This is a genomic window from Algibacter pectinivorans (assembly GCF_900112595.1).
Taxonomy (GTDB): domain Bacteria; phylum Bacteroidota; class Bacteroidia; order Flavobacteriales; family Flavobacteriaceae; genus Algibacter_B; species Algibacter_B pectinivorans.
This window is the reverse complement of record NZ_FOMI01000009.1, coordinates 57,672-115,342: the sequence shown is the minus strand read 5'-3', so window position 1 is coordinate 115,342 and position 57,671 is coordinate 57,672. Positions and strand designations below refer to the sequence as shown.

At 33.8% G+C, this 57,671-nt stretch carries 60 protein-coding genes and 1 tRNA gene (1 of these 61 only partly in view); 24 read left to right on the top strand and 37 right to left on the bottom strand.

Translation table 11 applies throughout. The features are described 5' to 3' along the window. Window positions 1-232: 232 nt before the first annotated feature. From BMY96_RS13280 to BMY96_RS13235, 10 genes are all read right to left on the bottom strand, one after another. Window positions 233-787 carry a hypothetical protein gene (locus tag BMY96_RS13280; protein WP_092852980.1) on the bottom strand — a complete coding sequence of 185 codons (555 nt, stop codon included), beginning with the start codon at window positions 785-787 and terminating at the stop codon, window positions 233-235. A gap of 25 nt (window positions 788-812) precedes the next feature. Continuing rightward, window positions 813-2,216: a M20/M25/M40 family metallo-hydrolase gene (locus BMY96_RS13275; protein ID WP_092852978.1), complete on the bottom strand. Its 1,404-nt coding sequence runs from the start codon at window positions 2,214-2,216 to the stop codon at window positions 813-815. Window positions 2,217-2,457: 241 nt separating this feature from the next. Beyond that, window positions 2,458-3,315, bottom strand: a complete 858-nt coding sequence (locus BMY96_RS13270) for a PPK2 family polyphosphate kinase (RefSeq protein ID WP_092852976.1) — start codon at window positions 3,313-3,315, stop codon at window positions 2,458-2,460. Between the two features lie 19 nt (window positions 3,316-3,334). Then, a complete protein-coding gene (locus BMY96_RS13265; protein WP_092852974.1) occupies window positions 3,335-4,498 on the bottom strand; it encodes a sigma-54-dependent transcriptional regulator in 1,164 nt (387 codons plus the stop codon). Between the two features lie 2 nt (window positions 4,499-4,500). Beyond that, complete coding sequence (locus BMY96_RS13260; protein ID WP_245750649.1) at window positions 4,501-5,295, bottom strand: DUF6268 family outer membrane beta-barrel protein; 795 nt, start codon at window positions 5,293-5,295, stop codon at window positions 4,501-4,503. A 120-nt stretch (window positions 5,296-5,415) separates the two neighbouring features. After that, complete coding sequence (locus tag BMY96_RS13255) at window positions 5,416-6,297, bottom strand: mechanosensitive ion channel family protein (RefSeq protein WP_092852970.1); 882 nt, start codon at window positions 6,295-6,297, stop codon at window positions 5,416-5,418. A 1-nt stretch (window position 6,298) separates the two neighbouring features. Next, window positions 6,299-7,612 (bottom strand): ABC transporter permease, encoded by a 1,314-nt coding sequence (locus tag BMY96_RS13250; protein WP_092852968.1) that lies wholly within the window; start codon window positions 7,610-7,612, stop codon window positions 6,299-6,301. A gap of 4 nt (window positions 7,613-7,616) precedes the next feature. Beyond that, window positions 7,617-8,543, bottom strand: a complete 927-nt coding sequence (locus tag BMY96_RS13245) for an ABC transporter ATP-binding protein (RefSeq protein WP_092852966.1) — start codon at window positions 8,541-8,543, stop codon at window positions 7,617-7,619. Window positions 8,544-8,981: 438 nt separating this feature from the next. After that, on the bottom strand, window positions 8,982-10,100 hold the full coding sequence (dnaJ, locus tag BMY96_RS13240; protein WP_092852964.1) for a molecular chaperone DnaJ: 1,119 nt from the start codon (window positions 10,098-10,100) through the stop codon (window positions 8,982-8,984). A 53-nt stretch (window positions 10,101-10,153) separates the two neighbouring features. Beyond that, window positions 10,154-10,726, bottom strand: coding sequence for a nucleotide exchange factor GrpE (locus BMY96_RS13235; RefSeq protein ID WP_092852962.1), 573 nt, complete (start codon window positions 10,724-10,726; stop codon window positions 10,154-10,156). A gap of 148 nt (window positions 10,727-10,874) precedes the next feature. On the opposite strand from BMY96_RS13235, the gene BMY96_RS13230 reads away from it, so the two are divergent. From BMY96_RS13230 to BMY96_RS13210, 5 genes are all read left to right on the top strand, one after another. Then, window positions 10,875-11,528 (top strand): YceI family protein, encoded by a 654-nt coding sequence (locus BMY96_RS13230; RefSeq protein ID WP_092852960.1) that lies wholly within the window; start codon window positions 10,875-10,877, stop codon window positions 11,526-11,528. Between the two features lie 176 nt (window positions 11,529-11,704). Continuing rightward, the gene (locus BMY96_RS13225; RefSeq protein ID WP_092852958.1) at window positions 11,705-12,268 is read left to right on the top strand and encodes a TetR/AcrR family transcriptional regulator; all 564 of its coding nucleotides are present in this window, start codon (window positions 11,705-11,707) and stop codon (window positions 12,266-12,268) included. A 65-nt stretch (window positions 12,269-12,333) separates the two neighbouring features. Then, window positions 12,334-12,897: a carboxymuconolactone decarboxylase family protein gene (locus BMY96_RS13220; protein WP_092852956.1), complete on the top strand. Its 564-nt coding sequence runs from the start codon at window positions 12,334-12,336 to the stop codon at window positions 12,895-12,897. A gap of 66 nt (window positions 12,898-12,963) precedes the next feature. Beyond that, window positions 12,964-13,620, top strand: a complete 657-nt coding sequence (locus tag BMY96_RS13215; RefSeq protein ID WP_092852954.1) for a DsbA family oxidoreductase — start codon at window positions 12,964-12,966, stop codon at window positions 13,618-13,620. A gap of 58 nt (window positions 13,621-13,678) precedes the next feature. Further along, the gene (locus BMY96_RS13210; RefSeq protein ID WP_092852952.1) at window positions 13,679-14,362 is read left to right on the top strand and encodes a haloacid dehalogenase type II; all 684 of its coding nucleotides are present in this window, start codon (window positions 13,679-13,681) and stop codon (window positions 14,360-14,362) included. 33 nt (window positions 14,363-14,395) lie between these two features. On the opposite strand, the gene BMY96_RS13205 is transcribed toward BMY96_RS13210, so the two are convergent. Beyond that, on the bottom strand, window positions 14,396-15,067 hold the full coding sequence (locus tag BMY96_RS13205; protein WP_092852950.1) for a peptidoglycan DD-metalloendopeptidase family protein: 672 nt from the start codon (window positions 15,065-15,067) through the stop codon (window positions 14,396-14,398). A 94-nt stretch (window positions 15,068-15,161) separates the two neighbouring features. On the opposite strand from BMY96_RS13205, the gene ttcA reads away from it, so the two are divergent. Next, complete coding sequence (gene ttcA / locus BMY96_RS13200; protein WP_092852948.1) at window positions 15,162-15,959, top strand: tRNA 2-thiocytidine(32) synthetase TtcA; 798 nt, start codon at window positions 15,162-15,164, stop codon at window positions 15,957-15,959. Between the two features lie 7 nt (window positions 15,960-15,966). On the opposite strand, the gene rimO is transcribed toward ttcA, so the two are convergent. Further along, window positions 15,967-17,274 carry a 30S ribosomal protein S12 methylthiotransferase RimO gene (gene rimO / locus BMY96_RS13195; RefSeq protein ID WP_092852946.1) on the bottom strand — a complete coding sequence of 436 codons (1,308 nt, stop codon included), beginning with the start codon at window positions 17,272-17,274 and terminating at the stop codon, window positions 15,967-15,969. Between the two features lie 888 nt (window positions 17,275-18,162). Between rimO and BMY96_RS13185 the strand changes: the two genes are divergently transcribed. Then, window positions 18,163-19,236, top strand: coding sequence for a serine hydrolase domain-containing protein (locus tag BMY96_RS13185; RefSeq protein ID WP_092852942.1), 1,074 nt, complete (start codon window positions 18,163-18,165; stop codon window positions 19,234-19,236). A gap of 87 nt (window positions 19,237-19,323) precedes the next feature. Here BMY96_RS13185 and ftsY read toward each other — a convergent pair whose 3' ends face one another. The 8 genes from ftsY to BMY96_RS13145 all read right to left on the bottom strand — a co-directional run bounded on the left by ftsY (window position 19,324) and on the right by BMY96_RS13145 (window position 24,370). Further along, window positions 19,324-20,298, bottom strand: a complete 975-nt coding sequence (ftsY, locus tag BMY96_RS13180; protein ID WP_092853093.1) for a signal recognition particle-docking protein FtsY — start codon at window positions 20,296-20,298, stop codon at window positions 19,324-19,326. Window positions 20,299-20,567: 269 nt separating this feature from the next. Then, the gene (locus BMY96_RS13175; RefSeq protein ID WP_092852940.1) at window positions 20,568-20,720 is read right to left on the bottom strand and encodes a DUF4295 domain-containing protein; all 153 of its coding nucleotides are present in this window, start codon (window positions 20,718-20,720) and stop codon (window positions 20,568-20,570) included. A 12-nt stretch (window positions 20,721-20,732) separates the two neighbouring features. Beyond that, the gene (rpmG, locus tag BMY96_RS13170; RefSeq protein WP_007648529.1) at window positions 20,733-20,915 is read right to left on the bottom strand and encodes a 50S ribosomal protein L33; all 183 of its coding nucleotides are present in this window, start codon (window positions 20,913-20,915) and stop codon (window positions 20,733-20,735) included. A gap of 25 nt (window positions 20,916-20,940) precedes the next feature. Next, complete coding sequence (gene rpmB / locus BMY96_RS13165) at window positions 20,941-21,177, bottom strand: 50S ribosomal protein L28 (protein ID WP_092852938.1); 237 nt, start codon at window positions 21,175-21,177, stop codon at window positions 20,941-20,943. Window positions 21,178-21,259: 82 nt separating this feature from the next. After that, the gene (locus BMY96_RS13160; RefSeq protein ID WP_092852936.1) at window positions 21,260-22,510 is read right to left on the bottom strand and encodes a competence/damage-inducible protein A; all 1,251 of its coding nucleotides are present in this window, start codon (window positions 22,508-22,510) and stop codon (window positions 21,260-21,262) included. Then, on the bottom strand, window positions 22,510-22,851 hold the full coding sequence (locus tag BMY96_RS13155) for an Hpt domain-containing protein (protein WP_092852934.1): 342 nt from the start codon (window positions 22,849-22,851) through the stop codon (window positions 22,510-22,512). The genes BMY96_RS13160 and BMY96_RS13155 overlap by 1 nt, the downstream gene beginning before the upstream one ends. Beyond that, window positions 22,852-23,463, bottom strand: a complete 612-nt coding sequence (locus BMY96_RS13150) for a fumarylacetoacetate hydrolase family protein (RefSeq protein ID WP_092852932.1) — start codon at window positions 23,461-23,463, stop codon at window positions 22,852-22,854. A 130-nt stretch (window positions 23,464-23,593) separates the two neighbouring features. Beyond that, window positions 23,594-24,370: a 3'-5' exonuclease gene (locus BMY96_RS13145; RefSeq protein ID WP_092852930.1), complete on the bottom strand. Its 777-nt coding sequence runs from the start codon at window positions 24,368-24,370 to the stop codon at window positions 23,594-23,596. 63 nt (window positions 24,371-24,433) lie between these two features. Between BMY96_RS13145 and BMY96_RS13140 the strand changes: the two genes are divergently transcribed. After that, window positions 24,434-25,084: a thioredoxin domain-containing protein gene (locus BMY96_RS13140; protein WP_092852928.1), complete on the top strand. Its 651-nt coding sequence runs from the start codon at window positions 24,434-24,436 to the stop codon at window positions 25,082-25,084. 91 nt (window positions 25,085-25,175) lie between these two features. Here BMY96_RS13140 and BMY96_RS13135 read toward each other — a convergent pair whose 3' ends face one another. From BMY96_RS13135 to recR, 4 genes are all read right to left on the bottom strand, one after another. Next, window positions 25,176-25,928: a hypothetical protein gene (locus BMY96_RS13135; protein ID WP_139205259.1), complete on the bottom strand. Its 753-nt coding sequence runs from the start codon at window positions 25,926-25,928 to the stop codon at window positions 25,176-25,178. Between the two features lie 52 nt (window positions 25,929-25,980). Next, complete coding sequence (locus BMY96_RS13130) at window positions 25,981-27,336, bottom strand: dihydrolipoamide acetyltransferase family protein (protein WP_092852924.1); 1,356 nt, start codon at window positions 27,334-27,336, stop codon at window positions 25,981-25,983. A gap of 85 nt (window positions 27,337-27,421) precedes the next feature. Then, a complete protein-coding gene (locus BMY96_RS13125; protein WP_092852922.1) occupies window positions 27,422-28,522 on the bottom strand; it encodes a glycosyltransferase family 2 protein in 1,101 nt (366 codons plus the stop codon). A gap of 14 nt (window positions 28,523-28,536) precedes the next feature. After that, window positions 28,537-29,154 carry a recombination mediator RecR gene (gene recR, locus BMY96_RS13120; protein WP_092852920.1) on the bottom strand — a complete coding sequence of 206 codons (618 nt, stop codon included), beginning with the start codon at window positions 29,152-29,154 and terminating at the stop codon, window positions 28,537-28,539. Between the two features lie 182 nt (window positions 29,155-29,336). Between recR and BMY96_RS13115 the strand changes: the two genes are divergently transcribed. Beyond that, the gene (locus BMY96_RS13115) at window positions 29,337-30,791 is read left to right on the top strand and encodes a sodium:solute symporter (protein ID WP_092852918.1); all 1,455 of its coding nucleotides are present in this window, start codon (window positions 29,337-29,339) and stop codon (window positions 30,789-30,791) included. On the opposite strand, the gene BMY96_RS13110 is transcribed toward BMY96_RS13115, so the two are convergent. After that, a complete protein-coding gene (locus BMY96_RS13110; RefSeq protein ID WP_092852916.1) occupies window positions 30,768-31,130 on the bottom strand; it encodes a CoA-binding protein in 363 nt (120 codons plus the stop codon). The genes BMY96_RS13115 and BMY96_RS13110 overlap by 24 nt on opposite strands. A 105-nt stretch (window positions 31,131-31,235) precedes the next feature. Between BMY96_RS13110 and BMY96_RS13105 the strand changes: the two genes are divergently transcribed. After that, window positions 31,236-33,710 carry a TonB-dependent receptor gene (locus tag BMY96_RS13105; protein WP_092852914.1) on the top strand — a complete coding sequence of 825 codons (2,475 nt, stop codon included), beginning with the start codon at window positions 31,236-31,238 and terminating at the stop codon, window positions 33,708-33,710. 603 nt (window positions 33,711-34,313) lie between these two features. Here BMY96_RS13105 and BMY96_RS13100 read toward each other — a convergent pair. After that, entirely contained in the window at window positions 34,314-35,327 is a 1,014-nt protein-coding gene (locus tag BMY96_RS13100) for a 3-oxoacyl-ACP synthase III family protein (RefSeq protein ID WP_092852912.1), read from the bottom strand. 288 nt (window positions 35,328-35,615) lie between these two features. Between BMY96_RS13100 and htpG the strand changes: the two genes are divergently transcribed. From htpG to BMY96_RS13080, 4 genes are all read left to right on the top strand, one after another. After that, window positions 35,616-37,526 (top strand): molecular chaperone HtpG, encoded by a 1,911-nt coding sequence (gene htpG, locus BMY96_RS13095; protein ID WP_092852910.1) that lies wholly within the window; start codon window positions 35,616-35,618, stop codon window positions 37,524-37,526. Between the two features lie 197 nt (window positions 37,527-37,723). Then, on the top strand, window positions 37,724-38,407 hold the full coding sequence (locus tag BMY96_RS13090) for a DUF4377 domain-containing protein (RefSeq protein WP_092852908.1): 684 nt from the start codon (window positions 37,724-37,726) through the stop codon (window positions 38,405-38,407). Between the two features lie 133 nt (window positions 38,408-38,540). Further along, on the top strand, window positions 38,541-39,356 hold the full coding sequence (locus BMY96_RS13085) for a helix-turn-helix domain-containing protein (RefSeq protein ID WP_092852906.1): 816 nt from the start codon (window positions 38,541-38,543) through the stop codon (window positions 39,354-39,356). Between the two features lie 85 nt (window positions 39,357-39,441). Continuing rightward, window positions 39,442-39,816 carry a VOC family protein gene (locus tag BMY96_RS13080; RefSeq protein ID WP_092852904.1) on the top strand — a complete coding sequence of 125 codons (375 nt, stop codon included), beginning with the start codon at window positions 39,442-39,444 and terminating at the stop codon, window positions 39,814-39,816. A gap of 126 nt (window positions 39,817-39,942) precedes the next feature. On the opposite strand, the gene BMY96_RS13075 is transcribed toward BMY96_RS13080, so the two are convergent. The 6 genes from BMY96_RS13075 to BMY96_RS13050 all read right to left on the bottom strand — a co-directional run bounded on the left by BMY96_RS13075 (window position 39,943) and on the right by BMY96_RS13050 (window position 44,596). Continuing rightward, window positions 39,943-40,698 carry a LytR/AlgR family response regulator transcription factor gene (locus BMY96_RS13075; protein ID WP_092852902.1) on the bottom strand — a complete coding sequence of 252 codons (756 nt, stop codon included), beginning with the start codon at window positions 40,696-40,698 and terminating at the stop codon, window positions 39,943-39,945. A 317-nt stretch (window positions 40,699-41,015) separates the two neighbouring features. Further along, window positions 41,016-41,384, bottom strand: coding sequence for a 2TM domain-containing protein (locus BMY96_RS13070; protein ID WP_245750648.1), 369 nt, complete (start codon window positions 41,382-41,384; stop codon window positions 41,016-41,018). Next, complete coding sequence (locus BMY96_RS13065; protein WP_092852900.1) at window positions 41,375-41,677, bottom strand: 2TM domain-containing protein; 303 nt, start codon at window positions 41,675-41,677, stop codon at window positions 41,375-41,377. The genes BMY96_RS13070 and BMY96_RS13065 overlap by 10 nt, the downstream gene beginning before the upstream one ends. Window positions 41,678-41,689: 12 nt before the next feature. After that, window positions 41,690-43,030, bottom strand: a complete 1,341-nt coding sequence (locus BMY96_RS13060; RefSeq protein ID WP_092852898.1) for a 2TM domain-containing protein — start codon at window positions 43,028-43,030, stop codon at window positions 41,690-41,692. A gap of 22 nt (window positions 43,031-43,052) precedes the next feature. Further along, window positions 43,053-43,676: a tetratricopeptide repeat protein gene (locus BMY96_RS13055; protein WP_092852896.1), complete on the bottom strand. Its 624-nt coding sequence runs from the start codon at window positions 43,674-43,676 to the stop codon at window positions 43,053-43,055. A 182-nt stretch (window positions 43,677-43,858) separates the two neighbouring features. Continuing rightward, entirely contained in the window at window positions 43,859-44,596 is a 738-nt protein-coding gene (locus tag BMY96_RS13050) for an energy transducer TonB (RefSeq protein ID WP_092852894.1), read from the bottom strand. Window positions 44,597-44,871: 275 nt separating this feature from the next. On the opposite strand from BMY96_RS13050, the gene BMY96_RS13045 reads away from it, so the two are divergent. Next, the gene (locus tag BMY96_RS13045) at window positions 44,872-45,381 is read left to right on the top strand and encodes a DUF3124 domain-containing protein (protein ID WP_092852892.1); all 510 of its coding nucleotides are present in this window, start codon (window positions 44,872-44,874) and stop codon (window positions 45,379-45,381) included. Between the two features lie 23 nt (window positions 45,382-45,404). Here the strand turns inward: BMY96_RS13045 and BMY96_RS13040 are convergent, their stop codons facing one another. Further along, complete coding sequence (locus BMY96_RS13040; protein WP_092852890.1) at window positions 45,405-47,558, bottom strand: TonB-dependent receptor; 2,154 nt, start codon at window positions 47,556-47,558, stop codon at window positions 45,405-45,407. A gap of 278 nt (window positions 47,559-47,836) precedes the next feature. Then, window positions 47,837-47,910: transfer RNA gene (locus tag BMY96_RS13035), tRNA-Arg, on the bottom strand. Between the two features lie 284 nt (window positions 47,911-48,194). Here BMY96_RS13035 and BMY96_RS16040 point away from each other — a divergent pair. The 4 genes from BMY96_RS16040 (at window position 48,195) to BMY96_RS13020 (ending at window position 51,377) form a co-directional block, all read left to right on the top strand. Then, complete coding sequence (locus BMY96_RS16040; RefSeq protein ID WP_175473576.1) at window positions 48,195-48,341, top strand: hypothetical protein; 147 nt, start codon at window positions 48,195-48,197, stop codon at window positions 48,339-48,341. A gap of 316 nt (window positions 48,342-48,657) precedes the next feature. Further along, window positions 48,658-49,989: a cytochrome ubiquinol oxidase subunit I gene (locus tag BMY96_RS13030; protein WP_092852888.1), complete on the top strand. Its 1,332-nt coding sequence runs from the start codon at window positions 48,658-48,660 to the stop codon at window positions 49,987-49,989. Between the two features lie 2 nt (window positions 49,990-49,991). Next, the gene (gene cydB, locus BMY96_RS13025; RefSeq protein WP_092852886.1) at window positions 49,992-51,065 is read left to right on the top strand and encodes a cytochrome d ubiquinol oxidase subunit II; all 1,074 of its coding nucleotides are present in this window, start codon (window positions 49,992-49,994) and stop codon (window positions 51,063-51,065) included. Between the two features lie 15 nt (window positions 51,066-51,080). Further along, complete coding sequence (locus BMY96_RS13020) at window positions 51,081-51,377, top strand: hypothetical protein (RefSeq protein ID WP_092852884.1); 297 nt, start codon at window positions 51,081-51,083, stop codon at window positions 51,375-51,377. Between the two features lie 34 nt (window positions 51,378-51,411). Here BMY96_RS13020 and pncA read toward each other — a convergent pair whose 3' ends face one another. The 3 genes from pncA to BMY96_RS13005 form a co-directional block, all read right to left on the bottom strand. Then, window positions 51,412-52,029, bottom strand: coding sequence for a bifunctional nicotinamidase/pyrazinamidase (gene pncA, locus BMY96_RS13015; RefSeq protein ID WP_092852882.1), 618 nt, complete (start codon window positions 52,027-52,029; stop codon window positions 51,412-51,414). A 2-nt stretch (window positions 52,030-52,031) separates the two neighbouring features. Beyond that, a complete protein-coding gene (locus BMY96_RS13010) occupies window positions 52,032-53,429 on the bottom strand; it encodes a nicotinate phosphoribosyltransferase (protein ID WP_092852880.1) in 1,398 nt (465 codons plus the stop codon). 81 nt (window positions 53,430-53,510) lie between these two features. After that, window positions 53,511-54,509, bottom strand: a complete 999-nt coding sequence (locus BMY96_RS13005) for a metal-dependent hydrolase (RefSeq protein WP_092852878.1) — start codon at window positions 54,507-54,509, stop codon at window positions 53,511-53,513. A gap of 138 nt (window positions 54,510-54,647) precedes the next feature. On the opposite strand from BMY96_RS13005, the gene BMY96_RS13000 reads away from it, so the two are divergent. From BMY96_RS13000 to BMY96_RS12980, 5 genes are all read left to right on the top strand, one after another. Next, window positions 54,648-55,277: a Crp/Fnr family transcriptional regulator gene (locus BMY96_RS13000; RefSeq protein WP_092852875.1), complete on the top strand. Its 630-nt coding sequence runs from the start codon at window positions 54,648-54,650 to the stop codon at window positions 55,275-55,277. A gap of 241 nt (window positions 55,278-55,518) precedes the next feature. Then, the gene (locus tag BMY96_RS12995; protein WP_092852873.1) at window positions 55,519-56,076 is read left to right on the top strand and encodes a YeeE/YedE family protein; all 558 of its coding nucleotides are present in this window, start codon (window positions 55,519-55,521) and stop codon (window positions 56,074-56,076) included. A gap of 4 nt (window positions 56,077-56,080) precedes the next feature. Next, entirely contained in the window at window positions 56,081-56,494 is a 414-nt protein-coding gene (locus BMY96_RS12990) for a DUF6691 family protein (RefSeq protein WP_092852871.1), read from the top strand. A 3-nt stretch (window positions 56,495-56,497) separates the two neighbouring features. After that, window positions 56,498-57,289 (top strand): sulfite exporter TauE/SafE family protein, encoded by a 792-nt coding sequence (locus BMY96_RS12985; protein ID WP_092852869.1) that lies wholly within the window; start codon window positions 56,498-56,500, stop codon window positions 57,287-57,289. Between the two features lie 114 nt (window positions 57,290-57,403). Further along, window positions 57,404-57,671, top strand: the 5' portion of a protein-coding gene (locus tag BMY96_RS12980; RefSeq protein WP_092852867.1) for an MBL fold metallo-hydrolase. Its footprint extends 1,145 nt past the window's final position; only the first 268 of its 1,413 coding nucleotides appear in the window; the start codon lies at window positions 57,404-57,406; the stop codon falls past the right edge of the window.

The following is a 57,671-nucleotide window of genomic DNA, read 5'->3' as shown; positions in this document are numbered from 1 at the left end:
CAAAATCACTAAGACTTTGGAGAATTTTTTTACATAACTGCCTTATTTACATAAACTATAAAACATTTGATTATAGTTAATAGTTTATCTAATCTTCAAAAAAACACATGATTTATAAAGCTAATAATAAAGATAAATGGTGCTTAAGCTACCTATAAAATGAACAATAATAAATCTTATTAAATTAACTTTAATGTATTTTTTTCTAAAAGTAAAATAACAAGCTTACATATTACTTTTGTACTGCTCCACTAAATAGATTTACCTTAGAATTAAAAGGATTTCCTGATGCACGTCGTAGCATAACAATTTGTCCGCAATGCCATAAAGCGTCTTCAATGGGTCCATTAATAATGTTCCAGAAAGGAATCTCGGAGTTTTCAAGATTGTATGGTGTTTTTGTATCGCGTAACACATCGGACACTAGTTTTAAGTTTAGTAAGGTTTGTTTACGCTGGTCTTTAAAACTTAACGCCGTTCTATTTTCGTCCTTATTATTTACTAAGATACTATTTCTAATAAATTTTGAAAGCCCATAAATATGCGTAATAGTTTCGGCTGAAGTTCTTCCAGATGCACTAGCTTTATGGCTTAAATCTTCGTTACTTAAACCTTGTGTAGCCCAATAAAAACGAAATCCTAAACCATCAATTGTTCTAGCTGCCACCGTTTCTGCTGTATACGTATTGGGATTATCTGGAATTTCATAAAAAGGAAGTTCTTCTGTAGTTTGTGCCATAAAAATAATTGTAAAAAATAAGTTGAGTACTAGTAATAATAACTTCATAGACCGTAACTTTATGCTAAAGATATTAGTTTTTTATTAGGCTGCTATTAGAAATAGGGTTTACACCATACTTATCGAATAAATACACTAAAGATGTCATTGTTGCAGCGCCTAGTTCTAGTTCGCGTTTATTTATAGCATCGAAAGTATCGTTACTAGCATGGTGATGGTCGAAATAGCGCTGAGAATCTGGACGTAAACCAGCCAAAACAATAGATTCTGTTTTTAAAGGCCCTACATCTGCACCGCTACCTCCTTTTTCAAAATAATGAATAAGATAGGGTTTAAACAATTGTTGCCAGCTTAATACTTGACTAAAAGCAGCATCGCTACAATCGAAACTAAAACCACGCGGTGTAAAGCCTCCCGCATCACTTTCTAGAGCAAAAATATGATTCTCGTTTTTCTGTTTGGCAACCTCGGCATATTTATTACCACCGCGTAATCCGTTTTCCTCGTTCATAAATAATACCACACGAATACTGCGTTTTGGTTTAATTCCAGATGCTTTTAACAAGCGTAAAACATCCATAGATTGCACTACGCCTGCACCATCATCGTGAGAGCCATCGCCTAAATCCCAAGAATCTAAATGGCCGCCAACAATAATATATTCGTCTGGGAATTCGCTTCCTGTAATTTCGCCTATTACGTTATGCGATTGTACATCTTTAAGTTGCTTACAATTTTGCTTAAAATAAAATTGAATAGATTTATCGAGTTTTAACATGGTACTTAATAACTCTGCATCGTTTGTACTAATGGCTGCCGAAGGAATACGTTTATCGACTGGTACATTATTATAGGTCATACTTCCTGTATGCGGTAAATCGTCCATGCGTAAATTCATAGATCGCACAATAACACCAACAGCGCCATATTTTATAGCTTCTACTGCGCCTTGGTAACGCTGATTAACACAGCCACCATAAGCATCGAAAGTTTGAATTAAATCGGCTTGCATAGGGCGATTATAAAATACTATTTTACCTTGTACGCCTGCAGTACCTAAGGCTTCTAATTCTTGAAAGTTATGCACCTCTACCACTTGGGCCTTTAATCCTAAAGCTGGGGTTGCTACAGAGCCACCAAGGGCACAGATATTAACGTTAGTAGTTTTACCTGGTTCGGTTTCTATAAAGGCAAATTCTTTTGCTCCACGCACCCATTTTGGAACCATTACGGGTTGTAACCACACCTTATCTAATCCTAAGGCTTCTAGCTCCTCTTTTGTATAAGCTACAGCGCGTTCTGCACCCAGAGAACCCGATAACCTGCTACCAATTTGATTGGATAAATGGTTTAACCAATCGTAGCTTTTTCCGTTTGTTAAAGATTGTGTGTAAATGGTTCTTAAAACCTCGGCATCGGTTTGAGAATAGCCAATTGAAGTACTAATTACTATTAAAATTAGAAGTATTCGTTTCATGGTGTTATTTTTTTTAAAGATACTATTTCTTAAAAATTAGGTATTAACCAGAACCCTAAATTTGTGTTAATAGCATGGGGCAAATGCGTTAACGATTGAACGGCATGTTTGAAATCCTTTTTTGTGTTAACCAAAACCTTATAAAGGGGTTATATTTTTAAATACCCCCCTTTTAATGCTACGAAAACACTAAATACACAAAAAAGATTGAGTAGTGAAAGCGTGTTAAAACGCCCAAAACCTACTCGTTACTTAGCTCTTGCTTATACATTTCGATGTTGGCTTTAACCTTATCGTCTAATTCTGGTTCTTTAATATCGGTGTATGTGCTTAAGGTGTTGTACATGATTTTTGCCATAATGAATCGTGCCGATGGTTTATCGTCTGCCGGCACAGTAAACCAAGGTGCATGTGGCTTGGATGTTCTATTTATAGCCTCTTCGTAATAGGTTTGATACGCGTCCCATAATTTGCGCTCTTCCAAATCGCCTGCCGAGAATTTCCAGTTTTTTTCTTTCTTGTTAAGGCGACGTAGAAGTCTATTTTTCTGTTCGTCCTTGGATAGGTTTAAGAAGAATTTAAAAATTATGGTTCCGTTTTGGGCAATGTGCTTCTCGAAGTTATTTATTTGCTCGAAACGCTTGTCCCAAAAGGCATCGTTAACATCGTTTACGGTGTTTATACCCGGAATATTTTCGCCCATTACATACTCTGGATGTACGCGTGTTACCAGCACATTTTCGTAATGCGTGCGGTTAAAAACGCCAAATTTACCTCGTGCCGGAAGCGCGATGTAATGGCGCCATAAAAAATCGTGTTTTAACTCCAACGGCGTTGGCACTTTAAAACTATGAACCACCACTCCTCGTGCATTAAAATCTTTAAAGACTTCGCGAATTAAACTGTCTTTTCCGGCGGTGTCCATACCTTGAATACACACTAAAACCGCATATTTGCCGTGTGCATAAAGGGTATCTTGTAGTTTACCTAGTTTTTTACGAACTTTTTTAAGTTCCTTTTCGGCATCGTCTACAACAACTTTTGTTACCGATTTTTTAAGACTAATGGCCGATGTTACTTTATAATTATCTACTTGCATGTGTCTTTATATTTTAAATTTATTTTGATGCAAATAGCTTTACATCTTGTTCGCTTACCTCGTTACCACCAAGGATAATTAAACGCTCTATAACGTTACGAAGCTCTCTAATATTTCCGGTCCAATCGTACTCTTGAAGCAGTTTTATAGCTTTATCTGAAAAGCCTTTTTTGGCCGTTCCTTGCTCGCTAGCTATTTTGTTTGAAAAATGCTCTACTAATAAGGGAATATCCTCTCGCCTATCGTTTAAGGCTGGAACTTTAACCAAAATTACGGCTAGTCTGTGGTATAAATCTTCTCGAAATCTACCTTCTTCTATCTCCTTTTTTAAATTTTTGTTGGTTGCTGCTATAACCCTAACATCGACCTTAATGTCTTTATCGCTACCTACACGTTGCACCCTACTTTCTTGCAATGCACGTAATACTTTGGCTTGGGCAGAAAGACTCATATCGCCTATTTCGTCTAGAAAAATAGTACCGCCATTAGCGGCTTCAAATTTTCCCGCACGGTCTTTATTTGCACTTGTAAACGCGCCTTTTACATGACCAAACAATTCGCTTTCAATTAACTCGCTTGGTATGGCTGCACAGTTAACTTCTATTAAACTTCCTTTAGAGCGTGTACTCTTTTCGTGCAACCAATGGGCTACTAATTCTTTTCCTGTTCCGTTAGGTCCAGTAATTAACACACGCGCATCGGTTGGTGCTACTTTATCGATAATGGATTTAATTTGAGATATGACTTCGCTTTCGCCAATCATCTCATATTTTTTGCTAACCTTCTTTTTAAGAATTTTGTTCTCGACAACCAATTCTTTTCTATCTAAAGCATTGCGTACGGTATTTAATAAACGGTTTAAATCTGGTGGTTTCGATATATAATCGAAAGCTCCTAAACGCATTGTATTTACTGCTGTATCTAAATCGCCATGACCAGAAATCATAACTATTGGAACTTCAGGTTTTATTTTTTTAACAGCCTCTAGCACCTCGACACCATCCATTTTTGGCATTTTAATATCGCAAAGTATTAAGTCGAAATCTTCGTCTTTTATTTTTTCAATACCTGCCAAACCATCTTCTGCTTCATCTACTTTATAGGCTTCGTTTTCTTCTGAAAGAATTTTTACAAGCACGCGTCTAATAGCTGCTTCATCTTCAATTACTAAAATTTTTGACATACTTAAATTTTAAATTTTAATCCTGTTCTTAAATAAAAAGCATTTAACGTGTTAAATTTAAAAACTTCATCTCTATCTTTATTACGTAAAACGTTATTTAACCTAAATGTATAACCACTATACATGTAAGCTACTAAATGTTTTGTAAAGCAATGCTCGAACCCTAATCCTCCAATAGCAACAGATAATGATATATGCTCTGTTTTTTTACCGTCTATAATGGTAGCATCTTGAAGGTGCGCCATATATCCATCTAAGCCCACAAAAACCTGCATGTTGTTGCGCTCGTTAAACGTGTATTTTAAATTGGACTTTGGTACCCCTGCATTAAAACTCCAATTTTCGTTTATTTCTCTAAAATAACTAACAAAAGGCAACGGAAACGGAAGTCCTGTAGTCGCATTATAAGTTAAACCTAAAATTAAGCGATACGGCCGTTTTAAACTCTCGTCTTTCCTTTTATCATTTATAAAAAACGCGCCACCATTAATAAATAAATCCTGAGATCCTATGGGTTGAGATAGCGTAGAAGCTATTCGAGGATTAACCTTTACACCAAACCGCCAACTTTGGTTCCATTTAAATGTGTAGCCTAAATTTAAATCGATAACATGAATTTTTTTTAGACTAGAAACATCAAAAGGATAATCGTCTTCTAAATTAAGTAAAATACGATTATACTCTGCACCTACTATTAAATAATTATCGTCTTTAATTTTAATAGGGTAATTTACAAGCGCTCTTAGTCTTGTATATTGATCTTCGGAATTACTTTGCGGAATAAAGGAATACTCCAAACGCGCTAAATCTGTAAGTTGGGCATTACCTAATTGAAAACATGTAAGACCTCCTAAAATAAGCAGGTATTTTAGGGCATCTTTAATTCTATGTTTTAATGTAATGGTCTTGATTTTGTATTACTCTTTTGGGTTAAAAATATGAACATCTCTTTGCGGAAATGGTATGGTTATATTGTGTTTTCTGAATAATCTATCAATCTCAAATCGAATTTCACTTTGTGGAATACGCGCATTAAAACTATCGTTAATAGTAAAGGCCACTTTAAAGTCTAATGAACTATCGCCAAAATTTGTAAATAGTACCGTTGGTTCTGGAAATTTAAGAACATCTTTTTGCTTTTTTGCGGCTTCTAAAAGTAGCTTTTTAACTAATTGCACATCGCTACCATAAGCCACTCCTACAGAAACACTTTCTCTTGTTGATGTTCCGTTTTGAGTCCAGTTATACAAGCTAGTTGTTAAATATAAGTGATTTGGAATAATAAGCACTTTATTGTCTATAGTTGTAGCTCTTGTGGTTCTTAATTTAATTTCTTCTACTCGTCCTACTTTGCCTTCTAGCTCAATAATATCGCCTACATGAACCGTTTGGTCTATAAGAATAAAAACACCCGAAATAATATCTTGAAACAGGGTTTGTAACGCTAAACCAATACCAATCATTAATGCTGCCGATGCCGCAAAAACAGCCGTAACATTAACACCTAAACTATTTAACGTAATTAATAAAATAACCAAGTATATTAACCACCTAAAATAGCCATAAACCACATTAAATTTACCCTTATTCTCGGCTGGTAAATTTCTGGTAATAATTTTTAAAACTAATTTTAGTAATAAGGTAGTAATAAAAATTACGGTTATAATAACAATAACATCCCTAATAGAAATACTTATATCTTTACTAAAATCGTAGTGCAGATTTAAAAAGTCTGTAATCTTTTCCCAAAGTGAGCTTTCTTTTATAGTCTCTTCTATTTGTTCTATACTTTGATTCATTTTAATACTTAATCCATTTAATCAATTCCTTATAACTCGGTTTTTTACCGTACATTAAAATACCAACACGATAAATTTTTGCAGCAAACCAAACGGTAAACATAAATGTACCTATTAATATTATCAAAGATACCACTTGTTGCCAAATAGGCACACCAAAAGGAATACGCATAAGCATAACTACGGGCGATGTAAATGGTATAAATGAAAACACGGTAGACACCGTACCATGAGGATCTTCAATAACCGTAAATATACCTATATAAACAGCCAGTACTAGTGGCATTAAAATGGGTAGCATAAATTGTTGGGTATCGGTTTCATTATCCACAGCTGCTCCAATAGCTGCATACAGCGAACTGTAAAGTAAATAACCGCAAATAAAAAATAAAATAAATGCCGTTATTAAATTAAGCAAAGGCAAATTAAAAAAAGCCGTAACAATGTTTTGAATTTCGCTATTAATCTCTGGAGTTGCCATGGCTTGTTCCACCATTTGCTGCTGTGGTGTTTGCATTTGTGCCAAGTCTACACCTAATACAAACGATGCCACCGTCATTAAAACACCGCCTAAAATAATCCAAATTACAAATTGCGATATCCCAGCTAGCGAGGTTCCAATAATTTTACCCAACATTAGTTGTACAGGTTTTACTGAAGAAATAATAACTTCAATAATCCTACTCGTTTTCTCCTCAATAACACTACGCATTATCATATTACCATAAATAATAATAAACATAAAGAGCAAATAACCCGCTGCACCTCCAAAAATTAATTTTACAACACTATCTACTTTCGATGTTTTTTCACCTTTAAAACTTTCTTGATTAATTTCAATTTGAACTTTTGAAGCTTCTAACTTTTCTACATCTATGCCTTCATGTATTCTATTTTGAAGGGTTAATTCCGTTTGAATTTTATTTTCTATTGCTGAAATTAAAGTAATTGATGGCGACTCTTCTGAATAAAACGTTACATTTTTAGACTTTATTGGTCCTTCTGAAACTTTAGATATATATAGCAATCCGTAACCTTCTGATTCTTGCACCAAAGCTTTAGCATCATTTAACGACATGCCTTCTAAATTATTATAAGCCGTATGCTCGGTACTTTTAAACACATGACGCACCAATCCTGAATCATCTAAAACCGAAATAACTTTTACTTTATCGTTATTTAATTGTGTTAAATAGGCAATAACAGCTATAAACGTAATAAAGATTAACGGACTCAAAAACGTCATAATAATAAACGATTTGTTTTTAACCTTAGTTAAATATTCTCGTTTTATAATAAGTGGTAAATGGTTCATACTATTAACTATTATTTACAGCTTGAATAAATATATCGTTCACACTAGGAATAAGCTCTACAAAATGAGACACCTCACCTTTTTGGGTTAAATAGTTTAATAAATCATTTGGATTTTCGCCTGGATTTATTTTTATATTTAACTTAAGCTCATCCTCTAAGGTTTTAAAATTAGCCTTTGAAACACTAAACTTTTCGGAGATTTCTTTTTCTAGCTCTAGTTGATTGTTTGAGCGAATACCAACTTCAAACGTATTAATCTTAAATTGTCGTTTTACATCAACCAATTTACCATCCAATATTTTATTCGATTTATGAATTAATGCAATATCATCGCACAACTCTTCTACCGATTCCATTCTGTGAGTAGAAAATATTACGGTTGCTCCGTTTTCGCGTAAGCGTAAAATTTCATCTTTAATTAAATTAGCATTTATAGGATCGAATCCCGAAAATGGCTCATCGAATATTAAAAGTTTAGGTTCGTGCAATACCGTAACAACAAATTGTATTTTTTGCGCCATCCCTTTAGATAGCTCTTGAATTTTTTTGTTCCACCAATCGCCAATTTCCAAACGTTCAAACCAATATTTTAAACGTTTTTTAGCCTCGGCCTTACTTAAACCTTTTAACTGGGCAAGATAAATAGCCTGCTCACCTACTTTCATAGACTTATATAAACCTCGTTCCTCTGGCAAATAACCTATATCCATGATATGCTTTTGAGACAGTGCTTCGCCATCTAAAACTACCGAACCAGCATCTGGCATTGTAATTTGATTTACAATACGTATTAGCGTTGTTTTTCCTGCTCCGTTAGGTCCTAAAAGACCAAATATACTTCCTTTAGGAATAGATACCGACACATTGTTTAAAGCTTTAAAGTCTCCAAAATACTTAGAAACATTATTGACTTCAAGTAAGTTATTCATGTTGCGTTTTTTATTAACTGTAAGACCGTAAATATATTAAATGTTGCTTTAGAAGCTTGACGCTTTTAGTAATAATTATGACTATTATGATACAGATTTTGCAAATTAACAAAAAGCGTATTAGTAACTTAAAACCTATGTCTACTTAAAAGTGTTTCTCTATTAAAAGTATTTAAAAAATTAAGTTTTACTAAAAAACAAAACCCACCCTTAATAAATTAAGGATGGGAAAAAAATTGCTATGAAAAAGAAAAATTATCACTAAAATAAATTAGTGATATTCAAATATAGTTTTTTTTCAATACAAATACTAGATAATCACCAAAATAACTTCTAAAATTCAACGGATACAGTAAGTTTTATTGTTAAACCTAAGGCATTATTAAGCAAAAAAAAATCCGCTTAAAAGCGGATTTTTTTATTACTATATAACTATTTTTAAGAAAACATATCTTTAACTTTCTCAAAAAATGATTTATCTGAGCTTTCTGGCTTTGGTGAGAAATGCTCATCATCTTGCATAGACTCAAAAAAGTCTTTTTGCTGTTTATTCAATGTTTTTGGCGTCCATACATTAACATGCACTAATAAATCGCCTTTGCCGTAACCGTTTATACTAGGTATACCTTTTCCGCGTAAGCGTAAAATTTTGCCCGATTGTACACCAGCTTCAACCTTAATACGTACTTTACCAGTTACAGTTTCAATTTCTTTTGATGTTCCTAAAACAGCATCAGGGAAACTTACATACAAATCGTAATGTAAATTATCACCTTCACGCTGTAATTTTGCGTGTGCTTCTTCTTCAATAACAACAATTAAATCTCCAGAAATGCCGTTACCAGGAGCTTCGTTACCCTTACCAGATACTTTAAGTTGCATACCATCAACAACACCTGCCGGTATTTTAATAGATACAGTCTCTTCGGCTACTTTTAAACCTTGTGCATCTGCATCGCTAGGTTTTTTATCGATAGTTTGTCCGGCGCCACCACATACATTACAAGGTGCCGAGGTTTGCATTCTACCTAAAATAGTATTAGCAATACGTGTTACTTGTCCAGAACCGCCACATGTAGAACATGTTTTATAGGTAGTTCCTGGTGCTTGCACCTTACGTTTTACTTTAATTTTTTTATCGACTCCAGTAGCTATTTCCTCTAAAGTTAATTTTACACGAATACGTAAGTTACTCCCTTTAACTCGACGTTGGCCACCGCCACCGCCAAAACCAGAGAAACCGCCTCCGCCGCCGCCAAAGATATCACCAAACTGACTAAATATGTCGTCCATATTCATGCCGCCGCCAAAGCCGCCGCCACCGCCACCATTCTCGAAGGCTTGGTGTCCGTATTGGTCGTAACGTGCTTTTTTGTTTTCGTCGCTTAATATCTCATAGGCTTCGGCCGCTTCTTTAAACTTAGCCTCTGCGTCCTTATCATCTGGGTTTTTGTCAGGGTGAAATTCAATCGCTTTTTTTCTGTAAGCTTTTTTTATTTCGGCTGCACTAGCCCCTTTACTTATCCCTAATATTTCGTAAAAATCTCTTTTAGCCATTCCTATTCCTATCCTTTAAAACCTAAAGGATGTTTTTTAATTATTAATACTTTTTATTGCCCTATAACTACTTTAGGAAAACGAATTACTTTTTCTCCTAAAAGGTATCCTTTTTCAACGATGTCGATAATTTTCCCCTTCATATCATCGGAAGGTGCAGGTATTTGTGTTATAGCTTCATGGTTGTCGGCATTAAAAACATCGCCTTTTTTAACCTCCATAGGCTTTAACCCTTTTTGTTCAAGTGTTTTTATTAATTTCTGGTAAATTAATAATACACCTTTACGCAATTCTTCAGCTTCCTTATCGTCTTCAATATGCGTTAATGCACGTTCAAAATCATCTAAAACAGGTAATAGAGTTTTCATAACACCTTCGCTTGCGGTAGAAAATAATTCTATACGCTCTTTAGCGGTACGTCTTTTATAATTTTCAAACTCTGCAAATAGCCTTAAAAACTTATCTTTCTCTTGCTTTACTTCAGCTTCAAGTTTTTCTTCTTTGGTAAGTTCCTCTTCTGCTGGCTCTTCAACTTGTTCCTCAACCTGTGCTCCAACCTCAACTGCTTGGTCTTGGTTAGCTTCCGCTTGTTCGTTCTCTATATCTTTATTTTCTTTATTACTCATGGTAAATTCAATTTTTTCAATCTTAAATTTAAGTTGGCAAAAGTACTGCCATTATTATAAAAATGTCATAATGTCATTAAAATAATTATAATTTTTTTTTTGCTAGGTATTGCCTAATTTTACACAATAACATTTAAAACATTTTAAAATGAAAAAAAATATTGCAAAGATTTTATTTGTAACAGCTTTAGCTGTAACAGCAACAAATTGTAAAGACAAAGCTAAGGAAGCTGCAACCACAGCAGCCGAAGCTGTTGAAGAAGTTGTAAACGCAGAAAAATATACCGTAAATACAGATGCTTCAACTATAGAGTGGGCAGGTTATAAGCCTACTGGGTCGCATAACGGAACTATTGCTATTGAAAATGGTATTTTAGATGTTACAAACGGTAAAATTGTTGGTGGTTCTTTTATTATTAACATGAACTCTATTACTGTTTTAGACATTCCTGCAGATGATGAAGGTAATGCAAAACTTGTTGGCCACTTAAAAAATGCCGATTTCTTTGATGTTGAAAAATATCCTAACGCAGCATTTACAATTACGGGCTTAGAAGAAGTTGAGGGTAAAACAATGCTTTCTGGTAACTTATTACTTAAAGAAACTAAAAACAATGTAACATTTCCTGTAACGGTTACCAATGAGAATGGTTCTATTACACTTACTAGTGAAACGTTTACCATAGACCGTACAAAATGGAATGTACAATACGGATCTAAATCTATTTTTGATAATTTAGGTGATAAATTTATTAATGACGATATGGAATTAAAAGTGACCGTTAAGGCTACAAAGTCTTAATTTTTAAACACATAATTTTAAAAGCCACTTTTTTAAAACAAAGTGGCTTTTTTTTGTTTTATAACCAACCTGCTAAACCCAATACTTTCTACTTTTAATTCTTAAAACACTAAATTAATGTTAAAAGCTTTTTTATTACTAACCGATTGGTTAGTTTTGTATTGTAAAACAAAATAATGGCCAGAACCAAACAATATAACGAAGACGAAGTCCTTGAAAAAGCAATGTACCTTTTTTGGAAAAACGGTTATGAGGCAACCTCTATGCAGATGTTAGAAAAAGAAATGGGCATTAATAAGTTTTCCATTTATTCTAGTTTTGGTAATAAACATGGATTGTTTCTAGAAAGTTTAAAACGTTACAAATGCCAAGTAAACGACGTTTTGCAAAAATTTAAAAACGGAACTAGTGGCGTAAAAGATATTAAACAATTCTTTTACGATTCTGTAAGCTCTAATTTTAAAAATGAGCATTTAAAAGGTTGTTTTGTAACAAACACTTATAATGAATTTTCTGAAACGGAAGACGAATTAATAAAAGCACAGATGGATACTTTTATGCATCACTTAAAATCTATAATTATTGAAAAATTAAAGATGGATCCAACCAAAACTGAAGCAACGGTTTTAAAACAAGCTAACTTTTTATTATTAGCAAAGCATGGTTTAGCAGCAGCAGCAAGAGTAAACACAACACAAGAAATTGAAGATTATATTGAAATGACTTTCAAAAATATATAACCTTTTTTTACACAATACCTAAACGAACGTTTAGAAATAATTAACATAAATATAAAATAAAAATTATGACAAGTTTAAAAATTCACGACATTGAAACGGCTCCAACAGAAGCAAAACCTTTATTAGAAAACTCTAAAAAAGCTTACGGGATGATACCCGGTTTACACGGCGTTTTAGCCAGTTCTCCACAAATTTTAAAAGCATACCAAATTATACATGAGCTATTTACTCAATCTTCATTTAACGAAGAGGAATTAACTGTGGTTTGGCAAACCATTAATGTAGAGCATGCATGTCATTATTGTGTTCCTGCACACACAGGTATTGCAAAAATGATGAAAATTGATGATGCTATTACCGAAGCTTTACGTAACGAAACACCTCTAGAAAGCTCGAAACTAGAAGCCTTACGTACTATGACTTTAACTATTGTTAGAAATCGTGGTAACGTATCGCAAGCAGATTTAGACACCTTTTACGCAGCTGGTTATGAAGAAAAACATGTTTTAGACATTATTTTAGGATTATCTCAAAAAACCATAAGTAACTATACAAACCATATTGCCAATACACCGGTAGATGCCTCATTTGAAAAATTTGCTTGGTCTAAAGAAAACGTAAACTCTTAATATTTTAAATTTGATTAATAGCAATAGACCTTCCGTATTTACGGGAGGTTTATTAATTTTAAGTTTATGAAAGAAAAATTAAAAATAGATATCGTATCAGACGTTGTATGTCCCTGGTGTACCATTGGCTATAAGCGTTTGGAAAAAGCCATAAAAGAATTAGGTATTGAAGACCAAATTGAAATTGAATGGCAGCCATTTGAATTGAATCCTAATATGCCCGCTGAAGGCCAAAATGTAACCGAACATATTACAGAAAAATATGGGGCTACTTTAGAACAGCAGAAGGAATCTCAACAACACATGACTGAAGTTGGCGCAGAACTCGGTTTTAAATTTGATTATTTTGACGACATGCGTATGGTAAATACCTTTAATGCTCATGTTTTATTAGAATATGCTAAAGCGTTTGGCAAGCAAACCGAATTAAAAATGACTCTAACTAAGGCGTTTTTTAGCGACCGTAAAGATGTGTCCGATAGAAATATTTTAAAAGAAGCCTTAATTAACGTAGGTTTAAATGCAGACGACGCATTAGCCCAATTAGATAATGAGGAAACACGTTACCAAATACGGCAAACACAAAACTATTGGAAAAACCTAGGTGTAAATTCGGTGCCAACGGTTGTTTTTAATCGAAAAAGTGCTGTTACCGGCGCGCAACCTATAGATACATTTAAGCAAGTGCTAAACGAGCTAATAGCGGAACAAGCTAATGCATAATATAATGAGCATTCGTATCTAATAGTAGCAGCTTGCAAAAACCTAAATAACGCATACTATGACACCTTTAAAACCTAAAGTGCTTTTTTTTGATGTAAACGAAACGCTTTTAGATCTATCTACTATGAAAAAACAGATTGGAGAAGCTTTAGGCGGTAAAGAGGAATTGCTCCCTTTGTGGTTTACAACCATGTTACAGTATTCGTTAGTGGTTTCGGCAAGTGGTACGTATCACTCTTTTGGACATATAGGTGCTGCTACACTGCAAATGGTAGCGGCAAACCATAACATTTCAATTTCTGAAAATGAGGCTCGGAACATTGTTACAGATTCTATGCAAAACCTACGGCCACACCACGAGGTTAAGGATGCTTTAGTTGATTTAAAAAAAGCAGGATACCAATTGGTTGCTTTTACAAACTCATCGCAAGATGGATTAAAAAACCAATTTAAAAATGTTGGATTAACGGATTATTTTGATGACATGCTTAGTGTTGAGCCTACCGGAAAATTTAAACCATTTACAGACACCTATCTTTGGGGAGCAAAACAAATGGACGTAAAACCAGAGGACTGTATGCTAATTGCAGCCCATGGTTGGGATGTTGCCGGTGCACTTTGGGCTGGTTGGCGCGCTGCTTTTGTAAACAGACCAGGACAACAAAGGTTTCCTTTAGCTCCAGAAACCGAAATAGTTGAAACAGATTTAAATAAAATTGCTAGTATTTTGGCCGCTTATTAGTAAAAACTCTTGCACTTTAATTTGAAGTCTAAATTAGCCTTTGATGCTTAGTAAAAGCTCCGGATTTGGACAGTTTTCTTTATAAAATTCCAAATCTTTTTTATTACAAACTCCGGGATAATCCCCTTTAAAGTCTCCTAAATCCTTAATAATTTGAAAATGCAAATGTGGCGGATAATCGCCATTTACAGAAGCATCACCAAGAGTTGCTATGGCTTCATTTTGTTTAAAAACGGTTCCAACTTTTAAGCTATTTATAGAAGCTAAACTTAAATGGCCATACAGCGTATAGAACACCGTGCCATTAAAATGGTGCTCCAAAATTATAGTTGGACCATAATCGCCATAATTGGTATTGTTATTAAAACTATGCACACGGCCATCTAAAGGTGCATAAATTGGTGTTTCTGCTGCACACCATAAATCAACACCTAAATGAATATTGCGTTCGCTCTCGGCTTGATTATTAAAATGAATACTGCGTTTATAAATGTTTCTAATTTCTAAATAACCACCGTAAGCCACTTCGGCCTGACCTTTCGATATTACACTATTAACATAATCTCCAAGCTTTTCGGCCGATGATACATCGATGGCATTTAGCTCATAATTGGATTCAGATAAATCTAACGGAATATATCTTGACGCCTCTATAACCTGTATTGGCTGCTCTCCTATTTTTTTAAGTACTTCTAAAAAACGCAATGGCTTATTATTTAGGTATTATTCAAAAGTAATAAAGAATTTCTTTAAGATTAAAATATTCCATATTATCCAATTAAATAATATTTTTGCACTCATGGAAAACAAGGAACAGGTTACAAAAAAATTACATCGTGCCGTTGGCGAAGCTATTAAAGAGTTTTCAATGATTGAAGATGGCGACTCTATTATGGTGTGTCTTTCTGGAGGAAAAGACAGTTATACGCTTTTACAAATGATGTTACATTTTCAAAAAGTAGCGCCAATATCCTTTAAAATTATAGCGGTTAACTTAGACCAAAAACAACCTGGTTTTCCTGAAGCTATTTTACCAACTTACTTAAGCCAGTTAGGAGTTGATTATAAAATAATAGAAAAAAACACCTATAAGGTGGTTATGGAAAAAACACCCGAAGGCAAAACAACTTGTAGCTTGTGTTCTAGATTACGTCGCGGTACATTATACGAAGCTGCCAAAGATTTAGGATGTAACAAATTAGCCTTAGGCCATCATAGAAACGATATTATAGAAACGTTTTTATTAAATTTCTTTTTTGCAGGAAAGCTGGAAACCATGCCACCAAAGTTTAAAAACGATGCAGGCGACTTAGTAGTTTTAAGACCTTTAGCCTTTTGCAAGGAAAGTGATATAGAAGTTTATTCGAACTACATGAATTTCCCAATAATTCCTTGTAATTTATGTGGCTCGCAAGAGAATTTACAACGTAAAAAGGTAAAACAAATGATTGCCGATTGGGAAACCGATTTTCCTGATAGAAGTTCTGTTATGATGCATGCACTACAAAACGTGTATCCATCTCATTTACTCGACAGAAACCTTTATAATTTTGATACCCTTGAAGAGACAACGGTAAAAGATGACACCTTTGTTTAAGGCGGTTTTACGCTGTTACTACTTCGGCATACAAATCAAAATCTTCGGCTTCAATAATTTTAACAGTTGTATATTCTCCAGTTTTAAGGTAGGTTTTAGTCGCATCAATTAAAACTTCGTTATCCACGTCTGGTGAGTCAAATTCGGTTCTACCAACAAAATAGTTACCTTCTTTTCTGTCGATAACTACCTTTAGCACTTGTCCAATTTTATGTTGATTCAACTCCCATGAGATTTGAGATTGAATTTCCATAATTTGATTTGCTCTTTCAATTTTAACGTCTTCCGGAACATCATCCTCTAAATTATAAGCATGTGTGTTTTCTTCATGCGAATAGGTAAAGCAGCCTAAACGTTCAAAACGCATATCTTTAACCCATTGCTTTAATTCTTGAAAATGTTCCTCAGTTTCACCAGGATATCCAACAATAAGCGTGGTTCTAATAGTCATTTCTGGCACTGCTTCTCTAAACTGAGAAATTAATTTTGTAGTTTTCTCTTTAGTTGTTCCGCGACGCATACTTTTAAGAATATCATCAGAAATATGCTGCAAAGGAATATCTAAATAGTTACAAACCTTATCCTCGCGTTTCATAACATCTAAAACATCTAAAGGAAAACCTGTAGGAAATGCGTAATGTAATCGAATCCACTCAATACCGTCTACCTTTACTAAAGCTTCTAATAATTCGGCTAAGTTTCGTTTTTTATATAAATCTAATCCGTAATAGGTTAAATCTTGAGCGATAAGAATTAATTCCTTTACGCCATTAGCTGCTAATTTCTCCGCTTCAATAACAATCTCTTCAATAGGTGTACTTCTGTGTTTCCCGCGCATGATAGGAATAGCACAAAACGAACATGGTCTGTCGCAACCTTCGGCAATTTTTAAATAGGCATAGTTTTTTGGAGTTGTTGTTAAACGCTCTCCAATAAGTTCGTGTTTATAATCGGCACCTAAAGCTTTTAAAAGTCCTGGCAACTCAGTGGTTCCAAAATACTCATCTACATTAGGGATTTCTTTTACTAAATCCGGCTTATAACGCTCACTTAAACAACCTGTTACAAAAACCTTATCTACTTCGCCTTCATCTTTTTTCTTAACATACTCAAGAATAGTATTTACACTTTCTTCCTTAGCATTATTTATAAATCCGCAGGTGTTTATTACAACAATATTCCCCTCTTCTTCGTGAGCAACATCCTTTCCATTGGCCTTTAATTGCCCCATTAACACTTCGCTGTCGTAAACATTTTTACTACAACCAAGGGTTACTACATTAATTTTGTTCTTCTTAAGAGTTTTTGTGCGCATAGCTTAAAATTAGTGCGCAAAGATAACAAATGATTTGAAGAGTAAACTACCTTATTGATTATCTATTAGTATAGATTTTTTTTGAATAAAAACAGAGTTGCGTAAGTAATTTATTATATTTACCAGTAAATTGTCCCAAACAATGTTTATACATAACAAAAAAGTACTAGTCGTAGCCACGCTACTCCTTTTAGTAAATGTAGTACTTACTCTTTTTAGCAAGACCATTAAACTACCTTTTTTAAACATAATTAATACGGCTGCTATGTTCCTCTTTTTTTTGCCCTACGCTAAAAAAAAATATGCCTTTTTATTAGGGTTTAGTTTTTTACTCCTTAGTTCGTTTTGCTTTTGGGATTACGAGAATTCTATTTTAAGATTGGGACTTCATACTTTTAGAAGTATAGCAAATATTTTCTTTATTATACATATTTACCCAAAACAAAAAATATTATTACATAATAAGTTTGAACTATATCCCATAATAACTATTGTAGTACTCTTAAACCTATATGTTATTTACAATATAAATGATTTAGTTAATTACTATACGGGTGTAATAAAATATAGTAGTGTAGGTATATTTAGTCTAGGTATATCGCATATACTATTAGCCACTCTTACCTTTTTATTTCATTATACAACAGACAAGATTCCTAAATACTTCATGCTATTCGTTGCTTTGTACATAGTATCAGATATTTTTAATATTTTAGGGTATAGCTTTAAATTTTGTTGGTTTTACGTTTTAAATCGGATTCTTTACATTTTAAGTTTATACTTTTTAATTTGTCACGCGCACAATTTAACGAAAACAACTAAAAATAACTGCGATGTATTAAGTCCTTAATTAATGCTAATAACGTTATTTAACTAACTTAAAAAAAAATGAAATTAACTTACTATCTTATTATCATTATAACTGTTTTAAATAGCTGCTCTAGAAATTCTAAAGAGATTACTGAGACCGAAACACATCAAAAAGAGCTGTACTTCCCTGAAATTAATAGTGTATATTGGGAAAGCACAACCACTTCTATATTGAATTGGAACACAAATAATCTAATACCGCTACTCGATTTTTTAGAAGAAAAAAACACTAAAAGTTTTATGATTCTGCATAAGGGAAAAATTGTTTTAGAAGAATACATGAACGACCATAGTAACACGAAATCATGGTATTGGGGAAGTGCAGGAAAAACCTTAACTACTGCCGTTACCGGAATTGCTCAAGATGAAGGATTAATACATATAGAGCAAAAAGTTTCTAATTATTTAGGAACAGGATGGACTAGTGCCACCACAGCACAAGAAAATTTAATTACATGTAAACACTTGCTATCTATGAATTCTGGTTTGGATGATAGGTTGGGTGATGGTGTATCGCCAGATAACTTACAATACCTCACCGATGCGGGTTCACGTTGGGCCTACCACAATGTATATGTAAAATTGCAAGATGTTATTGCTAGTGCTAGTAACCAAGAATGGTCTAAATATTTTAACACCAAACTAAGAGACAAAATTGGTATGACTGGGCAATGGACTAATTTAGGCGACCTAAGTGTATATTGGAGTAATACAAGAAGTATGGCCCGCTTTGGTCTATTAATTGCTGCCCAAGGCAAATGGGGAGATACTCAAATTATACCTCAAGATTTTTTAAGTGAGGCTACAAATACTTCTCAAAATATAAATAAAGCTTATGGTTACATGTGGTGGTTAAATGGTAAAGACAGCTATCATTTACCTGCTTCGCAAATTGAATTTAATGGCACACTCATACCAAATGCACCAGATGATATGTATGCTGCTTTAGGTAAAAATGACCAGAAAATTTATATTGTACCTAGTAAAGACCTTGTAATAATACGCATGGGAGAAGCGGCAGACGAGGATAATTTTGCATTATCTAATTTTGATAATGACTTATGGGCGAAAATTAATGCCTTAATTGACTAAGCTTTAAAGTACTTAACTTTTATAGTGCCAATGTAAATATAATAGTATCAAAAAAAAAAATCCCGCCTTGGCGGGATTGACTTTATATTATTTGAAAAACGAATCGACAAACTCGAATTTATTAAAAACCTGAAGATCTTCAATACCCTCTCCAACACCAATATATTTTACAGGAATTTTAAATTGGTCTGATATACCAATTACAACACCACCTTTGGCAGTACCATCTAATTTTGTAACTGCTAAAGCTGTTACCTCAGTTGCTGCTGTAAACTGTTTTGCTTGCTCGAATGCGTTTTGACCGGTAGAACCATCTAAAACCAATAAAACATCGTGTGGTGCATCGCCAACCACTTTTTGCATAACGCGCTTAACTTTACTAAGCTCGTTCATTAGGTTTATTTTATTATGTAAACGTCCAGCGGTATCTATTATAATAACATCGGCATCTTGGTTTACTCCAGACTCTAAAGCATCGAAAGCAACAGAAGCAGGGTCACTACCCATTTCTTGTCTTACCATAGGTACATCTACGCGATCTGCCCATACTTGAAGCTGATCTATAGCTGCGGCTCTAAACGTATCGGCTGCACCTAAAACTACTTTTAAGCCTTGCTTTTTAAATTGATAAGCCAATTTACCAATAGTTGTGGTTTTACCAACTCCATTTACACCTACCACCATTAATACATAAGGTGTTTTACTTCCGTTGGCTTGTTTTGGTAAATTAGGTATTGTGTATTCGGTTTCTTCGCCAGAATTTGTTTCGCTTAATAATCCTGCAATTTCTTCGCGTAGAATTTTATTTAGTTCGTCGGTACCTAAGTATTTATCTTTTGATACGCGAGCTTCAATACGTTCTATAACTTTTAGAGTTGTATTTACACCTACATCGCTAGATACTAATACCTCTTCAAGATTATCTAAAACATCATCATCTACCTTAGATTTTCCTGCTACAGCTTTACTTAGTTTACCTAAAAAGCTGGTTTTAGTTTTCTCTAACCCTTTATCTAGGGTTTCTTTTTTTTCTGAAGAAAATATTTTTTTAAAAAAACTCATTTTTCTTGTTGGTTGGTTAATATTAACTACAAAGTGCGTTAGGGATTGCAGCGACATCCTTTTGCTTTTTTCGCAAAAGATATAGCGGAAAGCCCGACCCTTGTGGTAACGCCCTAAAAATTAAAGTCAATTACCTTACCATAAATTAATACCTGTTATTATGGCAGTAGATTCCCGATTACTCGGAAATGAAAACTTTAAACCAAATATAAAATAAAAAAGCCGCTTTCGTATAGAAAGCAGCTTATAATATCTTGAAACAATGTATATTACTTTTTAGCTAAAAAGTCGTTTACTTGTTCTGGATTCATTATAGATTCAACAAACATGTAAGCTCCTGTTTTTGGAGACTTAACCATTTTTATTGCTTTTGTTAATCTTTTAGATCCTGTTTGTAATGATGCTACTGATTTCTTTGCCATGATCTATTTTTTTTACTTGATTTCTTTATGAACTGTCATACGTTTAAGAATAGGATTAAATTTTTTAATCTCCATTCTGTCTGGCGTATTCTTTTTATTTTTAGTTGTAATATATCTTGAAGTTCCTGGTTGTCCAGACTCTTTGTGCTCTGTGCACTCTAAGATTACTTGTATTCTATTGCCTTTCTTTGCCATGTCTTTTTCTTATTAAATACAGCTATTATTTTAAAAATCCTTTAGATTTTGCATCTTTAATTGCTGCAGAAATTCCTATTTTGTTGATAGTTTTTAACGCAGATGTAGAAACCTTTAAAGTTATCCAGCTGTCTTCTTCTGGAATGTAAAAACGTTTCTTAACTAAATTCGCATGAAACTTGCGTTTAGTTTTGTTCATTGCATGAGACACATTGTTACCAACCATGGCCTTCTTTCCTGTAAGTTCACAAACTCTTGACATTGTATATAACTTTAAATTCTTTGTTGCTTAAAATCGAGGTGCAAATATATAAAATCTTTATAATCTGACAACCATATTTTTATCAATTTTTAAAAATTTCTTTTAGCATCATTTCTAAAGCCTTATTTACGGCTTTATTTATAACCTTTATTCTAGAATTTCCGAAGTTAAATCCCTCTGAGTATACTCCTGTTTTACTAGCAATAGCAACGAATACCGTTCCAACCTCTGCATCGGACTCTCCTTTTGTAGGGCCTGCATTTCCTGTTGTTGCAATGGCGTAATCTGATTGAAATAATTGCTGTGCATTTTTTGCCATGGCCTCGGCGACCTGAAAACTGACTACCGAATGGGCATCGATTTCTGCTTTTGAAACCTTTAATATGTTAATTTTAGATTCGGTAGCGTATGTTACTATACCGCCTTTAAAAAAAGCCGATGCTCCAGAATGTGTTGTAAATCTTTCGGCAACCGCTCCACCAGTACAGCTTTCTGCAATGGCTAAGGTTTTACCAAGCTTAGTTAATTGTTTAGCTATAACCACTTCTACAGAGCCATCCTCATCTTCTAACCCAGCATATTCCTTTTGTATTAAAGGTATAACCTTATCTATTTGCTCTTGTACTTCTTGTTTTAACTGAGCTTCGTTATATCCAGTTGTAGATAAACGTAAACGCATTTTCCCTAAATTAGGTAGGTATGCTAGTTTAATGTGTTTTGGTAAAGCATCTTCCCAAGCTTCTATTCTTGCTGCTAATGCACTTTCACCTAAGCCGTAAACCAATAATGTTTTGTGTAATATAAAAGGACAGTTGTATTTAACTTTTAATTTAGGAACAACTTGATGCTCTATTAAGGCCTCCATTTCGTATGGTACGCCAGGTAAAGATATAAACACTTTGTTTCCTTTTTCCAGCCACATACCTGGAGCTGTACCTAACTTATTCATTAAAACCTTGGCCTTACTTGGCACAAAGGCTTGATCTTTATTTACTTGAAGTAACTGCGTTCTTACGTGTTGTTTCCAAATGTTTTCGATATTATCTAAAACCGATTGATCTCTAACCAAGGTATCATTAAAGTACTCGGCTATGGTTTTTTTGGTTATATCGTCTTTTGTTGGGCCTAATCCGCCTGTACATATTATTATATCTACTCTACTTTCGGCATCGGCTAAGGCTTGTAATATATGTGCCTTATCATCTTGAATGGAAGTAATTTGAAATACAGAAACACCTATTTTATTAAGCTGTTTGGCCATAAAAGCCGAATTGGTATCTATAACTTGCCCAATTAAAAGCTCATCACCTATCGTGATTATTTCTGCCTTCATTATAATTTAAAATCAGATTTCATTTCGGCACTAGCTTTATTTACTGCCGTAAGTACAATGTTTAACTGCTCGGTAATATCCTCGTCGGTTTTAGTAAACTTTCCCCAATCTTGCACTTCAATTAATTTATCTAGCACACCAAGTTCAAACAAATCGACCGTAGGTTTCATTTTATGTGCTGCTTGGTAGGCTTCTTGATAATCTTTTACAGCCACAGCATTCTTTAAACGTTCGGCATCAATAGGAACTTCTTCTAAAAAAGCTTCGGCTAAAGCAGCAACAAAACTTTCGTCGTTATCCGCTAATTCACGTACCCTAAATAATTTATAATGTAGTTCCATTTATTTTACAGTTATTGAAAACATTTCTTGATCTTCTATAAAACCAGTTAACTTATCGTTGGCAAAAACTTGGCCAACTCCTGCTGGTGTGCCTGTAAATATAACATCTCCTATCTTTAAAGTGAAATATTTTGACACATATTCTATTAATTCATCAATTTTCCAAAGCATATGGCTTGTATTTCCATTTTGTACAAAATCTTCATTCTTTTTTAAAGAAAATTGAAAATTGTTAATATTGGTTACCTCCTTTTTATCAATCCATTTACCAATTACCGCAGCGCCATCAAAAGCTTTTGCTTTCTCCCAAGGTAAACCCTTAGCCTTTAATGTGCTTTGTAAATCGCGAGCGGTAAAGTCAATACCCAAACTAATTTCGTTATAATATTTACCTGCAAATTTTTTATCAATATGCTTCCCTACTCTATTAATTTTAACCAAAACCTCAACTTCATAATGTACATCATCGGAAAAATCTGGAATAAAAAACGGCTGCTTTTTTAACAGAATAGCTGTGTCTGGTTTTAAAAACACCACAGGATCTGTTGGTTTATCGTTTTGTAGCTCCTTTATATGATCGGTATAATTTCTACCTATGCAAATTAGTTTCATGTATTTTTAAATTTATTTTAGGCGCCTGCCCGCAGGCAGGTTACCCTAAAAGTATCGGGCTGTGGGCTTTCAACTGCAATACGTAACGCGGATAAGATTACCACAGTTCCTTACTCTTACAAAGTCTTTATTAACCCAATTTATTATTAAAACTTCTAAGCTTTATAGCTGTTAGCACCTTTTTAGTATACAACGGAAAATCGGCATTTAGTAACCAACCAAAATATCCTGGTTCTTTCTCTAAAACTTCGGTAACTAATTTTCCTTTATGTTTTCCGAAAGAAAAACACTCTACACCTTCCTTATTATAGGCAATAAAACCTGCAAAATCTGCAAACTTTTTTCGAGAACTAAACTCTGCTAAAAACTTGGTGTCGTTTTCTAGGTCATCGTATCTATCTAATTGTGCTTTTAAAACCTCGTAAGTCGCTTTGGTATCTGCTTCTGCACTATGGGCATTTTCTAAACTTTCATTGCAATAAAACTTGTAAGCAGCACTTAGCGTACGTTGTTCCATTTTATGAAAAATAGTTTGAACATCAACTGCCAAAGTACTTTTCATATCGAAATCTATTCCGGCACGTAACATTTCTTCTGCCAATAACGGAATATCAAAACGATTAGAATTAAAGCCTCCTAAATCGGAATCTTTAATCATATTATAAATATCCTTAGCTAGGACCTTAAAAGTAGGCTCGTTTGCCACTCTTTCATTGGAAACGCCATGAATAGCCACAACCTCATCGGGTATTACCATTTCTGGGTTTACCAACCATGTTTTACTTTCTTCGGTGCCATTAGGAAATACTTTTAATATAGAAATTTCTACTATACGGTCTTTGGTTATGTTGATTCCTGTGGTTTCTAAGTCGAAAAAACAGATGGGTCTTTTTAGGTTTAATTGCATTACTTTTATGGTATGTTTATTGCAAATATAATTTTTTAAAATTTGTTTAATTTTGCATTACCTATGAAATTGAAATTTAATCACTTCTTTTTAGTTATACTCATTTTTTTAACATCTTTTTTAGGCTTTGCTCAAGGTGCAAATCCTGAAAATGTTACGCTTGTGGAAAAGCAAAATGGAAAACGCTTAGAACTATATGCAAAAAACACAGATACTATTCCTTATGTGGTATTCTTGCGGGTCACTACTAATGACTTTAGACGAAGTAGTAACCGACCTGTATTAAAACCTGTAAGCGCTAACAGCGAAGTCCATTTGCTAACTCTTATTAAACTAGCTGGCTCTGAGGGGAATTACGAAAAACAATTTATTGTAAATGAAGTAAGTACAAATTTAAAGTTTAGAAAGGACGACGACGATATGCAAATAAATTTTGATACCGCCTTAAAAACCGCAAACATAACCTTATTTGAATCTGACGCTTGCGAAATTTGCGAAGACACTAAATTATTATTTAACAATAACAAAGTAGCCTATAACTTAAAGGCTATTAATAATGACCAAGATTTACTTTTAAAAGCGCTTAAAAACAATGGACAATCAATAGAAAACATACAACGAGATGTATTTGTTTTAAAAATTGAAGATGCCATTTACAGAGGAATAAGTACTAAAAAAGAACTTTTAGAAGCTTTAAAAAACCACATAGAATAAATTATTAAACTTCAACAAGGCTAATAACCCCTCACTTATAGCGTTGTCTATTTTACTAGAAAAAGAGATTATCTTTACCCATTAATTACTCTCAATCTTCATTTAAGAATTCGATTTCACGCAAAAACTCTGTTTTATGAGTGCCCCATTTATGTTTTGCTATTAATGAAGCATAGTCATACTTAGAACTACAGTATTGAACGTAGAACTCCCCATTTGGCTGTATAATTACAATGTTAGACACCGTATTAAATTTCTTAAAAAAACCTTTAATAAATTGATTTTTATCCAAGTACCATTCTAAACCCTTTTCTTCCAAAGGAAAGCCTTCGTTTTTAGCATAAAGATGCAGTACACTTAGTTCTTCATTCTTTTTTCTATGATACTTAATGCATTGCTTATAACCATACATGATAGCGCTGTAATTTTGTGCATGCATATGACCAGAAACGCCAAGGGTTAAATCTAAATTACCGGCATTATGGTATTTAAGCAATTTATAAGTATTATTTAAGCTATCAAATTTATATACGGGTGTTCTATTAGGGTAATCTTTGGGATTCTTTAAAGTATTTGTGTAATGAATGACTATGGTTTTTGTGGTATCTAATTTATAATTAGATGACAAAAAATTAAAAAGACGCTCTTTGGAGATAAGAGGCATTTTATCATACATATAATTTAACCTCAGTGTTTGCAAAACCAACGTATCCGAGGAATACCTTGTTCCACTATAAATTGAGGATTGCTCTTTGGTATAGAATTTTATTTTTGAAACAGGGTTGTCAAGTTCGTCTAAGTAAATGGTATCAGATTGAGAAAATGCCTTTACGTAGCAAAACATGGTTGCTAGCAAAAAAAACAAAAATCCAAAATTAATTTTAGTTAGCATTAACTCAAATCTCTCTATTAACATCCCAAGCCTCAAGATAATCTGCTACAGCCTTTACAAACATGCCGCCTAATGCGCCATTTACCACACGATGATCGTAAGAATGTGACAAGTACATTTTGTAACGAATACCAATAAAATCGCCTTCTGGAGTTTCAATAACTGCAGGGACTTTTCTAATAGCTCCTAATGCTAAAATACCAACTTGAGGTTGGTTAATTATTGGAGTACCCATAATACTACCAAAAGTACCCACATTTGTAACTGTGTATGTACCACCCTGAGTATCATCTGGTTTTAATTTACCTATTCTAGCTCTATTTGCTAAATCGTTAACCTGCTTTGTCATACCAACCAAATTTAGCTGATCGGCATTTTTAATAACAGGAACTATTAAATTTCCATCTGGTAAAGCCGCAGCCATACCAAGATTAATGTTCTTCTTTTTAATGATTTTATCGTCTTGAAAAGAAATATTCATCATTGGAAAATCTCGCAAAGCCTTGGCAATAGCTTCCATAAAAATAGGCGTAAATGTTAAATTCTCGCCTTCACGTTTCATAAAGTCGTCTTTAACTTTCTTTCTCCAATTCCAAATATTGGTAACATCGGCTTCAATAAAACTTTGCACATGAGCCGAAGTCTTTATAGACTCAACCATATGGTGTGCAATAAGCTTACCCATTCTAGACATTTGTATAATTTCGTCTTCTCCGCTAGGTATTACTGCAGGTTGTTTTACAGCTTTAGACTCTACTTGCTTAGGTTGTTCTATCTTCGCTGTAGATGTTATAGGTGTTTCAATTTTAGCAGTATTATTTTGTTGTCCTGCTCCTTTAATTGTTATGTAATCTAAAATATCATTTTTAGTAACTCGAGCATCTTTTCCTGTTCCAGTAATACCATCTAATTCCGCTTGCGAAATACCTTCGGCCTTGGCAATATTTTTAACCAACGGCGAGTAAAAACGATCGCCACTTGATACTACAGCCGGAGCCACAGTTTCTTTGGCTACGGTTAAAACCTCTTCTAATTCTGCTACAACTACTTTTTCATTATCATCTAAGGCTTCAACGCTCTCTTCACCGTTAAGGTTTTCGTTAGCATGAGTATCTTCACCTTCAGTTTCAATAATCGCTAAAACTTGGCCTACTTGAACAATATCGTCTACATTAAAAAAACGCTCAACCAAAACACCATCAACTTCACTTGGTACTTCACTATCTACTTTATCGGTTGCTATTTCCAATACAGGATCGTCCATATCGATAGTATCACCAACTTCTTTTAACCAAGATGTTACGGTTGCTTCTGCAACACTCTCTCCCATTTTTGGTAATCTAAGCTCAAACTTTGCCATATCAATAACGTAATGCTTATTTTTAATTTTTATTTTACAAAATTATCAAAAAAAATAACAAATTGCCTTATAATATACAATAAAACTAGTTAAAACTAATAACTTCACCTCTACTCATTCCATCATCGCTCCCTATAATAAAATTAGAATTATTAGGTAATATTTTAAAAGTGACCGATTTGTCTAATCTATTGCTCTCGATAAAATTAATAATTGTTTTAAAACTTAAAACATTAGCATCGAAAATTACTTCAGATTCTTTAATAATATTTTTTAAGTCGGATCTTAAAAGGACATCTTTTTCTAAAACAGATTCCAAACCTTCATTAATTTTATCTGATATAAAAACATATTTATAAACCCGTTTAATTTTTTTTATATGTTGCTTTCTAAAGAAATAAACAATATAAATACCTCCCCAAACAAAAAGGTCGAATAGCATATTTTTTTTAAAGTGCTTCTTATAAAAAATCTGCATTGCTCCATAAAATCGTCGCGCATAGTTTTTATCTTTTAAAGTACTTTCGCCTTTAAAATGCAGAATGGTAGTATCTCCGTAATAATAATTAACATAGCCTTTTTTTAAGGCTTTGTAAGAGATATCTATGTCTTCGCCATACATAAAATAGTCTTCATCGAAGCCTTTAATATCTCTATATACAGCGCGCTTTAAAAACATAAACGCCCCAACTAGTATTTCTACTTCACTAACCTCATTTTGTTTTATATTAGTAGCATAATAGTCCTCTGAATTACCAAGCATTTTTTTAAAGGACGCCATAACATAAGGTATTTTACGCTTACTTTCTGGCAAAAACAAACCGCTTCCATTAATTAATTTACAACCTACAATACCCATTTTTCTTTTAGTTTCAGAAAAAGCTAATAACTTTGTAAACGTATCTTCGGCTACTACAGTATCTGGATTTAATATACACAAATATTCGCCTTTTGCTACAGAAACTCCTATATTATTACCTTTAGAAAATCCCACGTTTTCTTTATTTTCAAGAAGAGTTACATTGGAAAATTTGGATTTAACCATTTGGCAACTATGGTCTGTAGAGTTATTATCTACTACAATAATTTCGGCATCGATATTTGAAATTGCAGCCTCAACACTTCTAAGACATAATTCCAAAAAACATTTTACATTATAATTTAATATAACTATTGAGAGTTTCAAATTTTAGTTTCAGTTTATAGTTTAATTGAAGATTCAAACGGAATACGATTTACTATACTTCGTCCTAAGGTAATTTCATCGGCATACTCCAACTCATCTCCAACCGAAATCCCTCTGGCTATGGTTGAAGTTGTTATACCAAAATCCTTAATTTGCTTAAATATATAAAAATTAGTGGTATCTCCTTCCATTGTAGAACTTAATGCAAAAATAAGCTCGCTAATTTCTTCTTCTTTTACTTTTTTCACTAATGATGCTATATTTAATTGATGCGGGCCAATACCATCCATAGGAGATATTTTGCCTCCTAAAACATGATAAACCCCTCTAAAAGAACTTGTGTTTTCAATAGCCATTACATCTCTTATATCTTCTACTACGCATATAACATCTTTATTACGCTTAGGGTTTGCACATATTTCACAAAGTTCAACATCGCTTATATTATGGCAACATTTACAGAATTTAACATCGCTTCGCATAGTTTGTAATGCTTCAGACAAGGCTAAAGTTTGCTCTTTAGGCTGCCTTAACATATGTAAAACCAAACGCAAAGCTGTACGCTTACCTATACCTGGTAGCTGCGACATTTCGTTTACAGCACGTTCTAAAAGCTTCGAAGAAAATTCCATACCTGCGAAATTAATATTTAGCCATGAATTTCGCTAATTTTAACCTTCACTTTTAAAATATTACTTGTTATTTATACATTTTATATTAAACACAATTAAAGTAATATAGGCCCCATAAAACGTAAAAACCCTTTTTTCAATTTATATTTGTAAATTAAAAACTTAAAAAATCCTTTTTTACAATGACGGCTACCCAAATTATGCTTCTAATTGCAGCTTATTTTGTTGTTCTAATCTTAATCTCATATTTTACTGGTAAAGAAGATAGCAACGAAGCCTTTTTTAAGGCTAACAAATCGGCGCCATGGTATTTAGTTGCTTTTGGAATGATAGGGGCTTCATTATCTGGAGTTACCTTTATTTCGGTGCCTGGAATGATTGAAGGACAACAATTTGCTTATATGCAGGGCGTTCTTGGTTTTTTTGTAGGGTATTTATTTATATTATTTGTTCTGCTACCAATTTATTACAAACTTAATGTTACGTCTATTTACCAGTATTTAGAGCAACGTTTTGGGGTAATAAGTTATAAAACCGGTGCTTTTTTCTTTTTATTATCGCGTGTTACAGGCGCTTCGTTTAGACTATTTCTAGTAGCCCTAGCCATGCAATACATTGTTTTTGAAAACATTGGTGTTCCGTTTTGGGCTACTGTAGTAATATCCATTCTTTTAATTTGGGTTTATACCAATAGAGGTGGTATAAAAACGATTGTTTGGACAGATACCTTACAAACTCTAGCTATGCTAACCTCGGTAAGTGTTGCTGTTTTTTTAATAACCGATAAATTAGATTGGACCTATATTGATTTTTTAAGCTCGCCGGAGTTTTCTGCCAAAGGAAAAATTTTCTTTTTTGACGACGCTAATGCGACAACGTACTTCTGGAAATATTTTATTGGTGGTATTTTTATAGCCATTGCCATGACTGGTTTAGACCAAGATATGATGCAAAAAAATCTAACCTGTAAAACACCTACCGAAGCCAAGAAAAACATGTTTACCATGGCTACGCTACTTATATTTGTAAACTTTTTATTTTTATCTCTTGGTGCCTTATTATTTATTTATGCCGATAAATTTGGGTTGCAAGTACCTGTAGTTGATGGCAGAGTAAGAACCGATCTATTATTTCCTGAAATAGCCATGAATCAAAATTTGGGCGCAGCTTTAAGCGTTACTTTTATTATAGGATTAATAGCTGCCGCATACTCTAGTGCAGATAGCGCATTAACCTCTTTAACCACATCGTTTTCTGTTGATTTTTTAAACATTGAAAAACTACCAACAGAAGCCCAAAAACCACTACGTAAAAAGGTACACATTGGCGTTTCCATTTTACTAATAATTGTGGTTATTATTTTTAATAGCCTAGAAGGGAATGTAGTAAGCAACCTATTTAAGTTTGCCACATTTACTTATGGGCCGTTACTTGGCTTATTTGCATTTGGCATTCTTACCAATTACCAAATTAAAGATAAATATGTTTGGCTTGTTGGGTTAGCGTCCATACTCATAACATTTGGATTAACCTCTTTACCGGCAAGTGTTATAGGACATTATAAATTTCATTGGGAAATTTTACCAATAAATGGCTTAATAACTTTTTTAGGTTTAATATTGATTCGTAGAAAGTAACACCAAGGTACAGGCTACTTCAAAAGCTATATTATTTGCCTTTAAAATGTTATATAACTCTGGGTTTTCCGTACCAGGATTAAATATTACACGACTGGGTTTTAAAGACACGATATAATCGTAGTATTCTTGTTGTCGTGCTGGGTTTAAATACAAGGTAACCGAATGCACATTCTTGTATGGTATTAAATCGGTATCTATTTCTACGCCAGCCACTTCCCCTTTACGTAAACCAAAGGCAACTACCTCTATATTATTTGAAACCAATCGCTTAATAGCCATATTGGAATACCTTTGTGGTTTTAATGATGCCCCAAGCACCAGTGTTTTTTTATTCATAAATCTTTAAACTGTTAAAAGACTGTTAATTTCACCTCATTACGGTAACAGAACTTGATTTTTGCCGTCTTCTAAGAAACATCAATCAAAAATCAAACCACCATTATGAGACCACTAATTTATTTGTGTGCTATTTTATTTTCCATTTCCATAGCACAAGCCAAAACAACAGATCCCAAAATTGATAAAACAGGAACCGTATTTGGTACTGTATTAGACGCCACTTTACAGCAACCCTTACCGTATGTAAATATTATAATTAAAGATACAAAAAACGCTAACATTACTGGAGGTATAAGTTTAGACGATGGTACATTTACTATAAGCCAAGTACCCGAAGGAGACATTATTGTAAGCATACAATACATTGGCTATAAAACAGTAAATAAAACTATTACCATTGGCAAAAACAAGTACAATGTTAACTTAGGTACTATTTTACTTGAAGAAGCTGCCGAAGGTTTAGACGCTGTTACTGTAGTAGCCGAGGTATCGACCATTCAACAAAAGGTAGACCGAAAAGTAATTACCGTTGGAAAAGATTTAACTACCGCCGGAACAAACGCAAGCGATATTATGAATAATATTCCTTCGGTTAGTATCGATCAACAATCCGGAAACATTAGCTTACGTGGTAACGAAAATGTACGCGTTATGGTTGATGGCAAATTAAGCAACGTGCCTATTGCACAGCTTTTAAAACAAATTCCGTCTACATCCATTAAAGAAATTGAATTAATTACAAATCCCTCGGCTAAATATAATCCTGAAGGCATGAGTGGTATAATTAATATTAAATTACATAAAAACACAAAAATTGGTTTTAATGGTAACCTTAATGTAGGATTAACGCATGAGGTATTTGCAAAATTTAATAGCTCTATAGATATGAATTACAGAAATGGTAAATTCAATTTTTATGGAAACTACGGAAATAACGTAGGTAAATACGATAATTTTGGGTCGATACTGCGTTTGGATGATAATTCCATGCAAAACTTTAAATTTTTAAACAGTGGAACATCGCATTTATATAAAGTTGGGGTCGATTTTTATGTGAATGATAAAAACACACTTTCATTTTTTACCAACCAAAATATTTATAACGGTAATAATTCTGGAAGCGCCATAATAAACTACCCATCGCTTACACAAAGTCAATTATTTAATAATACTTCGGGTAATAATTCTGGACAATATAACTTAGCCTACAAGCACGAATTTACAGATGAAAACGAAACCTTAGATATTGAAATTGATTACAACGATTTTGAAAGCGACGAACTTGCCAATTTTAATTTCTTTAATTTTGATTTCCCTAATAACTATGTTGATAATGTGGACACACAACGCCAACAAACCACAGTAAATATTGACTACGTAAAACCTGTAAACGACAAAACCAAAATTGAAGCAGGCCTTGAAGCTCGCTTATTTAACACCAATATCGACTACACCTCTACAGGGCAAACGTTTTCTAGCGAAGGCGACATTATACCCACACCAAGTACCGGTTTTGATTATAATAGAGACATATACTCGGCATACTTTACCTACGGAAAAACATTGGAAAAATGGAACTATCAAGTTGGTATTAGAGGAGAACAGGTTAACGTAAACGCCGATGCTTTAAAAACATTTAGCGATGCTAGCACAGAATTTATTCCTTTTGAAAATGATTATTTTCAAATATACCCTTCGGCATTTATAACTTACAACCCAACCGAAAAGAACTCCTATCAATTAAGTTTTAGTCGTCGTGTAGACCGCCCAGGATTACAGCAGGTAAACCCAATTAGAGAGTGGAGCACACCACGTTTATCGTCGTTTGGAAATACCAAATTGCAACCTCAATTTACAAACTCTCTTGAAACAAATTATACAAGACAATTAAAAAAAGGTAGTATAACTGCAGGTGTTTTTTACAGAATTATTGAAGACAATATTAATAGATATGTTTTTATAGATAGAACCAATATAACCTCTGGAAATTCAAATTTATCTTATGATAATTTTGATAACACCACAGCATATGGTTTTGAGTTATCTACAAATTACCGACCAACCAAATGGTGGAGCTTAAATGGTAGTTTTGATTTGTACTCGCAAAAGCAACAAGGTATTATAGAGGTTTTAAATACCGACGATATACAAAATGCAACCGTAGATGATATTTTGGAGCAAAACAACGAGGTTGAAACTATTATTTGGAATGTAAGAGCCTTTAACAATTTTAAAGTATCGAAAAAATTAAGTTTTTCATTATTTGCCATGTATAGAGGCGAAGAGGAAAGTCTTCAATTTACTAGAGAACCTATGTATATGGTTAATACAGGTATGCGCTATAACTTTTTAGAAGATAACAGAGCTACACTTAGTTTTAATTATAACGACATTTTTAACACCATGAAATTCGAATTTGAAGGCAGCACACCATTTCCTAATATTGGCGGATTTAATTGGGAAAGCAACACCTGGAATGTAGCGTTATCGTACAGATTTGGTGGTAATAACTACAGTGCCTTAAAAAGAAAACAAAGAGAAAACGACACCAAATCTGGAGGTGGCGGCTATATGTAATAATTACATTTAATAATCTGTATAATAATTGATGGTTAGTATTTTTGTACGATTATTAAATAAAAGCCCTTAAACATTTAGTTTAGGGGTTTTGTTTTTTTAAGTGTATATTTTTAAAATGTTAAAAAAAATTGTTAAAATTTGAAAATCAGAACAATAACACACAATATTTTTACGTTAAACGTATAATATGTAATCTAACCAATTAGCGAAAACGTAATTATTTTTAGAGTTAGTCGTCTACAAAAAACATATTCGTAGTTTAAGATGCATATAATTAAAGCTCGAAACCTGTTTCGAGTTTTTTTATCACAGGAAGTAAAAAACCGAATAAAAATAAAACTTTGTAATATTTTTACAAATAAAACGTCCAACTACCATATAATTCTTCATTTAAGTGTTAATTGGAGTTGATTAATAGCTAGAAAAACCCGAAACTAAATGTTTCGGGTTTTTTGATTTTATATTTATAGATAAGTTTTACCTTGGCATAGATGCTTGTTTTTGGCGGATAATGCGTTAGGGATTGAGCATTTGTTGGAGCTCCTCGCAGAGAGCGACTTGCGAAAGCCCGACCCTTGTGGTAACGCCCAATGTTTTATTTTAGGCCCATTTTATAATGGCACTTCCCCATGTAAAGCCACTACCAAAGGCGGCTAAAACCACGTTATCGCCTTCTTTTATTTTGCCTTCTTCCCAAGCTTCGGTTAGTGCAATAATAATAGATGCGGCTGTTGTATTACCGTATTTCATAATATTATTAAACACTTGGTCGTCGCGCAAACCAAATTTCTTTTGTATAAACTGCGCTATACGCAGGTTGGCTTGATGCGGAATTAACATATCGATATCCTCCTTTTGCAAGTTATTTTTTGTTAAACCCTCTACAATAACCTCGCTAAAACGTACCACGGCATTTTTAAACACAAATTGGCCATTCATGTGAGGAAAATAACTCTCATCGTTAGGATCGTTATCTGCTATAATATCGTTTACCCAGCGTTTCCCCATGCCTGGAGCTACTAATACCAACTCTTCGGCATGTTCGCCTTGCGAGTGTAAATGCGTAGATAAAATACCTTTTGTATTATCCTCTTCTCTACTTAAAATGGCAGCTCCTGCCCCATCGCCAAAAATTACAGTAACACCACGGCCTCGTGTGGTTTTATCCAATCCGTGAGAGTGCAATTCGCTACCAATAACTAATATGTTTTTATACATACCGGTTTTTATAAAATTATCTGCCACCGAAATAGCGTATACAAAGCCAGAACATTGGTTTCTAACATCTAAAGCGCCAATGGTTTTAATATCTAAAGCATGTTGTACTTGCACTCCTGGTCCAGGGAAATACATATCTGGACTTAAGGTTGCAAAGATTATAAAATCGATATCGTCTTTATCTATTCCTGCGCGCTCTATGGCTTGTTTTGCTGCCTTAACACCCATTGTTGCTGTTGTATCTCCAGAGCCTTCTTTTACCCAACGACGTTCTTTTATACCAGTGCGCTCGGTAATCCACTCATCATTAGTATCCATCATTTTAGATAAATCATGGTTTGTTACCACATTATCTGGAACGTACTTACCTAGCCCTATTATTTTTGAATTGTACATATGTTATTTTCTTATTTCTATTTCTGCGAATACGGAAACCTTTTAAATGAATTAACAAAGTACAAAATTAAACGGTAAAATTCCAAATGAAATGAAATTCCCAAAACCGTATAGATTAAGGTTTGGCATTTAGGCGTTTTTTATAATTCACTTTTATCAAATAAAAAAGGGGTGTCAGTTTGTCATATTTAGTCAATTGGCATTTTTGTTGACTATTACAATCACAGTAATTTAAAACTAAAATTAATCAGATTTCCTGCTTAAAGGAAATGACAAATAAATTATATTATGACAAAAGGAAACATTAATGTATCGGTAGAAAACATCTTCCCACTCATTAAAAAATTCTTGTATAGCGACCACGAAATATTTTTACGTGAGCTGGTTAGTAACGCAACAGATGCTACTTTAAAACTTAAACATTTAACCAATATTGGCGATGCTAAAGTGGAGTATGGCAATCCTGTAATTGAAGTTAAAATTGATAAGGAAGGCAAAAAACTTCATATTATCGATCAAGGTTTAGGTATGACAGCCGATGAAGTTGAAAAATACATTAACCAAGTGGCTTTTTCTGGAGCTGAAGAGTTTTTAGATAAGTACAAAGATTCGGCTAAAGATTCTGGAATTATAGGACATTTTGGTCTTGGATTCTACTCGGCATTTATGGTAGCCGAAAAGGTTGAAATTATTACAAAATCGTTTAAAGATGAGCCTGCTGCACATTGGACTTGCGACGGATCGCCAGAATTTACCTTAGAACCTTCTGATAAAACCGAAAGAGGCACAGAAATTATACTTCATATTGCCGAAGATTCTACCGAGTTTTTAGAAGAGTCTCGAATTTCTGAGTTATTAAACAAGTACAACAAGTTTATGCCAGTTTCAATTAAATTTGGAACAAAGCAAATTAACGACCCAGAGCATACTCCGGAAACTACAAAGGATAAAGACGGTAAAGAAACAACTGAGCCACACAGACAAATTACGGTTGATAATATTATAAACAACCCTAATCCGGCTTGGACAAAACAACCAGCAGATTTAAAGGATGAGGATTATAGCCAATTTTACCGCGAATTGTACCCAATGCAATTTGAGGAGCCTTTGTTTAACATCCACTTAAATGTAGATTACCCGTTTAATTTAACTGGTATTTTATACTTCCCAAAAATGTCTAACGACATGCAGATCCAGAAGGATAAAATCCAATTATACCAAAACCAAGTATTTGTAACGGATAATGTTGAGGGTATTGTACCAGAGTTTTTAACCATGCTTCGTGGTGTTATTGACTCGCCAGATATTCCGTTAAACGTATCGCGTTCTTATTTACAAGCCGATGGTGCAGTAAAAAAGATTTCGTCTTACATTACTAGAAAAGTTGCCGATAAATTAAAATCCTTATTTAATAATAACCGCGAAGATTTTGAAGCTAAATGGAACGATATTAAAATTGTAATTGAGTACGGTATGCTGTCTGAAGAGAAATTCTTCGAAAAGGCTGAAGCATTCACTTTATACCCAACAGTAGATGGTAAGTATTACACTTACGAGGAGTTATTCAATAAAATTAAAGCAAACCAAACAGATAAGGATGGTAAGTTAGTTATCCTTTATGCTTCAGATAAAGATGCGCAACACAGTTACATCGAGTCTGCAAAAGCAAAAGATTACGAAGTGTTATTATTGGATTCTCCAATTGTATCGCATTTAATTCAGAAACTAGAAAGCACTAAAGACAACATTACGTTTGCACGTGTAGATGGCGATCATGTAAATAATTTAATTAAGAAAGACGACACAACAATTTCTAAATTAGATGAAGATCAAACTAAAGCTTTAGATGAGTTGTTAAAATCTGTAATACCTTCTGATAAATTCCAAGTACAATTAGAAGCTATGGAAAGCACAGAAACACCTTTTACAATTACGCAACCAGAATTTATGCGTAGAATGAAAGAAATGCAAGCTACAGGAGGCGGCGGTATGCAAATGTTTGGTAATATGCCAGAAATGTACAACGTTATTGTAAATACAAACTCTAAGTTAGTAAGCGATATTTTAGCTGCAGAAGCTAAGGAAGATAAAGAGCGTTTAATTACACAAAGTTTAGATTTAGCACGTTTATCTCAAGGCTTACTAAAAGGCGAAGAGTTAACAAACTTTATTAAACGTAGTTACGACATGATTAAATAGGTTATTTGTAGCAAACCCTAAAAACAGGGCGCTTAATTAACAAAAACCAAATATTTTCGCTTTCGCGGAAATAATAAAAACAGAAAAACCACTTTGTGAAAACAAGGTGGTTTTTTTATGCCATAGTTTATAAAACCTTTAACATTCAATTTTTATAAAAGTTAAGACCTTTGTCCCTTTAAAAATTAAAAAACCAGATGAAACTATTAAAATCACTTACTGTTATTCTATTCTTAACCATTTTAAGCACATCTTGTAGCACTAAAGAAACAGCAACCGTAACCTATTGGGTAAATAGTGTAAAAGCAGATTGCGATGCAGGGGCAGGTAAAACAAAATGCTTACAAGTTTATAAGGGCAATAATTTAGAAAATGCCAAATGGAGCTACTTCTACGCTCCTATTGAAAATTTTGAATTTGAATTTGGTTATCTTCAAAAAATTGAAGTTACCGAAACGCCTAAAGATAAAAGTAATACACCTGCAGATGCATCTTCAATAGCATACAAACTAGTTAATGTTTTAGAAAAAAAGAAAGATCCCAAAATGGCTTTACATGATATTTGGGCCGCTACCCATGTTAACAGTACCGCCATTTCAAACACTAATAACAGACCAAATTTAGAGATTAACGTTGCTAACATGCAAGCTTTAGGTACAGATGGTTGTAACAATTACACAGGCCAAATTAAAAAAATAACAGATACCGCCATAAGTTTTGGTGTAATGGCCTCTACAAAAAAAATGTGCGTAAATAGCACTGAAGCAGATAGCTACAATAAAGCCTTAGCCAATACAACAGCTTATAAAAGAGAAAACTTAATATTAACTTTTTTCGATGTAAATGGCAATGAAACGCTTCGGTTTAAAAAAGTAGATTAATTTTAAGGTTACTTTTTCGCTTTCGCGGAAATGATAAAAACAGAAAAACCACTTTGTGAAAACAAGGTGGTTTTTTTACAACCTAAAACTAAGACTCATTTTCTTTTATTAACTTAGCTCTAAGAGTAATATTATGAACCACAAAATATTTGAACCACAAGAAAATTTGGTAGAATGGGTAAAGTGTTATTGGACTTTAGAGAGTGCACCAGAAAACACACCTACAAAAAATACCATTATTCCAGATGGTACCATGAAGCTCATTTTTCATTATGCCGATACTTACCGCCACCACCCAAACAACCAAGAAAGTATTATTTTACCACATTGTTTTTTAATAGGGCAACTTACACGACCTTATGTTGTAGAACCGCTAGGTTTTACGGGCTCATTTGTAGTTCGGTTTCAACCTAACGGCTTTTTTCCTTTTGCTAACATTGCTATTAAAGATATTCAAAACACCGCGGTACCCTTAACAGAACTTTTTGGAAAAGAAGGCCAAGAGTTAGGAAACAACATTTTAAACGCCAACAATACCGCCGAAAGAATTGAGTTAGCAGAAGCATTCCTGCTAAAGCGGTTAACAGATAAAAATACTATAGACAGTATTGTAAAATCGACCGTTGAAACCATTTTTGAAACCAATGGACAATTCTCGGTAACAGAACTCTCCAAACAAAACAATATTAATAGAAGGCAGTTAACCCGTAAATTTTCATCTACCATAGGGTTAAGTCCTAAACAACTCTCTAAAACCATTCGCATTCAAAACACATTAAAAACACTATTAAATAAAGATGTGCCAAGTCTTACCGATTTAGCCTACGAAAACGAGTATTTCGACCAGGCTCATTTTATAAAAGATTTTAAAGAATTTACAGGTTTAACGCCTAAGGAGTTTTATGGCGATCATTTAAAAATGTCTTTAATTTTTGACGGCAAAAAATAAGCGTGTCCCATTTTTACAATTTTATATTTTAAAGTCGTAGCATCTTTGTAATGCAATAACGCAACAAAATATAAAAGCAAATAATATGAAAAATGTAAATCCTGTAAATTGGTTCGACATCCATGTATCTAACTTAAACCAAGCTAAAACATTCTACGAAACTGTTTTTAATATAAAACTTGTTGATTTTCCAGCAGAATTTGGAAAACAATCTGGTTTCCCTTTCGACCCAAAAGGGTTAAACATTACTGGTGCCTTAGTAGAAAAAAAAGATTTTGTACCTAATAGCAACAACACGATTATTTATTTTGAATCGCAAGACTGCACAACCGAAGAAAACCTAGTTGAACAAGCAGGCGGAAAAATTATAAGACCTAAAATGTCCATTGGAGAATTTGGTTTTGTTTCCATATTACAAGATATAGATGGTAATGCTATTGGTTTACATTCCAGATCATAAATACTAGTACTCTATTACATAATATGTTTTAAAACACAAATAGTTTTATCTGTTTGTGTTTTAAACTTTATACATGTATTTTAATTAACTAGTAGTTGAAACTACAATTTACAGGAAAAACTAATGCTATTCCAACCAGTTTTTAAAATCTTTAACCCGCTCTCGTGCCACAATAACATCTTGCTCGTTGTACGTGTTTAATTTTATTTGCAAACGCGAATTGGTATAACTCACCATATCTTTTATGGCATTAATATTAACAAAAAACTTACGATTAATACGGAAAAAGGTATTGGGTTCTAACTCGTTTTCTAGATTATCTAAGGTCGTATCTAAAAGATAGTTTCGGCCCTCGGTGGTGTGTACATAGGTGCCTTTGTTTTCGCTATAAAAGCATTCTATTTCGTCTATATTTATAAGTTTTAGGTGCTGCCCAACTTTAACCGAAAATCGTTTTTTATACTCCCGATCTAAAGGATTTATTAGTAATTTTTTAATATCGTTAAAATCGAGGGTTACGGCTTGCTTTTGCGGTGCGCGTTCTTGATATTTTTTTACTGCGGTTGCTAGATCGTCGTCATCAATAGGTTTTAGCAAATAGTCGATACTGTTTAGTTTGAAGGCTTGTAATGCGTACTCATCGTAAGCAGTGGTAAAAATGATGGCCGATTTTATTTCGATAGCTTCGAAAATCTCGAAAGATAAGCCATCGCTTAATTGAATGTCTAGAAAAATTAAATCGGGATGCGAGTTATTTTGAAACCAATTTATGGATTCTTCGACCGAGTGCAACATGACTTGAGCTTCTAGATCTAGACTTTGAAGCATGCGTTGTAAGCGTCTTGCTGATGGTTTTTCGTCTTCTATAATAATTACATTCATGGATTTATTTTTTTTTAATTTCTTTTGTCATGGTCATGAGGGCCAGTGCCGCTTGTTTAAATATACCTACAAGGTTTATAAAAACCTTGCGGGAAAACATCTCTTTTTTTTATTACTGCTCACTACAGGTTAACCCGCGCTAGGGATTGAGGCATTTGTTGGAGCTCTTTTTGTGTTGTTGCACTCCTGCCTGCCGGCAGGCAGGTATGCAACACAAAAAAGCGACTGCTGAAAGCCTGACCGCCTGCCCTGAGCGTAGACGAAGGGTGCGGTAGCGCCCAACTTCTAAAGTCTTTTTAAATACTTAAAGCCACCTTTTATTTCCACTGTTTTTTATCTTTTTCTAAATACTCTTTAATCTTTTTTTCTTCCCAGGCTTTACTAAATATTGGGTTTTTAGCAAATACGCCTATGGCATGAAAAACGATACCAATACCCCAGAAAAAAGCAGTTGAAAAGGTTCCAAATTGCCAGAATTGGGCACTGCTTGAGTTTATGGCTATCATAGCTATTAAAAAAATATTTACTAGGATGTACCAGAACAGGTGCCAATAAAATCCTTTTAGCGCTTTTACACGTTTTTTGGCGCGTATATAGGCCTGCTCTTTATCATAATTATTTTTAGTGAATGGTTCTATATTAGCATTTTGCATGATGTTGTGTGTTATTGGTGTTGTTACTCCCATTTGTTTTCTTCTTTTCGCATAATCTCTTCTATTTTGCGTGCTTCCCATTTTGAGCCTAAAGCATCTTTAAACACAAAAACTCGAAGTGCATGAATGGCTACCCCTATACCCCAAATGATTATGGAGTACCAAAACCATTTATAATCCCAATAGGTTTTGTAATTTATAAAAATGGTAAATGGAATAAATAAAATATAAGCAACAAGATGCTGGTAAAACCCTTTTATATTTTGGATGTGTTGGCGCGCCTGCTCTTGCTTTTTACTGATTTGATTTTCTGAATTATTTTGCATGACTACTGTATTTTAATCCCAATCGTTTTTATCCTTTTGCATGTACTCTTCCATTTTACGCTTTTCCCAGTTCCGGCCAAATGCACCGTCGTTTACAAATACTCTAAAGGCTTGTATGGCTAAGCCTATTCCCCAACCAAACATTGGGAACCAAAACCATTGGAAATCCCAATAGGTTCGGTAATTTATAAAGATTAAAAAGGGAATAACTAAGCAGTAAGATATTAGGCTGTAATAGAAGCCTTTTAGCTCGTCGACGTGGTTTAATGCACGCATGTAACTATCGTCTAGTTTTGATGTGGATGGTTCGTTTCTCATAACTGATATTTGTTTAGTAAGCATAGGTATTGACACTGCAAAACGGTTTGCTTCTTTATATATATTTACTTGTTTGTTGGTTAATAAACCATAGCGTTGCATGATATTGCTTAAGCCTACACCGCTACTCTTTTTTACTATTTGCTTAGGTTGTAAGTTGTTTTCGACTACTAAATTACCTGCCTCTTCGTAAATTCTTATTTGTAAAGGTTTATTAGGGGTTACCATGTTGTGCTTTACTGCATTTTCTAGCAGTAGTTGTAATGATAATGGCACGACTTTGCTTTCTGGGTTTGAGGCGTTTTCGGGCATGGTAAAAACAATACTATCTTCGAAACGCATTTTAAGCAGCGACATGTAGGTTTTGGCGAATTTTAACTCCTCGTCTACCGTTACCAATTCTTTATTTTTTTGCTCTAAAACATAGCGATATACTTTGGATAAAGATGTTGTAAATTTTTGAGCATTAACAGGATTCTCTTCAATTAAACTGGTTAATACATTTAAGCTATTAAATAGAAAATGTGGGTCTAATTGGTTTTTTAAAGCATCGAACTTAGCGCTTGCGGTTCCTGCAATAACTTTTTGTTCTTTAATTTTATTTTGCTGATACTTGTTATACGAATAAATAACATGAAAAATAACAACAATGGTTAAGGTGATCCACAACCCAAATTGATAAAACTCAAAACGCTCATTACTAATAAATTCTGAAAAAGTTAAACCTTTAAACACCATAGCAGTTGTTGTTCTTAACAAAAACAAACCTATTAATGTTAAAACAGTAGAACCAATAATGCCCGCAACAACCCGTTTTATAGCATCGCCTTTTTTCCAGTTGCGGCGTTCCATATAATCGAAAAAAAACATATTGGAATAGCCTAACACAAAGGAATACAACTGATAAAAGCTAAAATTGACTAAAAAATCTGTTACCGTTTTAAAATTAAAACCACCCGATATTAAATTACCAATAGCAAAAATGATACAGCCAATTACAACTGTGATAATGATATTTTTATTTGATTTTATCATGATGGTTTTTATCTAATCGGTTTTATTTTTGGCAAGAGTCTAACAACATTTTTGCTCTATCTGCTCCCCAATTTGGGTGAAATGCAGTTTCTGGTTTAAAGTTAGCAAAAAGTTCTGTGGCGTGCTCTAAATCTTTACAAAATGGCGTGATGTCTTGACCAAAATACTTTGCTCCACCCATATCCCACTCTGCTTTACAATACACAGCACGAGGGTTTGTAGGATCTAAAAGTTTTGCTTTAGTATATAACTCTACAACCTTACCTGATAGTGTCATGCCATAGGTAGCACCATCAAAAGTAACCCAAACGGTATGTAAAAGGGCTTGAAGCACCAAAATTTCTGGATTATCCTTTGAAATGGCGGTAGCATCATTAATTAAATTTTGAGCTTTTTTTAATTTAGCTGCAAGGACATCTTCATTTTTTTCGCCAAAACTATATAGGATATTAATTTGAGCCGCGTAGTAAGGCGGCAACCAGTTATCTGGTTCTGCGTGTGCAATACGCTCAAATAAATTTGAAGCTTCGGTTGGTTGGTTTTGCTCCCATAAACTAAAGGCTTTTTGCATACCTTTTTCATAACTTGTTTGTGCAGATACTAATCCTGAAATTAGTAGTGTTGCAATAATAATTAATTGTTTCATGATTGATTGTTTTAAAATGATGCAACAAATATCCAACAGAACTAAAGGTTTTAAAAAACCAACTTACCGAATTGTAATTTTTTAATACTGAATTGTAAAATACACCTATAAACAACCAAAATAGGCTGCTTGATCTATTATCAAACAGCCTATTTCACATTGAACTAATCCCAAATTAAAAACTATGACCCACTATCGTACTTAAAAAATATTGGAACTGCGTAAGCTACTTTTACTGGCTTACCACGTTGTTTACCAGGTTCCATTTTGGGTAATTTACCTATAATACGCTCTGCCTCTTTTTGCAATATTTTATCTGGACCTCTAGAACGAATCCCTGTTATGTATCCTGTTTTATCTATTACAAAAATTACGGATACTCGACCTTGAATTCCTAAATCTAAAGCGGCTTGAGGGTAAATAAAATTACTGGTAACATGCTCTAACATCTTTTTTTGAAAACAGTCTTTAGTGGCCTGTTTAGATAAGCCCTCGCATCCTGGAAATACAGGTACGTCTTCAATAACCGCGAAAGCCACTTGAACGTCTTCTTCTATTTCTTCGACAACCACATCTCCAACAGATACAATGCGCTCTTCAATAGCATCAGATTGATCTATTTCTGTACTTTCAATTACAGTTTCTTCAATTTCAATGGCATCGTCCACAATTTCAACCGATTCGCTAATAGCCGCTGGTGGCGGTGGTGGTGGCGGTGGTGACGTATTCATGGAAACAATAGGAATATCTTCTTCGACTACGTCTTCCATTTCTACAATATCGATATTAGATTCTGCTTTATCATAGGTTCTATATTCTAACGCCTGCCATGATAAAAACAACATTAAGTTTAACCCTATAGCAAAATAAATGCTGCTATTTCTTCCTATGTCTAAGTTTGGATTTTTTTTAGCTTCCATAACATTTAGTATTAACAGATGCCTTATTACTTTATTAAGTCATCTTAATTTCAATACCTTAAAATTATTGTATCTTCAATTAATCAACTATGATATTTGTCATATCTTAAAATTGTTTACCTATTTAATTGAATATTACAAACTCTTTAGGATTTAAAATTTATTTCCTTTTAAAATTTGAGGTAAAAAAGTAATTATATACCGGATGCATAAACGTTTCTAGAAAGGGTGTGTTATATTTGTAGTAATAGCATTTTAATAAAATCGCATTAAAAATGAAACTAAAATATTTTTCGCTTGCACTGTTCTTTATTTTTTTAAGTTGTAATGAAACGAAAGAGGTTAGTTCGCTTCACCATGAAAACTGGTCGAAACGTAAGGCGAACATAAAAGCTACAGATTCTTTGGAATATGGAAAATCGTATCTATCTATATATTCTCAAATTTATAGCGTTTCTGAGCACACTACTCATAATTTAACTGTTATGGTGAGCTTAAGAAACACCAGCGATTTAGACACCATATATCTTTTAAAGGCTAATTACTACGATTCTCATGGCGCACCAGTAAAAACCTATTTTAAAGACCCTATTTATTTGGGCCCTATGGAAACCACCGAAATAATAATTGATGAAACCGATGTTGCTGGTGGCACAGGCTCTAATTTTATTTTTGAATGGAAAGTCCCTAAAGGCTGTCCAGAACCTTTATTTGAAGGTGTTATGAATTCTACCAAAGGGCAACAAGGTTTATCCTTTACCACACAGGCAAGGCGCATTAAATAGTATCTAATAATCTTAATTATATGCTATAAATTATCTAACTGATTGCTTTTTTTATCGTCGCTAATGGTCCAAAAGAAGCCAACAAAAAAGAACTGATCGGTAGCCGGTTGTAAAGCACGTCTATTAAAAGTTCCATTTACATCTGGTGCATTGGCATATTGGTAACCGTTAATATTTTTAAATCCTAACACATTATTTACCGAGGCATAGAGTATTTTTTGCGGACTAATTAAATAAGCCCAATTTAAACTTAAGTTGTTAAATGATTTTGTTTTATGGTTTAAAAAACCTGTGCTATTGGGGTTTGTATACGTCCTTCCCGAAGCAAAACTATAACTCATACCAACCTGACTACGCAATGAGTCTATCCAATATTTTCCCACAACCGATGCATTATGCGTATTTGCAAAATTGGGTTGCGCTTTTGTTGGATAATTATTGTAATCGCGTTGGGTATCTAAAAGTGAGTAACTTAACCAGTAATCGAAATTTTTAATGCTTTTACTATCTCTCCAAAACAAATCTAATCCCGTGGCATAACCGCTACCATTACTGGTATAATTGCTGTTAAAATTGGTAAACTCTGTATCATACTTAACCAAATTACTATAGTTTTTATAATAGCCTTCGGCTCTAAAAACTTGTCTATCGCCATTGTATTGATAATTAAAAATATAATGCGACGCATTTTCCGCTTTTAAGTCTGTATTAAACTTTAAAATATTACTTGAAGGGTTTTGATAAAAATTACCATAAGCCAGAGATACTTGACTTTTACTACTTGTTTTATAAGCAACCGAAACTCGTGGTGCCATTGTAAAATCTTTAAAAATTGCACTATACTCGCCACGCAGCCCAGTTTTAAGCGCTAAATTTTTAGATATAAAGATATCGGCTTCGGCAAAAACGGCTGCAATGTTATTATTATATCCATAATCTTCATGGACAATAGAAGTGTCTTTATACGATTCGTTAAATTGAGTTGCAAAATATTCGGTACCAAAATAAAGTTTCAAACGGTTACTAATTCTGTTTTTAAATTTCATTTTAGCGTGCAAAGACTTTTCGTGGTTATTTACCTTGCTTTCAATTATATTTAAGTCGTTTTTAGCCTGCGTTAAACTAACGCCACTAAAAAAAGTCCAAGTATCATTTAATACACCTTGATACGATCCGTTTAAGTAAAAATTATTGTTTTTAAGTTTAAAATAAGCCCCTTCTGGCTCATTAATATCATCTTGAGTAAGCTCGAAATTAGTAGCATCAAAAACTCCGTAAAGCTTAAACAAGCCTGAGTTTGTTTTTTTTCTAAAAACAGCTTCACCCGATACGGTTTCAAAAGGCTTTATCCAATCATTTCTGCTTTTAAAAATAGCATTATAAGGTGTTAAATTTATGTATGATGCATTAACGCTTAAAGCGCTCTTTTTCCATTTTTGCGTATTACCAAGCGTAGCACCAAGGCTCATTATACCTATATCTGTTTTTTCTTGATCGGGCTCATCTGTTGTATTTAGAAGTAAAACACTCGATAAGGCTTGCCCATATTCGGCGGAATATCCTCCAGTTGAAAACGTAATGCCATCAAACAAAAAAGGCGAATATCTACCGCGTGTTGGAGCATTATTTGTAGTTGGAGAATATGGCGTAAATACACGAATACCATCAATAAAAATTTGAGTTTCGTTAGCCTCGCCACCTCTAACAAATAACCTGCCATCTTCGGCCACCGTAGTCGTTCCTGGTAAGGTTTGTAAAGCACCTACAAAATCGCCTAATGCACTGGCAGTAGTTACTACATCTAGAGGTTTTAAAGCATTAACTTTACTATTATCGCCTGCCGAAAATGTTCCTGCCGATAATACCACGGCATCTAAAGCGCTTACATCTTCTCGTAATTTTACTTCTATACCTTTCATAAAAGAAACATCGCCAACTATTGTAAATGGCTCGTACGACAAAAATGAAACCACTAAAGTTTGGGTTCCTGTTGCTGGGGTTTCAAAATAAAAGGCTCCTTTTTCGTTAGAAGTAGCGCCATCGTACGTGCCTTCTAAATAAACGTTAGCACCTTCTATAGGTTCGTTTTTGGCATTAAAAACGGTTCCGCTTATAATGGTTTGAGCCGATACTTGTAGGCTGATTAACGCCACTAGGATCATGGTAATTTTTTTCATGATGAATGTAATTTTACTGTTCGATTTTTTTGATGAGTTACTGAAACACAAGTAACATACCGCAAAGGTGCATTACAAGGGCAACTTCAAAAACTCTTAATTACCGAACTGTAAAATTTGTATGATGAATTGAAATCCTATTCAAACTAAATAAGAAATTAGCATAGTATTTTTATAAGTAAAACACCATTTTGTCTTGTACTTATAAATAGTTTCGTGAATATTAATGGGGAACAGAGTAAACAAAAAAAAGCTTTCAATTTCTTGAAAGCTTTTTGTGACCTCGACAGGATTCAAACCTGTAACCTCTTGAGCCGTAATCAAGTGCGCTATTCAGTTGCGCCACGAGGCCTTTTTTGTGGGTGCAAATATACATTTTTTTATAAAAAACCACCAAATTTTTTCTTTCTATTTAAATAAATTTTAAAAATTGTTTTTATCAATAATAAAAGCTTATCTCTAATATTAGCCTAACATCAATTGTTCGAGACTATTAAAACACCAGTAATGTTTTATAAATTAAGTTAGAGCATCAGTCAAAATAATTTTTAAACAACTATACTGATAAAAATCATATTTAATAAAAACTAGGGTTAATACATTTACACTTTATAGTAACGACTAAATACTTTAAACATGATAACTCAAAACATAGCATTATACAACTGGAGTAATGGCGTAATAATGATTGCTATTTTCGCTCTGGTTTGCCTAACCTTAGTAGGTATTTTGATTAACTTTATGATGGGAGGCAAAAAAAACACCCCACCAGACGATAACTAAAGGTATTCGATTTACATTATAATACAAATAACGCTTCATAAAACCTCTTTTATATCTCAACCTTTCTATAATAACATACCGGACGTAACATGAGTTACAAACCTAAATTAGGTATTTAAAAACATTTACTTTTTATTTTAACATAGAATATTAACTTTAGTATAGGGTTAAAATTCAGTGGATTTTCATAGAAGTTTTTTAATTCGCTAAGTAGAAGTTTATTTTAAATAATACAGCCTTATTTTTATATACTTTTATAGTAAAACAGCGTCAATTTAACGATCTGTGTTGTATTTTTATAGCCTAAAATTAGAATATGGAAGACATGCTCTTTTACGATAGATTGCAGTTTGCATTTACTATCACATTTCATTATATATTTCCGCAGCTAACCATGGGATTATCACTATTGATAGTCTTTTTAAAAGGGAAGTATTTACTATCTAAAATTGAAAAATATAATAATGCTGCCAAATTTTTAATGAACATTTTTGCTATTAATTTTACTATGGGTGTTGTTACTGGCATTCCTATGGAATTTCAGTTTGGAACCAATTGGGCAAAGTTTTCAGAATTAACAGGTAGTGTTATAGGCCAAACTTTAGCCATGGAAGGCATGTTCTCTTTCTTTTTAGAATCTTCTTTTCTAGCCTTGTTTATTTTTGGAGAAAAGTTAATGGGGCAAAAACTACACTTTTTAACTGGTTTTTTAGTCTTTTTAGGCTCGTGGGCAAGTGGATGGTTTATTTTGGCAACAAATGCTTGGATGCAACATCCTGTGGGTTATGAAATATTAGAAAACGGAAAATTTGTACTTAATAATTTTGGAGATCTTTTTTCTAACCCTTGGCTTTTACCTGCATTTTTACATAACCAAATGGCTTCTGTAGTAACATCTTCTTTTGTTGTTGCCAGCATAGGCGCCTTTTATGTGTTGAGAAATAAACAAGTGGAGTACGGAAAACTATTCTTAAAAACAGGGGTCATTTTTGGTTTGGTTTCTAGCCTATTAGTAGCGTTCCCTACAGGCGATTGGAATGCTAAAAACGTGGCTAAACATCAGCCAGCAGCTTTTGCCGCCATGGAAGGTATATTTGAAACCGAAGAAGCTGGTTCTGAAATTGTTCTTATTGGGCAACCCAATATGGTAGATAAAAAATTGGATAATAAAATTGCTGTCCCCAATATTTTAAGTTTTTTAACGCATCAAGATTGGAACAAACAAATTCCGGGTATGGATCAATTTAAAGAAGAGGAACTACCTAGTAATATTCCTGCGCTTTACTATTCGTATCACATAATGGTTGGCTTAGGTACTATTTTTATAGGTGTTATGGCATTGGCCTTATTCTTTTTAATACGAAAAAACCTTTATACTATTAAACCATTACTATGGACAATTATGTTTTTAGTACCTTTTCCTTATATAGCAAATTTAACAGGTTGGTATACTACCGAGTTAGGACGACAACCATACCTTGTTTACGGTTTATTAAAAACTAGCGATGGTATTTCACCTACCGTATCTTCTGGGAATACATTATTTACCTTACTTGGTTTTGTCGCTTTGTATATGCTGTTGGGATTATTATTTTTAGTATTAGTTGGAAAAACGATAAATCAAGGTCCTACGCCTCAAACACATTAACTATGGAAGTATTTTGGTATATAGCAATAGCTATTGTTTTAGCAGTATTTTTTATTTTAGACGGTTATGACTTTGGAGCGGGAATAATTCATTTATTCTTTGCTAAAAAAGAAAAAGACAAAGCTGTAATTACTAAATCGGCTGGTTTATTTTGGGACTCAAATGAAGTTTGGTTAGTAGCCGCTGGCGGTATGCTTTTTATGGCCTTCCCAACGTTTTACGCTTCGGTTTTTAGCGGGTTTTATTTACCATTAATAATAGTACTTTGGTTAATCATTTTTAGAGCCATTGGCCTAGAGTTTAGAAGCCAATTTAAATACCAAATGTGGAAAGACATTTGGGACAAATCCTTTGGGGTTTCAAGTTTGTTATTAGCCCTGTTTTTTGGTATTGCGTTAGGTAATATTGTTCGTGGCGTAAATTTAGGAGATGTACATCATGGAGTTTCTGCTCACGAAGGGCATTACTTCTTTCTTCCATTATGGAATACTAGTTTTAGTCCGTTAACAGATCATCCAGGAGTTATAGATTGGTTTACAATTGTAATTGGTATAATTTCTGTAGTTACCTTAGCTATTCATGGAGCCAATTGGGTTATTTTAAAAACCAATTCTTCCATAAATAACAAACTAAAAGGTATTATTTTTAAGCTTAATATTGTACTAACAGTACTTACCTTATTCTCGCTATACCTGTGGCAGATAGTAAACCCTAATTCTTTAAATAATTTTGTAGACAAACCGTTTTTACTAGTATTTCCAATTATTTATTTTATAGGTTTAATTGGTTTATTTTATAGAAAAAAAATAAAAAAAGATGAGTATGCCTTTTTATATTCTACCTTATTAATATTAGGAGGAATTACATCGTCTTTGGCATCTTTATTTCCGGTAATATTACCTTCGGTTAATCCAGTTAATGAATCTCTAACCATATACAACACTGCGGCCCCAGAGTATGGTTTATCGGTAGCCTTAAACTGGGGCATTATTGGTTTCATTTTGCTTATTGTTTACTTTATAGTTCAAAAAAGATTATTAAGCGGTAAAATTGATAATATGGATTACGGACATTAGTCTTAATTTTCTGTTATGACGGGAACTTTTATTTCATTAATTAGTATCATAATTGGCATTACCGCAGCAAACACCTTCGGTTATTTCAAAAAAACATATTCTTTCGGGTTAACCGGTAATACTCTAATTGGTGTTTTTGGTAGTGTTTTATTAATCAAATCTTTTGGAAGATTAGGTTTCGACCCGTGGTCCATAATGCAAAATGAAAGTTTTAATGTATCGCTATTTGCCATTAACTGCTTGGTTTCCACTATAGGAGGTGTTTTGGGACTTATAGCCGCTAAAACACTATACAACAAGCTTAATCAATAATGGTTTATTTATTTGGTGACTAAAACATATGCTACTATTTAAGTGCTATAAAGTTTTCAGATGTTATAATTTGAACACCCATGGCAAGCATCTTAGTCTTTATAGCTTCAAACGCTTCTACATCTAGAGGTTTAGCGGCATCTTCAATAAAATAGCAGTCAAATCCTTCTTTAACAGCATCACATATAGAAAAGTAAACACAAATATCTGAAGCCAAACCACAAAAATACAGTTGGGTCGCTCCTTTTTCCTTTAAATAGCCAGTTAAACCAGTTGCTTTTAAATGGTTATTATCATAAAAGGCACTATAACTATCAATAGCTTTATCGGTTCCTTTTCTAAAAATAGCCTCGTACTTTGTGGTGTCTAATTCTGGATGCAACTCTGCTCCCACGGTACCTTGCACGCAATGTTCTGGCCATAAGGTTTGCATATTACCGCGCCACTCAATACGATCAAAAACCGATTTACCTTCATGATTTACAGCAAAGCTAGAATGCTCTTTAGGGTGCCAATCTTGTGTGGCTACTATCAAATCAAATGAATCTTGTATGCTATTTATTACTGGTACAATTTTATCGCCGTTAGGTACGGAAAGTGATCCTCCAGGAATAAAATCATTTTGTACATCAATAACTAAAAGTGTTTTCATATTTAGCTTTTATGCTGGTTAATAAGATTATTTCGTTCGTTTTTAAGTTTACTACTAAGTCCTATTTTATAAATATGCGGGTTATGAAAACGTTTATATTCAACAGGTAGTTTATCTAAACGCGATTGCGAATATTTTGAAATCTCGGTAACTGTTCTAGCCGGTGCCACACGTTTACCATGCTCCATAACCAATTCTAATAAAGGCTCTTTTTCAAGCTCACTAATATCTATTTGCTTAGTAATATCAAAAGGATGTTCCATTTGGCTTACTTCGCCTTCTGAGTAAATAGCAACCGCATCTGCGCCATAAAACATGCCATCGGCATCCAGCATTCTATACACTTGCTTTTTAAAAGGAAGCGATACTTTTATAATGTTTTCAGAGAGTTTAATTCTAGGCGCATCATTAAATTCCGATAATTTATAAACACCATCCAAAGCAGCATCTGGTCTTCCTGTAACGAGATTGGTTCCTACACCAAAAACATCAATAGGCGCATGTTGTTCTTTTAAACTTTTAATTACAATTTCGTCTAATTGATTGGACACAACAATCTTTACATATTGTAAACCAGCAGCATCTAAAACGGCTCTTGCTTTTTTAGATAAATAGGCCAAATCGCCACTATCTAAACGGATTCCGAATAATTTATCGCCGCGTTCTTCCATTTCTTTAGCCACTGTAATGGCATTTGGAAGTCCTATTTTTAAGGTGTTATATGTATCAATTAAAAGCACACAATTTTCAGGGCGTATTCGAGCAAAATCGCGAAAGGCCTCTAACTCGTTATTATAACTTTGTATAAAAGCGTGCGCCATGGTTCCTGTAGATGGGATGCTGTAATCCTCTGCTGCTTTTACATTACTAGTACTATCAAATCCACCAATGGCAGCAGCTCTCGAGGCATAATATCCACCTGTAGCATGTGCACGACGTAAACCCATATCTAATAATATAGCATCTTTGGCACTATAGCGAATTCTACTCGCTTTGGTAGCAATTAAGGTTTGAAAATTAAGAATATTAAGTAACAGAGTTTCTATTATTTGTGCTTCTATAATATTGGCTTCTACTTGTAAAATAGGACGATTAGGAAAAACAACATCCCCTTCCTTACTAGAACGGATATTGCCTTTAAAACTGAAATTTTTCAAGTACTCTAAAAACTCATTTTCAAATCCTTTTTCTTTTAAATAAGAGATGTCGGAATCTGAAAATTTAAGCGAATCCAAAATATCTAATACATCTTCCAACCCAGCAAATATGGAATAGCCACTACCAAAAGGATTATGACGAAAATAATAATCAAATACCGCCCTACCATTTGGCTTGGTAACAAAATAGACTTGCGCCATTGTTATTTGATATAGATCTGTATATGCAGCTGTAATATCCATAAATTTTCAAGTTTTGTTTGTAATATATTTAAAATTTAAAAAACCTTAGGTAAGCCTCCTTAAAACGTATTCCATTTTAAATTAGTTTCCTTTTAAGCGATGCCATAATTCGGTTAGCAGTTTTTTAGCATCCCTATTATCTTTAGGTTCTTCTGTAAAAATAACATGGCCAGAAGCATCTACATCTAACCTAAATTTAAATACAAAGTTTTCTGCTTTAGGCGTTAAACTTAACAACCCAAATCGTAAATCGTTAAAATAAAGGGTATCCTCTTTTTTATTGATGGTGTACCAACCTTCGGTAATAGCAATCATACGTTTTACGCTTTCATCTTCAATCAAATCCCCTAATAACTCATGGTTTTTAGGGTAGCTATCAAAAGTAATGGGTTGCGAATCAAAAAACGAATAATTACCCAGTAAATAGGCGTTTTCGGTTTGCACATTAGCACTCCAAAGTATGGTGTTTAAAGGCGAAGGCCTAGTATCAATATCTAAATACGCTATATTTTGTGTATCTAAAGCAGCTTCAAATTTAGTGTATGCCACCCACTTTAATAGTAAGGTTATTGCCAAATAAGTGGTACTAATTATTAATCCCATGCTATTGTAAAACCGACGCTTTGCTGTAGTGCGTTTTTGGCGCATAGCTAAAATTAAAAACACCAAAAAAGGGATGGTGTACAAAGGATCGATTACAAATATATTTTTAAAAGCTAATCGTAAATCGAAAGGCCAAAACAATTGCGTTCCCCAAGTGGTGTGCGCATCTAAAATTGGATGTGTTACAAACGACCAAAAGAATAACCAAGACCAGTCCTTAAAACTTTTATAAGTTTCATAACGTGATACTAGCCATCCAAAAAGAGGCGCAAAAAGCACAGAAAACACAATAGAGTGTGTAAAGCCACGATGTATGGCCAATGCCGAAACGGTATCTGTAAAATGCGAAGCAAACACATCGAAATCAGGAATAGTTCCGGCAATGGCGCCATAAAGCATGGCTTTATTTCCAACTTTTTTACCTAAAACAGCTTCTCCTACAGCAGCTCCTAATACTATTTGTGTTAATGAATCCATATTACCAACAAAAATACATTTTGTAAACCAAAGGACACAACTATATTTCAAGAAGCTACAAGTTGAAAATAACAATCCATTTAAAACCAAATAAAGTCTAATACACGTTAAATTTAGTAATAATTATTACTTTTGAATATGGCTAAAAATTTATTAGAGCAACAATTCGCTCACCATCTAGACAAAGTATTAATCCAAGAAATTTCGCAAAAAGGAATATTAAAAAACTTCAAAAAAGATGATATCATAATTGATATTAATCAAACCTTGAATTACATTCCTTTGCTATTAACCGGCGATATTAAAATTATTAGAGAAGATAACGAGGGCAATGAGCTACTCATTTATTTTCTTGAGGCCGGCGATACCTGCACCATGTCCTTAACCTGTTGTTTAGGCACCACAAAAAGTAAAATTAGAGCCGTAGCCGAAAAAGATTCCACACTTATTCTCATTCCGGTACAAAACATGCAAAAGTGGTTTCATAACAACGAAAGCTGGCGGAATTTCATTCTACAAAGCTACCAAATCCGTTTCGACGAGATGCTACAAGCTATTGACAGTCTTGCATTTCAAAAAATGGACGAGCGTCTTTATAAATACTTAAAAAACCTAAGTATAATCGATGAGACCAATACCATTTCCATAAAACACCAAGAAATCGCCGAAGACTTAAATACCTCTCGCGTTGTAATTTCAAGACTACTAAAAAAACTAGAAACCGAAAACAAAATAAAATTAGGCCGAAATAAAATAGTAGTCCTTTAAACCATTTGGGCGCTACCCAAGGGTCGGGCTTTCCACTACAAGTCCTCGCACCTCCTACGTCGGGCTGTGGGCTTTCCATTGCAATCCCTAGCGCAACCATCTGCTATCTGCAGTGCAAGCCCCAATAAAACGCTATTCTAAAAAAACATCTTCCTAAAACCCAACTAGATAACCATCGCTAAGTAACCTTTATTACATAAAAAGGTAAACTTCAATGTAAATTTGCATAAAATTATCAGGTATGCAATTTATATTAAACCCTTGGCCGTGGTATGTTTCTGGCCCACTAATAGCCCTAGTTATGGCACTACTACTCTACTTTGGCAAAACATTTGGAATGTCGTCCAACTTACGTACTATGTGTACCATAGCCGGAGCTGGTAAATTTTCTAATTTTTTCAAATTTAATTGGAAAGACCAATTATGGAATTTAACCGTAGTACTCGGTGCCATTATTGGAGGTTTTATAGCAGTAAAATTTCTATCCACTACAAGTGGTGCAAATTTAAACCCTAACACCGTAGCAGAACTTAAAAACATGGGCTTTAAAAATCCAGGAGCTACGTTATTGCCTAACGAAATGTTTAGCTTGGAAGCTTTATCGTCGCCTAAAACCTTAATACTTTTAATAGTTGGAGGCATTTTAGTTGGTTTTGGTACACGATACGCTGGCGGATGCACTTCTGGTCATGCCATTACAGGTTTAAGTAGTTTACAAAAACCATCTCTAATTGCCGTAATAGGCTTTTTTATTGGCGGTTTAATTATGACTAATTTTATTTTACCCTTAATTTTTTAAAACTATGAAAGCAGTAAAATTTCTATTAGTCGGCATATTTTTTGGAATTGTATTAGTAAAATCCGAAGCCGTTTCATGGTACCGCATTTACGAGATGTTCAGGTTTCAATCCTTTCATATGTATGGCATTATAGGTACAGCCATAGCATCTGGTATTTTATTTTTACAAATTGCTAAAAAAGGCCATATAAAAAGTATAAAAGGCGCAGATATTTATGTCCCTAAAAAAGACAACGGATTAGCACGATACATTATAGGCGGTACTATTTTTGGCTTAGGTTGGGCTTTAATAGGCGCTTGCCCTGGCCCTATGTATATTCTTTTGGGTACTGGTGTTTGGAGCATGATTATTGTAATTGCATCGGCGGTGTTAGGCACATTTATTTACGGACTGTTACAAAAAAAACTACCACACTAAACAATGGGAACAACCGAAATATTAGGCTATATAGGCGCACTAATTGTTGGTTTAGTTTTAGGACTAATTGGCGGTGGTGGTTCTATACTTACCGTGCCGCTTTTGGTTTATCTTTTAGGGTACAATCCTGTAATTGCCACAGCCTATTCCCTATTTGTTGTAGGAACATCATCTATGGTTGGTACCTACCAAAAACACAAAAAAGGCTTAGTAGATTTTAAAACAGGATTAGCCTTTTCGTTCCCATCATTTTTAGCCGTGTATTTAACACGTCGGTATCTGGTTCAAAGTATACCCGATACCCTTTTCTCCTTTGGAGATTTCAGTTTAACAAAAAATATGGGCATCATGATATTTTTTGCAATTATTATGATTATTGCATCCTATTCCATGATAAAAAAAGACAAGCCACAGGAGTTGCTTGCTACAAAACAATCCTATTATAAAACCTTTATTCAAGGCTTAACTATAGGTACAGTTACAGGTCTTATTGGTGCTGGTGGTGGTTTTTTATATGTGCCAGCATTAGTAATATGGGCTAAAATACCAATGAAAAAAGCTGTTGGTACCTCCTTAATTATAGTAACTATTAATTCCCTAATAGGTTTTATAGGCGATGTGCAAACTATAGATATAGAATGGACCTTTTTACTGGCGTTTACCGTTATTTCAATAGTAGGAATTGTTATTGGCGTATTTCTCTCTAAATTTATAAGTGGAAAAAAGCTTAAAACAAGTTTTGGATACTTTGTATTAATTATGGCTGTTTATATTATATACAAAGAGTTAAAATAAAACGATCCGTAATATATGTTACAAAGCAACATGCTAAGGTTTTGTAATTTAGTAATGGAAAATAAGTAATGGAAAAAATTCCCGCTTTAGTGGGAATTACAAAAAAATAAAAAAATGAAAATAGAACAAATATACACTGGTTGTTTAGCGCAAGGCGCTTATTATATAGAATCGAAGGGTGAAGTAGCCATTATTGATCCCTTGCGTGAAACCCAACAATATGTGGATAAAGCAACTAAAGAAAATGCTAAAATTAAGTATATTTTCGAAACGCATTTTCATGCCGATTTTGTTTCCGGGCACGTCGATTTGGCTAAAAAAACAGGAGCAAAAATTATTTATGGTCCAGGAGCAGAAACGAGCTACGATATTCATTCGGCTA

Excerpts from the sequence above, each read along its gene's own strand:
- BMY96_RS13280 (WP_092852980.1), bottom strand. The coding sequence starts at position 787 with ATGAAGTTATTATTACTAGTACTCAACTTATTTTTTACAATTATTTTT.
- BMY96_RS13275 (WP_092852978.1), bottom strand. The coding sequence starts at position 2,216 with ATGAAACGAATACTTCTAATTTTAATAGTAATTAGTACTTCAATTGGC.
- BMY96_RS13270 (WP_092852976.1), bottom strand. The coding sequence starts at position 3,315 with ATGCAAGTAGATAATTATAAAGTAACATCGGCCATTAGTCTTAAAAAA.
- BMY96_RS13265 (WP_092852974.1), bottom strand. The coding sequence starts at position 4,498 with ATGTCAAAAATTTTAGTAATTGAAGATGAAGCAGCTATTAGACGCGTG.
- BMY96_RS13255 (WP_092852970.1), bottom strand. The coding sequence starts at position 6,297 with ATGAATCAAAGTATAGAACAAATAGAAGAGACTATAAAAGAAAGCTCA.
- BMY96_RS13250 (WP_092852968.1), bottom strand. The coding sequence starts at position 7,612 with ATGAACCATTTACCACTTATTATAAAACGAGAATATTTAACTAAGGTT.
- BMY96_RS13245 (WP_092852966.1), bottom strand. The coding sequence starts at position 8,543 with ATGAATAACTTACTTGAAGTCAATAATGTTTCTAAGTATTTTGGAGAC.
- dnaJ (WP_092852964.1), bottom strand. The coding sequence starts at position 10,100 with ATGGCTAAAAGAGATTTTTACGAAATATTAGGGATAAGTAAAGGGGCT.
- BMY96_RS13235 (WP_092852962.1), bottom strand. The coding sequence starts at position 10,726 with ATGAGTAATAAAGAAAATAAAGATATAGAGAACGAACAAGCGGAAGCT.
- BMY96_RS13230 (WP_092852960.1), top strand. The coding sequence starts at position 10,875 with ATGAAAAAAAATATTGCAAAGATTTTATTTGTAACAGCTTTAGCTGTA.
- BMY96_RS13225 (WP_092852958.1), top strand. The coding sequence starts at position 11,705 with ATGGCCAGAACCAAACAATATAACGAAGACGAAGTCCTTGAAAAAGCA.
- BMY96_RS13220 (WP_092852956.1), top strand. The coding sequence starts at position 12,334 with ATGACAAGTTTAAAAATTCACGACATTGAAACGGCTCCAACAGAAGCA.
- BMY96_RS13215 (WP_092852954.1), top strand. The coding sequence starts at position 12,964 with ATGAAAGAAAAATTAAAAATAGATATCGTATCAGACGTTGTATGTCCC.
- BMY96_RS13210 (WP_092852952.1), top strand. The coding sequence starts at position 13,679 with ATGACACCTTTAAAACCTAAAGTGCTTTTTTTTGATGTAAACGAAACG.
- ttcA (WP_092852948.1), top strand. The coding sequence starts at position 15,162 with ATGGAAAACAAGGAACAGGTTACAAAAAAATTACATCGTGCCGTTGGC.
- rimO (WP_092852946.1), bottom strand. The coding sequence starts at position 17,274 with ATGCGCACAAAAACTCTTAAGAAGAACAAAATTAATGTAGTAACCCTT.
- BMY96_RS13185 (WP_092852942.1), top strand. The coding sequence starts at position 18,163 with ATGAAATTAACTTACTATCTTATTATCATTATAACTGTTTTAAATAGC.
- ftsY (WP_092853093.1), bottom strand. The coding sequence starts at position 20,298 with ATGAGTTTTTTTAAAAAAATATTTTCTTCAGAAAAAAAAGAAACCCTA.
- BMY96_RS13175 (WP_092852940.1), bottom strand. The coding sequence starts at position 20,720 with ATGGCAAAGAAATCAGTAGCATCATTACAAACAGGATCTAAAAGATTA.
- rpmG (WP_007648529.1), bottom strand. The coding sequence starts at position 20,915 with ATGGCAAAGAAAGGCAATAGAATACAAGTAATCTTAGAGTGCACAGAG.
- rpmB (WP_092852938.1), bottom strand. The coding sequence starts at position 21,177 with ATGTCAAGAGTTTGTGAACTTACAGGAAAGAAGGCCATGGTTGGTAAC.
- BMY96_RS13160 (WP_092852936.1), bottom strand. The coding sequence starts at position 22,510 with ATGAAGGCAGAAATAATCACGATAGGTGATGAGCTTTTAATTGGGCAA.
- BMY96_RS13155 (WP_092852934.1), bottom strand. The coding sequence starts at position 22,851 with ATGGAACTACATTATAAATTATTTAGGGTACGTGAATTAGCGGATAAC.
- BMY96_RS13150 (WP_092852932.1), bottom strand. The coding sequence starts at position 23,463 with ATGAAACTAATTTGCATAGGTAGAAATTATACCGATCATATAAAGGAG.
- BMY96_RS13145 (WP_092852930.1), bottom strand. The coding sequence starts at position 24,370 with ATGCAATTAAACCTAAAAAGACCCATCTGTTTTTTCGACTTAGAAACC.
- BMY96_RS13140 (WP_092852928.1), top strand. The coding sequence starts at position 24,434 with ATGAAATTGAAATTTAATCACTTCTTTTTAGTTATACTCATTTTTTTA.
- BMY96_RS13135 (WP_139205259.1), bottom strand. The coding sequence starts at position 25,928 with ATGTTTTGCTACGTAAAGGCATTTTCTCAATCTGATACCATTTACTTA.
- BMY96_RS13130 (WP_092852924.1), bottom strand. The coding sequence starts at position 27,336 with ATGGCAAAGTTTGAGCTTAGATTACCAAAAATGGGAGAGAGTGTTGCA.
- recR (WP_092852920.1), bottom strand. The coding sequence starts at position 29,154 with ATGGAATTTTCTTCGAAGCTTTTAGAACGTGCTGTAAACGAAATGTCG.
- BMY96_RS13115 (WP_092852918.1), top strand. The coding sequence starts at position 29,337 with ATGACGGCTACCCAAATTATGCTTCTAATTGCAGCTTATTTTGTTGTT.
- BMY96_RS13110 (WP_092852916.1), bottom strand. The coding sequence starts at position 31,130 with ATGAATAAAAAAACACTGGTGCTTGGGGCATCATTAAAACCACAAAGG.
- BMY96_RS13105 (WP_092852914.1), top strand. The coding sequence starts at position 31,236 with ATGAGACCACTAATTTATTTGTGTGCTATTTTATTTTCCATTTCCATA.
- BMY96_RS13100 (WP_092852912.1), bottom strand. The coding sequence starts at position 35,327 with ATGTACAATTCAAAAATAATAGGGCTAGGTAAGTACGTTCCAGATAAT.
- htpG (WP_092852910.1), top strand. The coding sequence starts at position 35,616 with ATGACAAAAGGAAACATTAATGTATCGGTAGAAAACATCTTCCCACTC.
- BMY96_RS13090 (WP_092852908.1), top strand. The coding sequence starts at position 37,724 with ATGAAACTATTAAAATCACTTACTGTTATTCTATTCTTAACCATTTTA.
- BMY96_RS13085 (WP_092852906.1), top strand. The coding sequence starts at position 38,541 with ATGAACCACAAAATATTTGAACCACAAGAAAATTTGGTAGAATGGGTA.
- BMY96_RS13080 (WP_092852904.1), top strand. The coding sequence starts at position 39,442 with ATGAAAAATGTAAATCCTGTAAATTGGTTCGACATCCATGTATCTAAC.
- BMY96_RS13075 (WP_092852902.1), bottom strand. The coding sequence starts at position 40,698 with ATGAATGTAATTATTATAGAAGACGAAAAACCATCAGCAAGACGCTTA.
- BMY96_RS13070 (WP_245750648.1), bottom strand. The coding sequence starts at position 41,384 with ATGGGAGTAACAACACCAATAACACACAACATCATGCAAAATGCTAAT.
- BMY96_RS13065 (WP_092852900.1), bottom strand. The coding sequence starts at position 41,677 with ATGCAAAATAATTCAGAAAATCAAATCAGTAAAAAGCAAGAGCAGGCG.
- BMY96_RS13060 (WP_092852898.1), bottom strand. The coding sequence starts at position 43,030 with ATGATAAAATCAAATAAAAATATCATTATCACAGTTGTAATTGGCTGT.
- BMY96_RS13055 (WP_092852896.1), bottom strand. The coding sequence starts at position 43,676 with ATGAAACAATTAATTATTATTGCAACACTACTAATTTCAGGATTAGTA.
- BMY96_RS13050 (WP_092852894.1), bottom strand. The coding sequence starts at position 44,596 with ATGGAAGCTAAAAAAAATCCAAACTTAGACATAGGAAGAAATAGCAGC.
- BMY96_RS13045 (WP_092852892.1), top strand. The coding sequence starts at position 44,872 with ATGAAACTAAAATATTTTTCGCTTGCACTGTTCTTTATTTTTTTAAGT.
- BMY96_RS13040 (WP_092852890.1), bottom strand. The coding sequence starts at position 47,558 with ATGAAAAAAATTACCATGATCCTAGTGGCGTTAATCAGCCTACAAGTA.
- BMY96_RS16040 (WP_175473576.1), top strand. The coding sequence starts at position 48,195 with ATGATAACTCAAAACATAGCATTATACAACTGGAGTAATGGCGTAATA.
- BMY96_RS13030 (WP_092852888.1), top strand. The coding sequence starts at position 48,658 with ATGGAAGACATGCTCTTTTACGATAGATTGCAGTTTGCATTTACTATC.
- cydB (WP_092852886.1), top strand. The coding sequence starts at position 49,992 with ATGGAAGTATTTTGGTATATAGCAATAGCTATTGTTTTAGCAGTATTT.
- BMY96_RS13020 (WP_092852884.1), top strand. The coding sequence starts at position 51,081 with ATGACGGGAACTTTTATTTCATTAATTAGTATCATAATTGGCATTACC.
- pncA (WP_092852882.1), bottom strand. The coding sequence starts at position 52,029 with ATGAAAACACTTTTAGTTATTGATGTACAAAATGATTTTATTCCTGGA.
- BMY96_RS13010 (WP_092852880.1), bottom strand. The coding sequence starts at position 53,429 with ATGGATATTACAGCTGCATATACAGATCTATATCAAATAACAATGGCG.
- BMY96_RS13005 (WP_092852878.1), bottom strand. The coding sequence starts at position 54,509 with ATGGATTCATTAACACAAATAGTATTAGGAGCTGCTGTAGGAGAAGCT.
- BMY96_RS13000 (WP_092852875.1), top strand. The coding sequence starts at position 54,648 with ATGGCTAAAAATTTATTAGAGCAACAATTCGCTCACCATCTAGACAAA.
- BMY96_RS12995 (WP_092852873.1), top strand. The coding sequence starts at position 55,519 with ATGCAATTTATATTAAACCCTTGGCCGTGGTATGTTTCTGGCCCACTA.
- BMY96_RS12990 (WP_092852871.1), top strand. The coding sequence starts at position 56,081 with ATGAAAGCAGTAAAATTTCTATTAGTCGGCATATTTTTTGGAATTGTA.
- BMY96_RS12985 (WP_092852869.1), top strand. The coding sequence starts at position 56,498 with ATGGGAACAACCGAAATATTAGGCTATATAGGCGCACTAATTGTTGGT.